Raw genomic sequence first — 57,671 nt, forward strand, 5'->3', positions numbered from 1 at the left:
AAAGAGCTCCGGGTTATTCCAATAAGCGTTTTAGATAAAAATTCAATTTATGAATTAGTAAATCAACATGATGTGGTGTTTCATTTAGCTGCAATTTTGGGAGTCAAAACTACAATGGAAAAAAGTGTAGAGCTTATTGAAACAAATTTCGATGGAACGAGAAATATTTTGCAAGCAGCATTAAAAGGGAAGAAGAAAGTAGTTTTCGCATCTACTTCGGAAGTATACGGAAAGGGAAAACCTCCATTCTCTGAAGAAGGAGATCGTTTATACGGTGCAACTTCCAAAATACGTTGGAGTTATGCAATTTGTAAAACGTTAGAGGAAACATTGTGTTTAGGGTACGCATTAGAAGGCTTACCTGTAACGATTGTTCGTTATTTTAATATTTATGGTCCAAGAGCGAAAGATGGTCCGTACGCAGGAGTAATTCCACGATTTATTCGTGCGGCTTTGCAAGGTGACGATATTCTCGTGTATGGAGATGGGAAGCAGACACGTTGCTTTACGTATGTAAGTGATGCGGTCGAGGCAACGATTCGTGCAATGGATGAAAAGGTAAATGGTGAAATTATTAATATAGGTTCTGAGAATGAAAAAAATATAAGGGAAGTAGCGGAAGATATAAAAAAAATAACGAAGTCTGTTTCCAAAATTGTGCACGTTCCATTTGAGGAAGTATATCCACATGGATTTGAAGAAATTCCAAATCGAAAACCAGATGTAACGAAATTAAGAGAACTTGTTCAGTTTCAAGCGAAAGTAACGTGGGAACAAGGATTGAAAGAAACTATTAAGTGGTTTCGTGAAGAAAACAATGGCTAAGTCGTTATCAGTTATTATTCCCGTATGTAATGAAGTGGATACGATTTCAGACGTGGTTCAATCGGTAAAAGCACTAAACCCAGTAGAGATTATTGTAGTAGCAAATGGTTGTAATGATGGTACAGAAGCGATTGCTGAGAGCTTAGGATGTACAGTAATCCAGCATAAAGAGTCACTTGGTAACGATGTTGGACGCGCAGTTGGTGCAAAACATGCGATAGGTGATGTATTACTGTTTGTAGATGGTGATTTTGCTATTCGAACTTCACAATTGCAATTATTTCTTAATCCAATTTTATATGATCAGGCTGATGTAGTTTTAAATAATTTAGACGCATTATTTTTAAAGAAACAAAAACCACATTCTATTACAGTATGGCGCCAAATATTAAATGCAATGTTAGAGCGTGAAGAATTAAAAATTGATTCTTTACTATCTGTACCTCATGCGCTGACGAAGGAAGTTGTGCAAAATATTGGATACGAATGTTTTGTTAATCCTATTGTGGCTCATCTACGCCTAGCACAAAGTAAATGGAGAATTAGCCGTCATTGTGCGATTGATGTTATTACTCCGAATAAATTTCGCCCACTCGAGCATGCTGCATACGGCATGAATCTTGCTCATTCCGAAAAACGAATGATAGGCGATCATATAGAAGCTGTAGCAGAGAGGATATTAGGCAGTGATATGCGCGGGGGATATTGCGATGGAAATAGGAAAAGAGATAGTGTCTACCATACTCTAAATTTTGCAGACTTTTATCAAGGATGGGGCATTACATCTAATTTGTATAAAGGACAGCAATTATCGGTTATTATTCCTGTGCAAAATGAAGAGATGACGATTGGAAAGATTATAGAAGAGCTTCGCAAAATTGAACCATTGGAAATCATTGTTGTTGTAAATGGTTCGTCCGATAAAACGGCAACAATTGCAAAAGACAAGGGAGCAACAACAATTGTGTATAAAGAAGCACTTGGAAACGATGTGGGGCGTTCACTTGGAACTTATTTTGCAAAAGGAGAAATTGTTTTATTTATAGACGGTGATTTTGTTATCCCAGCTAGTGAGCTATATCCCTTTGCAAAAGCTATTGCAGATGGAACGGATGTCGCATTAAATGATTTAAATCATTATTTAGATTTGAGAGTACCACTTCATCTTGTAACAGCATTTAAATATGCATTAAATTTAGCTTGTGATAGAAAAGATTTAGGAGTAGGCTCTCTTATTGCGGTTCCTAATGCGTTTAGTCGTACTTGTTTGAAGGAAATAGGGTATAAATCATTATTGTCACCTTGTGTAGCACAAGTGAAAGCTGTACTTTCAGGTTTTGAAATCGCTTGTGTAAGTCGTATCGATGTTGATAAGATGAACCGTATTCGTCCCAGTGAACATTTCGCAAAAATAGGTCATCCTCCAGCTGTCCTTCGAATTATTGGTGATCATATAGAAGGATTAGAGCAATTAATTGCATTAACAAACAGTCGTGGTGGATTTTATGATGGAAATAGAAAAAGAGATGTTTTATAGTGGTAATAAAAAAAGTGTACAACGTATGTACACTTTTTTGCTCTGTTATAAAAACTATAACAGATTAGGAGATAAGAGTATTACAGCTCTACAATGGGTATCGTTCTTATATTACAAAATAGGACTCGTATATAAGGGTACCAAAAAAATACAATTAAAGAAAGGTTTAGTTATAAAGACTTTTACATGAAGTTAACACTACGGGTATAGTAGTTTGCTCAACATTTCACAAACATGTCACAACTATTTCGTCCACCTCCGAAAAAAAGTAGTATTCTAAGTGTGTAAGCTGTTATATAAAAAAACGCAGTCCTGTACTAATCAAAAATGGAGGAGATTAGGATGACTCAAGTATTAGAAAATGTAAAAAACGCGTGGGAAAACTTTAAAGGTGAAAAATGGAAAGCAGAGATTGATGTTCGCGATTTCATTTTAAATAATGTAAACGTTTACGAGGGAGAAGACTCTTTCTTAGCGGAAGCAACTGAAGCAACGAAAAAACTTTGGGATCAAGTAATGGATTTAACAACAAAGGAACGTGAAAACGGTGGCGTTCTTGATATGGATACAAAAATTGTTTCTTCTATTACATCACATGAACCAGGATATTTAAATAAAGATATTGAAAAAGTGGTCGGTTTCCAAACTGATAAACCATTTAAACGTTCTTTACAACCATATGGTGGTATTCGTATGGCGGAACAAGCTTGTGAAGCGTATGGATATGAAATGGATAAAGAACTTAGCAAGATTTTCAGAGACTGGCGTAAAACTCATAATCAAGGTGTATTTGATGCATACACACCAGAAATGAAAGCGGCTCGTAAATCAGGTGTTATTACTGGTCTTCCAGATGCATATGGACGTGGACGTATTATCGGTGACTATCGCCGCGTAGCGCTATATGGTATAGATCATTTAATTGAAGCGAAAAAAGCTGATTATAATTTAACTGGCGGTGTAATGAGCGAAGATACAATGCGTTTACGCGAAGAATTATCTGAGCAAATGCGTGCACTTCAAGAGTTAAAACAGATGGCTGCTTCTCATGGATTCGATATTTCTAAGCCAGCTACAAATGCACAAGAGGCCTTCCAATGGTTATACTTTGCTTATCTTGCAGCAATTAAAGAGCAAAACGGGGCAGCAATGAGCCTTGGACGTACCTCTACATTCTTAGATGTTTACATTGAAAGAGATTTAGCAAATGGTACTTTAACAGAAGAAAAAGCACAAGAAATTGTTGATCATTTCATTATGAAATTACGTCTTGTGAAATTTGCAAGAACGCCTGATTACAATGAACTATTCTCTGGAGATCCAACTTGGGTAACTGAATCTATCGGTGGTATGGCGTTAGACGGCCGTCCGTTAGTAACAAAAAACTCATTCCGTTTCTTGCATACATTAGATAATTTAGGACCAGCACCAGAACCAAACTTAACAGTTCTTTGGTCTAAACAATTACCGCAAAACTTTAAAAACTACTGTGCAAAAATGTCTATTAAAACATCAGCAATTCAATATGAAAATGATGACATTATGCGTTCTGACTACGGTGATGACTACGGTATTGCTTGTTGTGTATCAGCAATGAGAATTGGTAAACAAATGCAGTTCTTCGGAGCACGTGCAAACTTAGCGAAAGCATTACTATATGCGGTTAACGGTGGTAAAGATGAAAAGTCAAAAGCACAAGTTGGTCCTGAATACGCACCAATTACTTCTGAAGTATTAGATTATGAAGAAGTTATGCGTAAATTCGATATGACAATGGAATGGTTAGCTGGTCTATACTTAAATACATTAAATGTAATTCACTATATGCACGATAAATATAGCTATGAACGTATTGAAATGGCACTTCATGATACAAATGTTCTTCGTACAATGGCAACAGGTATCGCTGGATTATCTGTAGTAGCAGACTCTTTAAGTGCAATTAAATACGCAAAAGTAAAACCAATTCGTGATGAAAATGGTATTGCAGTTGATTTCGAAATTGAGGGAGATTTCCCTAAATACGGTAACAATGATGATCGTGTAGATGAAATCGCAGTAAATCTTGTGAAAACATTTATGAACAAGATTCGTAAACATAAAACATACCGTAATTCTGTTCATACAATGTCAATCTTAACAATCACATCTAACGTTGTATACGGTAAGAAAACTGGTAACACTCCAGATGGACGTCGTACTGGAGAACCATTTGCACCGGGCGCAAACCCAATGCATGGCCGTGATACAAAAGGTGCATTAGCGTCATTATTATCTGTAGCTAAATTACCATATGAAGATGCACAAGATGGTATTTCAAATACATTCTCTATTATTCCAAAAGCACTTGGTAAAGAAGATGATGTACAAGTACGCAACTTAGTATCTATGCTTGATGGATATGCAATAAAACAAGGACACCACTTAAATATTAACGTATTTAACCGTGAAACATTAATGGATGCAATGGAGCACCCTGAAAAATATCCACAATTAACAATTCGTGTATCTGGTTACGCTGTTAACTTTATTAAATTAACTCGTGAACAACAAATTGATGTAATTAACCGTACAATGCATGAAAGCATGTAAGTGAAAAAAGTGTCCCTCCGCTTTTAATATATAGCGGAGGGAGGCTGTTTCAATAAAGGAGGAAGTAACATGGTAAAAGGAAGAATACATTCTGTAGAGTCTTGCGGTACTGTTGATGGCCCAGGGATTCGTTATGTCATATTTACACAAGGGTGTTTATTACGTTGTCAATATTGTCATAATGCTGATACGTGGGAAATCGGTAAAGGTAAAGAAATAACAGTTGAAGAAGTGATGCAGGATGTGACATGTTACCTTCCATTTATTGAAGCTTCTGGAGGCGGTATAACAGTTAGCGGTGGAGAGCCACTATTACAGCTAGACTTCTTAATTGAGTTGTTTAAAAAGTGCAAAGAAGCTGGTATCCATACAACAATCGATTCTTCGGGCGGTTGTTATTCTGAAGAACCAGAATTCCAAAATAAGCTAGATATTTTAATGGATTATACAGATTTAGTTTTATTAGATTTGAAGCATATTGATTCAAAGAAACATCGTAAATTAACAGGGAAACCAAATGAACACATTTTACAATTTGCTCGTTATTTATCGGATAGAAAGAAACTAATTTGGGTAAGACATGTATTGGTTCCCGGTGTTACCGATGGTGAAGAGGATCTGCAAAAATTATCAAACTTTATTCAAAGTCTATCTAATGTTAAGAAAGTGGAAGTGTTACCATATCATAAACTCGGTGTTTATAAATGGGAGGCACTTGGACATAAGTATCCACTTGCGGATGTGAATCCACCGACAGAAGAAAATGTTGAGCATGCAAAACATATTTTAAAAGCAGTCTAATCCAAATATTGGATTAGGCTTTTTGTTTCTTTACCCCGCTATTTGTGGGAGCCCTGCTGCCCGTAAACCCCCACTGATTATTAGCCTTCACTTTATAATAAAATCTAGAGTATATATTTAGAAAAGAGTATACTGAAGAGAGAATATCCATATTTTTGTAAAGGATAGGCGGAGAAATTTACATAATTGTAAAGGGAAAACAAAATAGTAAAAAGAATTAAGAAGTAAAAGAGTGAGTATCATGAAATATAGAACATTTGTAAGTTATTGCGAAAGCCCTTATAGGAAAGTATAATATAAAGATATGAGCACAGATAGGATTAAGGGGTCAATCTTATATGCTTTGCATATCCACGACAGGTACATAGCTAACAGGGGAATATTGGAATCCGAGTATGTAATGTTTAAGGAAAATGTTTTTCCTATTGTCGTATATGCAATATGGAGAAACAAAAAGCTAGGAGTGGATTTGTTTGATAAAAACCCCCAAGGTTTTAATATTAACTGCACATTACGGTAACGGTCATGTGCAAGTAGCGAAAACATTAGAACAAACCTTTCGTCAAAAAGGAATCAAAGATGTAATTGTATGCGACTTGTTCGGAGAATCACATCCAGTTATAACCGATATTACAAAATATTTATATTTAAAAAGCTATACGGTAGGAAAAGAATTATATCGTTTGTTTTATTATGGTGTAGAGAAAATTTATGATAAAAAAATAGCATCTTGGTATGCGAATTTTGGAAGAAAGCGTTTGAAGACGCTATTACAGGTGGAGAAACCGGATATTGTTATTAATACCTTTCCAATCATCGCTGTACCAGAATTGAAAAAGCAAATAGGTATTTCTATTCCTGTTTATAACGTATTAACGGATTTTTGTGTGCATAAAATATGGATCCATCGAGAAGTAGATCGTTATTTTGTAGCAACCGATCATGTGAAAAAAGTGATGGTTGATATCGGTGTACCTGCAGAGCAAATTGTTGAAACAGGGATTCCGATTCGCAGCAGTTTTGAGCTAAAGATAAATCCAGCAATTATATATAATAAATATCAGTTATGTAAGGATAAAAAGATGTTACTAATTGTAGCAGGTGCTCATGGTGTGCTAGGGAGTGTAAAAGAGCTATGCCAGTCATTTATGTCAGTGCCAAACTTACAAGTAGTTGTCGTTTGTGGGAAAAACGAAGCTTTAAAGCAGGATTTAATGGAACTACAGGAACAAAGTTCTGATGCTTTAAAAGTATTTGGTTATGTTGAAAACATTGATGAGTTGTTCCGTGTTACTTCTTGTATGATTACGAAGCCAGGTGGTATTACATTAAGCGAAGCAGCAGCATTACAAGTACCTGTCATTTTATATAAACCTGTCCCAGGACAAGAGAATGAAAATGCGTTGTATTTTGAAAAAAAAGGGGCTGCAGTTGTCATTCGTGATGATAGTGAAGTTTTTGCAAAAACAGAGGCGTTATTACAAGATGATATGAAGCTTCTTCAAATGAAAGAAGCAATGAAAAGTATTTATCGTCCTGAGCCAGCTGGTCATATTGTGGATACAATTTTGGCAGAAAATCATGCAGAGCCGAATCATATACCTATTAAATCACCAGCTCTTGCCGAATCTTTTACTTAATATGAAACCCCTCTTTTAAGCATTTAAAGAGGGTTTTTTTATTGTTGTAAAAAAAGTAAACGTGAATTATTAACTTATCCACAAGGTATTGCGCTTCTATTAGACAGTAAAGTCGGAATATTAACAACTATATCCACATAGTCCACAATTTTTAGAAAATTATCCACAATTCTCACGTTTAGAATTCATTTAAATAGATGAATTCGTAAAATACTTTTGGAATTTATGCACAATTCTACGATTTTTGTGGATAAAGTTGTCCACAAAAAAGATTCCTTATTTATAAGGAACCTTTTTTGCTAATCTATTGGAAGATCTTATGTAATGAAACTGAATAATTAGGGGGGAAACCTTCTAATTATTCAGTTTCACTTTAAATGCTTTTTGAGCGATAGCCCGCTGCACGATCTGCTTTTCGAAATTCTCGTTGATAGAGAACTTCTTGTGTACTAGATAATGTGTTTTTTGCTTTATCACGTTTCTTTTTATCCATTACAAATCACCTCGTGTCCTAAAGTCACTATCTATCGTTTCCAAAGACATGGGGTGATATACATATATGTCAAATTAGTAATGATTAATTATTATTTCTGAATTTTTAGATTACGCTTCTTTTAATTGGTGTGCTTCTTGGAATGTTGTATCTCGCATTGTTGCAAGTGTATATTGATCTTTTGGAATTTCATATAAATTATATACTTCTTCATGCGCGTTAATTTCATCATAAACGGCTTTTCTTGTTTCGTTTGCTAGATTTACATATTGTAGTTTTTCGGCAGCCTTAATAGACCGGATATTTATTTTACGAATACGCATAAAAATCGTTTCAATATCTAATTCGTAGAAAAGTTCGCTAAAAAATGAATCTTTCGCTAATTTATTATATCCTTTGCCATGATAGGGTTTGCCAAGCCAGGTTCCGAGGAATCCGGCTTTTTCTTGCACATCAAATAAAGTAATTGTACCGATAGGGTTACCCCATTCATCTAAAATTGTGCGTGAGATTAATTCTCCACGCTCTTCGGCTTCAATTGTTTGTTTCGTTAAAAATAAATATTCTTCATAAGAATAAGCCTTTTGACGCACAAAAGGGAAGACAGCTGGATCCACCATTAACTCGTATAGAACGTGGCTGTCGTGTAAGTCGCGTTTTTTCAACACACTAACTCCTCCTCACACGAGGGTAGCATGACGAAAAAACACCCACCCTCGAAATTTTTATATCAATCTTTAAAAAATTTCGGGGTGGGAATCGAACCCACTAGAACCAGTTTATAACGCTGGTGGCGCACCATTTGCCTTCCCCATTCATCAATTTGAAAATGATAATCACGACACAAATTGATTATGGTTTCATTCAGTTTATAATCGTATAATACTTTATCTAGTCAAAAAAATAAACTAGTTTTTTTTATTTTTTTTGTAAATTATTTTTCCGTCAATCATGGTGAGTACAGGCTTGGCTAAATAATGGAAAGGATGGTGAGTCCATAACACGAGATCAGCATCTTTTCCAACTTCAATGCTTCCAATTCTATTCTCTAAACGTAAATTACGAGCTGGAAAAATAGTTATTCCTTCCAAGGCCGTTTTTTCATCTAATCCTTCTCGAACAGCGATAGCGGCACAAACATTTAAATATTGAATGGGTGTATAAGGGTGATCTGTTGTAATAGAAACTTCTATGCCACTTTTAGATAATATATGATAAGTATCCCATGTTTTGTTTTTAAGCTCGATTTTCGAACGTCGTGTAAGGGTCGGACCAACTGAAATCTTTAAATTATGTTTCGAAAGTTCCTCAACAATAAAGTGTCCTTCTGTACAATGTTCAATACGTAAATCAAGATTGAATTCTGTCGCAAAGCGTAAAGCTGAAGTGATATCATCTGCGCGGTGAGCGTGGATACGTACTGGTATTTCTCGGCGGAGTGCTTTTAAAATAGGGAGCATTCGAAAATCAGCTTCATGCCCGTAGTGTTGTGCGTCATAGAATGTTTCACGAAGTAACCCCATAATTCCCATACGTGTTATTGATTCTTTTGTGCCGTTGCTATGGACCTTTTTAGGGTTTTCTCCAAAGGCAATTTTTAAACCAGCGGGTTCCTGAATAATCATATGATCAATACAAGTTCCAGCAGTTTTTATTACACAAGTAGTACCGCCGATAATATTTTGGCTTCCGGGCATAACGTGAACAGCCGTAACCCCATTTTGTACAGCGTCTTGAAATGCAATATCAAAAGGATGGATCCCGTCTAAAGAACGGATATGTGGTGTTGAAACTTCAGATGTTTCATTTGCATCATTACCAGCCCAACCAGTGCCTTCGTCATAGAGACCAAGATGAGTATGCACATCAATAAATCCAGGTAAAAGATGAAGAGCTCGTGCGTCTATAACAGTCATATCTTGAGTAGGCTTAATATAAGGTTTGACCTCGGTGATTCGTTCTCCTGTAACCAGTACATCTCCTTGAAATTTTGGAGAGGTAATAGGATATACGATGGCTTGTTTGAGCAATGTTTTCATAGGTACCTCATTTCTGTTACTTTGTAATATTTAGTGTAAGTTAAGACAAAGTAACTGAAAGGTTGTTCGTGTAGTAATGCTCCGGAGTTTAGAAAGTGAGAAGTTTTGAAGGAGATAAACTACCCGTAAAACTATTTTAGAAGTACTACATTGTATGCAAGAGTATATTTTGTAATGCATGGTTAACTGTAGGAAATGTGTATCGATATCCATGTTCAATCGCTTTATTGGGTAATACATGTTGCCCTTCTAATACAAGTATACTCATCTCACCGAGTAAAGCGCGCAGTACAAATGAAGGAACAGGTAACCAATGAGGTCGCCTAGTTATAGTGGCAATAATTTCACCGAACTCTTTCATCCGTATTGGCGTTGGCGCTGTAATATTAAAAGGTCCGTCAATTTCTTTTTTGTGAATGATGAAATCAATCATGCGAACGACATCGTCTATATGAATCCATGATAACCATTGGTTTCCAGATCCAATTGTCCCCCCAATATATAATTGATAGGGAAGTAGCATTTTTGGAAGAGCTCCTCCGTCTGCACCTAATACGACTCCAAATCTTGAGTAGATTGTTCTTATTCCAAGAGAACGTGCTTTAGATGCTTCTTTCTCCCATAAAAATACTGTTTCTGCTAAAAAATCATTTCCGGGAGTTTCTTGTTGCTCAGTAAAAGACTCTGTTTCAGATGTTCCATAGTATCCAATAGCGCTTGCGTTAATAAATGTGTGTGGTTTTGTTGCGAGTGCTTGTAATTGTTTCATGAGTCCTTTTGTTGTTTGAATCCTACTGTTTAAAATTGTTTCTTTTTGTTTCTTTGTCCATCTACTATTAATAGACTCTCCAGATAGATTAATAACTACATCGATAGAGGAGAGGGGGAAGGTCTGTAAATCCGGTGTCCACTGTACGTATTGAAGGTTAGTATGTGAAGTTTCAGCAGTTTTTTTTCGAGTAAGAATGTAAACAGTATACCCCTTTTGAATAAAAAAATTAGAAAGGTATTTGCCGATAAAGCCAGAGCCACCAGAAATTGCGATTTTCACAATCATTTCCTCCTCATTATATATATTCTTGAAAAGCAAAAACGTTCCTTGACTATGTTAAAATAATAGAGAGGTGAGAGTATGACTGTCATTACAAAAATAGAAGTGCAAAAACGCTCGAAAGAACGATTTAATATTTATATTGATAAAGGTCAAGGTGAAGAGTACGGGTTTAGTGTGAATCAATCAATCTTAATGAAACATGGGTTACAAAAAGGCTTAGAAATTGATGAAGTAGCGTTAGGGAATATTTTGTACAATGAAGAGGTACAAAAAGCATATTTACAAGCAATTTCCTATTTATCCTATCAAATGAGAACAAAACAAGAAATAGAAGATTTCTTACGAAAAAAAGAAGTGGGACAGGCCATCATCTCTGAAGTCATTTCGAAATTATTACATGATCGATATATTAATGATAAAGAGTACGCTATTTCATACGTGCGAACGCAAAGTAATGTGAATCAAAAAGGTCCAACTGTTATTAGGAGAGGGCTATTAAGTAAAGGTGTTCAGGATTTAATCATTACACATAGTTTACAAGAGTATCCAAAGGAGAAGCAAATTGAGAATGCTTTGTTTCTTATAGAAAAGAAAAAAAAATCTTATCAAAAGAATTCATTTTTACAAATGAAACAAAAATTAGAAGAAATGCTTGTTCGTAAAGGGTATTCTAGAGAGGTAATTCAAATTTGTCTGGAAGAATTGAAAGACGAAAAAGATGACGAACAGCAACAAGAAGCGTTACACTATCATGGGAATAAATATTATGAGAAATATAAGAAGTATGATGGTTGGACATTCGAAAATAAGGTGAAGCAAGCGTTATATCGAAAAGGATTCTCTATTGATGAGATAGATATATTTTTACAAATGAAACGTGAAGAGGAATGAGGAAATAAGATGGGTATGCCAAAACGCTACAGTGAAATGACACCACATGAGCTAAGGGAAGAAATTGGGGTTTTGAAGGAGCAAGCAGTAAAGGCTGAGCAACTTGGAATTGTAAATGAATTCGATGTATTAATGAGAAAAATGGCTATGGCTCGTGCTTATATGATAGATATAAATAAATTCCATATTGGTGAGACATATGAATTAGTAGAAGAACCTGGTGTGGTATTTAAAATTACGTATTTCAATGGGGTATTTGCTTGGGGATATAAGCAAAATGATAATGAAGAGATTGGAATACCAATTTCCTTGCTACAAGAAAAATAAAAACCAGAGAGCGAATCTCTCTGGTTTTCATCTTTGGTAGGCGTTAAAGGAGATAGGAGATTCTAAAATTGGCGTTTTTTACATTCGTTTGCCAGTATAATGAGAGACTGGGTTTGTTGCGTCTGTCCGTTAACTTGCGCCTTCGCATGTTTTGGACGAGTCCACGTATGGTTAAATAATTCAGAACGACGATCTAAATGGTCACGGTAGCTCATCTTTATCACCTCGTGTAGGAATTTAATTTGGACTACTCTACCTGCTGATTTGCAGCACGCATACGTTCTTGTGGGTGCGTGTTAATTGTGCCGTTAGGTCGTTTCGAAGCGAAGCGTGATTTCGCTTTTGGTTGACCTTCGATTTTGCTGTTGTTTTTTGACTCAGACCAAAATTCGGCTTGTCTACCCATTAAGAACGCCCCCTCATTATCAGTCGATACCCCTTTAAGAAGTATCACTTATAGAATGTGCAAAATAGAAGAAACTATCCTTTAGAAATGAAGGGAATAAAATGCAACTTTAACCAGTGGTTTTTTTATCCCCCACCAATCGGGATAGATAAAAGGAGAATAGAACATGAATGATATTTATGAAACATTAACGAAAGAATTATTAGATAAGAATGACAACCTTTCTTACGCACAAGCTCGTGCATGGGTTGAATTACTGTGGGAAGACTTCCGAACAACTTATGCTAAATCAGGTCGTTACCAAGGTGAGGAAATGACTGAACAAGTGGTACGAACATGGGTTAATAATCATGGAGAGCGCCTTCATGAAATGCGTACGAATAATCCGAAGTATAGCCATTTAATCAATCAAGAAGATCATTTGAAACATTAAAAAAAGCGACTTAGGTCGCTTTTTTTAATGTGGAAGCAATTCCAGTTTCTTTCGAAGTTTTTCTTCGCTGAAAATCCATCCTGTATATGAATTAATAATATTTAAATTTTGATCGAGCTGGACGATTGCGACGAATGGATAATAATCTTTACTTCGATACCGCAAATCAATAAATCGAACTTCATAATAGTTATCATAATCGAAAATATCCCAGCGATATACAGGCGAGAAAGATAAGAAAGCAGATATATTTTCATCTCGCACAGCAGCTTGCATAATGGCAGTATTCGGGAACGGTACGCGATTAAATTTATCGTATACAAGGATATTACCGCGGTGCCATCTTGCGACGTAGTAATGTTCAGTTGTAACGATGGCTAAATGATAATGATAAAATTTGTAAGAAGGAGAAATAATCACTTTCTCTACATTTTTGAAACGTTTGTATACTACACTTTTGATATTTCGATGCATCATAATGCGGCCGATGTAGTAAACAAACATTAATATATACGCTGCTAAAGCAGTATAGCCTTTATGTGCTCCGACAAGCATACAGGCTATAGCGAGTATATGGATAAAGAAAATGACCGTATCAAACGTATTAATTATGCCGAGCGCTACCCATTTTTTTGTGAAGGGCCTTAATGCCTGTGTACCATAGGCATTGAAAATATCCACAAAGACATGAAGAAAGACGGCAATAAATGACCAAAGTAGTAGATGCAGATAGGGAGCGTCTGAAAAGAAGGCGAAAGAGATGCCACTTATAAGGAGTGACCAAAGAATCACTGCAGGAATGGAATGAGTAATCCCGCGATGATTTCTTATATATTTAGCGTTATTACGCAATTTTAAAACTGTATCGATGTCAGGAATATTGGAACCGGCAATTGTTGCAAGCATCACTGCTTGTGGCCCAATATCACTTTGTGCTATAGCTGGATCTAATGTTGCCAAACTGCCTAGAGTAACGCCCATAACAAGGTGAGTGGCTGTGTCCATAGAAATCCACCTCCGTTTTTTATTAATGTAACTCTTTTTATTCGATACCTCAAGTCCTTTGCCTTCTATTTCCTATGTCATCTTACTTAAATTTTTTCCTAAAATCTTTATAATAGTACATATATGCAAAAAAATGAGGGGGATCAAGTTTGACACTTGAAATATTAAATGAGTTTAACATAGAACAGTTTCAAAATGATTTAATTGGTTGGTTTGAAAAAGAACAACGTGATTTACCGTGGCGAAAAAATAAAGATCCATACCGTGTTTGGGTTTCGGAAATTATGTTACAGCAAACAAGGGTAGAGGCTGTAAAACCATATTACGCAAATTTTATGGGGAAGTTTCCTACGCTTGAAGCGCTAGCAACTGCCGATGATGAAGAAGTATTAAAAGCATGGGAAGGCTTAGGTTATTATTCTAGAGCACGAAATTTACACGCGGCAGTAAAAGAGGTAAAAGAAGTATATGGCGGGACAGTACCGAGCGATGTAAAGAAAATTGAAAAATTAAAAGGAGTAGGACCATATACAAAAGGTGCCATTTTAAGCATTGCATATGGCATACCAGAGCCAGCGGTTGATGGAAATGTTATGCGCGTATTATCTCGTATTTTATCAGTGTGGGATGATATTGCAAAGCCGAAGACGAGAAAAGTTTTTGAAGAGATTGTGCGTGAAATTATTTCGGTAGAAAATCCATCTTATTTTAACCAAGGTTTGATGGAATTAGGGGCATTAATTTGTATCCCGAAAAATCCATCTTGTTTACTTTGTCCTGTACGTGAACATTGCAGAGGGTATGCTGAAGGTGTTCAAAAAGAACTACCAGTGAAAAGTAAAGCGAAAGCACCTACAATGGTACCGCTCGTTGCAGGAGTACTTCAAACTGAAGATGGCCGTTACGTAATTAATAAACGCCCAAATACGGGATTACTGGCTAATATGTGGGAGTTCCCGAATATTGAACTAGGTGAAGGTATTCGTAATCAGAAACAACAGCTTACGGATTATATGAAGGAGAGCTTTGATCTCTCTGTTTCAATTGATGAATACGCGATGAATGTACAACATACTTTTACACATCGTACTTGGGATATATTTATATTTTACGGAAAAGTAACAGGTAATATTGTCGAAACGGATACATTAAAGTTTGTGTCGAAAGAAGCGTTCGAACAGTTACCTTTCTCGAAATCACATCGTACAATTTACGAAAAGTGTGTTGAAAAAATTACAATGCAATAAAGTGAAACTTTAATCAGTGGGGGTTTTCTTCATCCCCCACTGATTATTAGCCTTCACCAATCGGGCTTTTACGGGCAGTTGATCCCTACCTAACTTCTTTGCTTTCGCTGCATTTTGAGGTGGGGGTCTTACTGCCTGGCGAATAGCGGGATAAATAATAAAAACGTGTTCCAGAACTTTGGAACACGTTTTTTATATTGAAAATAAATTTGTATTTTGAGGTTGGAAATCCACGCGTTTATAATCCGCCCCGTGACTCAATTTCTTTCACAATTTCTTTATAAATCGTTTGTCCTTCTACATTTAGATAAGGCATAATTTGCTGAAATGAATGATGAAAATAAGCTAATTCATCCTCTTTCCATTCATTTTTGGAAATCATAGTTAGCTCAGTCATATCACGTCCAGTATACATATTCCCACCTCCATCATATGTAGTTTGAATGAGTGATAAGAGATATATGCGTGAATTTTTAAAAGAAAATTAAGGATAACTTCTAAGTGAATTGGTTACATTATTGATTGTGGAGGTGAGAAAGATGAGTAAAAAACAACAAGGTTATAATAAGGCAACTTCTGGTGCTAGCATTCAAAGTACAAATGCTAGCTATGGTACAGAGTTTGCAACTGAAACGAATGTACAAGCAGTAAAACAAGCAAACGCACAATCAGAGGCACAGAAAGCACAAGCTTCTGGTGCTCAAAGTGCAAATGCTAGTTATGGTACAGAGTTTGCAACTGAAACAGATGTGCATGCAGTGAAAAAACAAAATGCACAATCAGCTGCAAAACAATCACAATCTTCTAGCTCAAATCAGTAATGAAGGAAAAACACTTCTCCGTTCGAGAGAAGTGTTTTCTTTGTGTGCGTGTCACTGTAATGAAAATAAAGGGAACGACATAACTTCTAATAAGTCAACAAATGTAGTCAAAGGAGAAAGAAGTTCACGATTAGAAATATGTAATAGGAATTATAACTGGCGAATGAATCAAAAAGGGGGTAAGTGATGAACGACTTTGATAAGTTGGTAGGAGAGCAGTTGGAAACGATGGATGAGCTTTTAAAGTTACAATCACATTTAGAGAAGTATCAGCAAATTGAAATGAGTGGAAGGGATACGTGTGATAAAAAAGAATTGCATTTTATCCGTCAAGAAATATACAGAACAGAAATAGCATTAAAACTTTTGCATGAAAAATTTGAACAGCAAACGAATAATGTGATTCAATCTTTTGAAACCGAAAAAATAATTTCAAATTAAGGGTGAGATATGTTGTTGATTTTAGGGGAAAGTCCTTTCTTAAACAGAGATGAGGGGGACTTTTCTTTTTGTTATATCTTCGTTTAATCTTCTAAAATACGTATTGCTAATTCATAGAGGATTTTCCTTTATTAAAAGGGTTGGTGATGTGGTATTCAATAATACAAACTTCATTATATTCCTTATGAAAACAAGTATCCTATCGCTTTAGTTTTAAAATTTTGACAAAAAAGTTATAATAGAAAAAAAGTGAATGCAGTTCAAGGGGTAGTTAAGACAACTTAAGAATGGCATTTGCAGCTGAAAGAAGGGAGCATATATGGGATTTCCCAAAGAAGGAGAAAAGGTACAAATACATAGTTATAAACATAATGGCTCCATTCATAGAATGTGGGAAGAGACAACGATTTTAAAAGGGACGCAGAGTCTTGTAATCGGAGCGAATGATCGTACAGTAGTTACGGAATCAGATGGCCGAACATGGATTACTCGCGAACCTGCGATTTGTTACTTTCATGCCAATTATTGGTTTAATGTGATTGGAATGCTGAGGGAAGAAGGAGTATATTATTATTGTAATTTAAGTTCTCCTTTTGCATATGACTCTGAGGCATTAAAGTATATTGATTACGATTTAGATATTAAAGTATATCCGGATATGACATATACACTTTTAGATGAAGATGAGTATGAGAAGCATAGTCAAATCATGCAGTATCCACCTGTTATTGATACAATTTTAAAACGCAATGTAGCACATTTAACACAGTGGATTCATCAAAGAAAAGGTCCATTCGCACCGGATTTCGTAGATATGTGGTATGAAAGATATTTAATGTACAGAAATTAAAACAAACCTGCAGGGGATTTCCCGGCAGGTTTGTCCTATTAGAGGGGGGATTATGTGCAAGGTATAAAAAGATATTTACAATTTGTTAAACCATATCGATGGCTCATTGCTATTACAATTATTATCGGTCTTGTGAAGTTTGGTATCCCGCTTATTATGCCATGGTTATTAAAGTATATTATTGATGATGTTATTCAAGGCACGGGATCGCTTCAAGAAAAAACGTCTCAATTAATAACCGCAATTGGGATTGCCTTTTTTATTTTTGCAATAGTAAGACCGCCGATAGAATATTATCGTCAATATTTCGCGCAGCGCATTGCCAATACAATACTATACGATTTACGAAAATACATTTTTGGGCACTTGCAAAAATTGAGCTTACGTTATTATTCGAACACAAAAACAGGGGAGCTTATTTCACGTGTAATCCATGATGTAGAACAAACGAAGGACTTTGTAATTACTGGTCTTATGAATGTTTGGTTAGATACTGCAACAATTGTTATTGCCATTATCGTTATGTTTTCTATGAATATAAAATTAACCTTTGTTGCTTTATTAATCTTACCTATTTATGTAGTTGCAGTGAAATATTTTTTCGGGCGCCTTCGAAAATTGACGAAAGAGCGCTCACAAGCGTTAGCAACTATGCAAGGGTATTTACATGAACGTATTCAAGGGATGCAAGTGACACGTAGTTTTGCATTAGAAGAGTATGAAAGAGGACAGTTTGAAAAGAGAAATAATGAATTTTTAACGAAAGCACTAACTCATACGAGTTGGACAGCGAGAACATTTTCGGCAGTGAATACGTTAACGGATTTAGGGCCATTACTTGTTATTGGTTTTGCGGCGTATGAGGTAATTCAAGGATCGTTAACACTGGGTACTATGGTTGCTTTTGTTGGATATATGGATAGTTTATATAGTCCGCTTCGTCGCCTTGTTAATTCATCTACAACATTAACACAGTCTTTCGCCTCGATGGATCGAGTGTTTGAATTGTTGGATGAAAAATACGATATTGTTAATGTGCCAAATGCAGTGCAAACAAAAAAGTTAAATGGTGAAATTGTATTTGATAATGTTTCTTTTCGTTATAATGCGGATGAAAAAGAAATATTGCATAATCTGTCATTAACTATGCGCTCGGGAGAGAAGGTTGCGCTTGTAGGGGCAAGTGGAGGAGGAAAGTCATCTCTTGCTAGTTTAATTCCGCGTTTTTATGATGTTTCTGAAGGTGCAGTTTATATAGACGGGATAGATGTAAGAAAGTATAATATGAGAAATTTACGTAGTCATATTGGAATTGTGCTACAAGATAATTTATTATTTAGCGATACAATCGGGGCTAATATTTTATATGGCAATCCGAAAGCTACAGAGGCGGAAGTGATTTCAGCTGCCAAAGCTGCACAAATTCATAATTTTATTACAGAGTTGCCAGACGGCTATGATACTGTCGTTGGGGAACGTGGTGTGAAATTATCTGGTGGACAAAGACAGCGTGTAGCAATCGCGCGGGTTTTTCTAAAGAATCCGTCTTTACTTATATTAGATGAAGCAACGTCCGCTTTAGATTTAGAAAATGAACGGTATATTCAAGAGGCACTGCAAACGTTAGCTGCAGATCGGACAACAATTATCATTGCACACCGATTAGCGACGATCACGCATGTCGATACAATTATTTATGTTGAAGATGGTGAAATAAAAGAAAAGGGTTCTCATGAAGAGTTAATGAAAAAAAGGGGATTTTATTACAATCTATATCGACTTCAGCATATAACAGAAACAGCTCCTTTAGCGTAAAAGGAGCTGTTTTTTATTCGTCTTCTTTTTTATCTTCGATTTGGAGTTCGCTTTCTGGTTTATGGTATGTGTAGAAGCTATCCACAAGTAAATCTAAATGCTCTACTTCCTCACTGTAGTTAATAATTGAAGAAATAAGAGGGAAGAGGTGTAACCATATTTTATATGCTTCCTCATCATCCTTATTTTGATAATCCATAAAGATATCAATCAATTCTTGTTTACCTGTTTCAACTTCATCAAGCATCTCAACGGATTGTTGTTTCTTTGCTTTACCAATAAATTTTAATAACACTTGTTCGTGATAATGCGTTAATGAATCAAGTTCGTTTTGAATAGATTCCTGAAACTCTTCTGGCATATAGCGCAGTTCATTTTCAGTGCGATGTAATGACTTTAACGTGCTTAAAGCACGGCTTGTTGTCGCTAACATTTGTCTGAATAAAACGAGCTTACGAATTTTTGCGAATTGTATTTTTTTCGTATAGCTTCTTTCTTCTTTATACAGCAAATAGTAATGATTTAGTTTAATCATTTTTTCTTTCATGCGATCAATATCGGTTTTTAGCGTTGTAAAATCAGAAGCTTGCCTACTGTTCATACGAATCCATTTAACAATTTCCTCTGTATTATCAACGATGCGATGGTAAAGTTTTGTTTCATATTTTGGCGGCATAAATACTAAATTTACAAGCGAAGCCGCAATAATTCCAATCATAATCGTCGCGAATCGAAGTAAGGCAAAATTAAAGAAATCTTCGCCTTGATACTCCATAATGGCGATAACTGTTACTAAAGCGAGTGATATTGTTTTTTCTAAGTGTAATTGTAAAGTAAGAGCAATTACTAATATACACGTTAATCCAATAATAAAAGGATTATGTCCAAAAGCAGTAGCAAATACGATAGCGAATACCGCACCAATTACGTTTGCTTGAATTTGCTCAAGAGCTGTTAAATACGAGCGATATACAGACGGTTGAACAGCAAAGATAGCTGAGATTCCCGCAAATACTGGACTCGGTAATTGAAGTAAAATACAAGCAAATAAAGCTAATGTAATGGCAATACCCGTTTTTAAAATGCGAGCACCAAGTTTCATACCCTTATTGATATCCTTTCTCTTGTCATAATGAATGTACAACATGATACTATACATTCATTACAATATGTTAGCAAGTGATATTTTAGTGACGTTAAAAAGTTTAATAAATAAATTACAATCAATTTATAATTTCTCCAAATTCTCTTTAAACATCTATTCTTTAATAAAAAAACCTGCTGAATTTCAGCAGGTTTCAAATTGTTATTCTAGATTACTATGCGATGCTCGCTTCGTCAATTTTTTTATGAAAATAAATATTGTACATATCATTCAGTTGAAATAGATGGATCCGCCTGTTCTTTTTTCGGGATAATTTCATAGAAGTGAAGCTGGATATCATCTAATAATGGTGTTAACAAAGCGACTTCTTCATATTGTTCATGCTCATTTAATACACGAATGTAGTCTAATAATAATTCGTTCACATCTTGTAAACCATGTTTACTAATTGGCTGCAATGTTACATTTGCACCTTTAGCGATTCTTCTTTTTAAAGCGTGTTCTGTTAAACCTAAGTTTGGCTCATGACGTAAATAAACAACACCACCAGTCATGCCGGCACAAATCCATGGACCAGGATCTCCTAAAACAAGAGCACGACCATTTGTCATATATTCAAAAGCAAATCCTTTTATATTAGAATATACTCCGATATTTCCTTGTTCTTTTTCGCGAAGTGGTTTTGTAATTCTGCCTCCAATTATCATATCTGCTCCAGAAAGGCGAATGCCAGCACGAGCATCAGCGTTACCTTGCACGTATAATGCACCTTTTTGAGCGCCGTATCCAAATCCTTTTCCGACAGAACCGTTATAATATGTTCCATCTTTTCCTTTTGCTTTCGTTATATAAATGCCACCGCCAAATGAAGTTTTTCCAATTCCATCTTGCGCGCCACCATTTACGTGTATAAATAAGTTCTCGCTATTGTACGCGCCTAATCCGTTTCCGGGAACAGATCCGTTTGTATACTTTAATGTAAGTGGTTCAAGATGAGTGTTTTCATATAATTTGCTACGAATACGATAACAGGATTCTAGACCGCCCATTACGCGTTGCTCTACGCCGACGCTTACTAATTCTTTTGACTGGAGAGAATTTGTTGTTTCAAATTGTTTTTCTTGTACAGATGCCGTTATTTTCACGGATGAATCTTCTGTCGTTTGTATTAAATTACGTAAGTCTAATAAGTCCTCGCCTCGAGTTTGTTCTAATAAATCCGATCGTCCGATAATATCTTGTAAGTTTGTGTAACCGAGCTGCCCTGTTAAACGTTTCAATTCTGTACCGAAAGTAGTGAATAGGCTTAATAGCCCTGTAACTGCGCTTTCTAATTCACGTGGAACGAAACGGCGCAGTCCATGTTCTTTCGCTTGAGCTTCAGATTCAATTTGTGTTGCAATTCCGACGTGGCACGTATCAAGATGACAACCACGGCAAGTTGTACAGCCAATTGCAATCATTGATAATGTGCCAAATCCAATTCGGTTTGCTCCAAGGAGCATGATTTTTAAGGCGTCATTGACACTTCGAATACCGCCATCTGCCCAAATTTCTACTTTATGTCTCATATTTGCTTCTAGTAACGCATTGTGAGCAGCTTTAACGCCAATCTCTACAGGAAGACCTACATGTTGCAATGCGTGAATACGCGCAGCGCCTGTTCCGCCATCAAATCCACTAATGTTAATAAAGTCAGCGCCAGCTTTTGCGATACCGACAGCAATTGTTCCGATGTTAGGAACGACAGGAACTTTTACAGCTACTTTTGCAAGATGATTAGCCGTTTTAATTTCTGTAATCATTTGAGCCAAGTCTTCAATTGAATAAATATCATGGTTGTTAGAAGGTGAAATTAAATCTGAACCGATTGTAGCATTACGCGCTTCCGCAATTTTGGCAGTCACTTTTGAACCAGGCAAATGTCCACCTTCACCAGGCTTTGCTCCTTGACCGATTTTTATTTCAATTAAATTTGATGAATTTAGTAGTTCAGCGTTTACTCCAAATCGGCCAGATGCAACTTGTTGTCCGCGTGTATGTGGGTATTTACCAATCATATCTTTAATTTCGCCGCCTTCACCGTTCAAACTAATCATATTTAACTGATTGGCAGCTTCTGCATATGCGCGAAAGGCAATTTCATTTTGAGAACCGAATGACATAGAACTAATAATAAATGGTAAATCATGATTGTGAATGCCGATGGACACTTCTTCAGTTGGAATTACATGTTTTGTTTGTTTTGTTTGAATAAGGTGCCTGATTGCGATAGGGTTATTTTCTTCTAATTCACTTAACTTGTCGCGGTAATCATCATAAGAGTTTCCTTTTGCAACATCACCAATTGCTTTCCAAATCCGCGGGAATATATGAAATGATTTTCGCATTCTAACTTTTGGATTGTTATAATCATCAGCTCGAATTTTCGCATCTTCAGCAAGTGATTCAAGTGAAAAAGCTAAATCATTTGAACCGAAGAAGTTTATAATTTGTAATATATTTGCGATTTCCTCATGTAATCCAATAGAGGAGAAGAGGCGACCGTAACCGCGTAATTCATGAATTCCAATCGTCGAAATTACTTTCTCTAGCCCTTTATTAAGTGCGGTATACAAATTAGTAATTGGTGCTTTTGTTCCATCATTTACCGTTGCGAACAATAAATATGGATTAATACCATCTGCCCCTAATCCGTATAGCGTGACGATATCGTGTAAGGAGCGAAGGGCACCAGAACGTATAACGAGAGAGCATTTCCGGCGTAATTTATTTTCAGTTAATGCTTGATGTACTTTAGCAATAACTAAATGTGGATCAATCCATAACAGTTCATTTTGATGAGATTTAGCGTCATCTAATACTAGTAGGGAAGCCCCATTTTTAACGGCAGCTATCGCTTCGGAACTAATTCGATTTAACGCGCTTTGTAAAGTTTCTGATGGACTAAATGTAACAGAAATTGTAGAGACAGAGCTATGAGTAATGAATAGCTGTATAAGGTGTTCGTACGTAATCGTGTGTAAGTCTGCCGCGATAGATTGAGCTGAATTTCCTTCTAAAATAATGGGTGAAAGCATCTCGATTACAAATGGTTGTTTAGAGTTATCTAATAAACCCGGACGCTCTCCGAGTACAGTACGTGTGGAGAAGTGTTCGACTTCTCGATCACGATCGATTGCTGGATTTGTAACAACGGCTACACTTTCCTTAATGAAATCAGCAATATTTCGTCTATCTGTATCAAGTGCGGCAAGTGGTGAGTCATGCCCAAGTGAACGAATTGGTTCGACGCCTTTTGTCGCCATCTGTTCAAGGAGCTGAATATGTTCTCGATCCCAGCCGAAAGCGACGTATTGATTCGTTTCAACTTGAACCGAATCACATAATCCCTCAGTTTCTTTCGTTTCAGGGATAGATAAGTTTACATGATAGTTGGTAACATCGATTCGTTTCTTAAAACGGTTGTATACTTCAATTTGATAATTATCGTATTCATAGAGAACAAGCTCATCTTGTTCATTCCATTTTAATCCAACCTTTTCGCCAGGAGCGAGTGGTTTCGGCTCTGCTACATATTCGGCTGGTGATACAACTCCAGGTTCAGAAGAGAAAATATAGGAGCTCTCTGTCTCTACTTTCCAAACAGGGCGTAATCCAAGGGAATCGACACTGAAAACAGCTTCATCTTTATAACGTGAAATGATGCCAGCTGGACCTTGTGCGAAATGCCCCCAAGCCTCACGTATATAAGTGTATAAGTTTTGTAAGTTTGTTTCGTAAAGTTTTATTTCATTAATAATTGGTGGAAATAATATATCCATTGCTTCAAATAAACTGTAGTTATACTGAACGAGAAGGGTTTCTAAGGTGCGGTTTAAATCTTGGGAATCACTGCCCCCGGCAGTAAGTGGTACATTAATCATGTCAGCTTGATCACGTAATTTTGCAATCGTGTTAATTTCACCATTATGCCCGAGAATACTAAATGGTTGTACACGAAAAAAATTAGATAACGTATTAGTAGAATAGCGATTATGTCCTAGTGTCATAGTTGAAGCGATAAGTGGGTGTTGTAAATCATTGTAATAAGCAACGAGTGTATCACCAGCGCCCAGAACTTTATATACAACATGTTCATGACTTAATGAGGCAACATGAATTGCTTCATTTTCTTCGATTTTTATTGTTACAGAAAATAATGTTTGTTCAATATTTTTAACTTCACTTTGGGCGATAAGGGCAATTTGCCAAAATAAAGGTTCTTCTTGTTTACCAAGAGGACCGAGTGCATCTGAGTTTATTACATCATCATTTTCGAGAACAATTGTAAAGTTTTCATTGTTTAGTTGCGTACGAATGTAATCTTTTAACTCAGCAATGTTTTCTTTTTTGTTTAGAAAAAAATGTCCAACGATAAAGTGGGGATGATCCACAATCGTTGGATTATATCCGCTACTTTTTAGTTTTTCATTCCAAAGTGCTTTTGGCATGTCGATATGAATTCCGATGCCATCTCCTTCGCCATTAATGAAACCAGCTCTATGATTCATTTTGACTAGTGATTGTATACAAAAATCGATGTTTTCTTTTGTAGGAATTCTTCGTTTTTCCATAACGGAAACGATTCCACACGCATCATGTTCTGCATTTTTATAATTCCGAAATAAAGACGGTGTCCATTTATTTTTTTTATTGAGCATCCGTCAATCCCCCCTCTGGAAAATGAATTTTGAATAATCTTACTATTTAAGGCGTGAACTGCCTTGTATACAGGGATAGTAAGGATATAAAAGAATATAAAACAGATAATTATGAATAATTATACTATTAATGAGGGATTTATGAAATAGAAAAAAGGAAAAAAGAAAGATGGGCTTTCTTTTTTCCTTTTGAATGAAGAGATTATTTATTGTTCGCTAGGGTAGAAAATGCTCTGCCAACAGCTTCAATTGTATATTCAATATCTTCTTTTGTATGTTCTGTCGTTAAGAACCATGCTTCATATTTAGAAGGTGCTAAATTAATACCTTCTTGAAGCATCAGCTTGAAGAATCTACCGAACATTTCACCATCTGTATTTTTGGCTGCATCGTAATCTTCAATCGTATTTGTCGTGAAGTATACAGTTAATGCACCCTTTAGACGGTTTACTGTAATATCGATGTTATGTTTTGTAGCTTGTTCTAAAATTCCTTTTTCAAGCATTGCGCCAAGTGCATCTAATTTCTCGTATACGCCTTCTTGTTGAAGTACTTCTAGGCAGGCAATACCTGATGCCATAGAAGCAGGGTTCCCGGCCATTGTACCAGCTTGGTATGCAGGGCCGAGCGGTGCAACTTGTTCCATAATTTCTTTTTTACCACCGTAAGCACCAATTGGAAGGCCACCGCCGATAACTTTACCAAGTGCTGTTAAATCTGGGGTTACGCCAAGTAAGTCTTGAGCGCCGCCATACATAAAGCGGAAAGCAGTAATAACTTCATCATAAATTACTAGTGCACCAGCTTCGTGAACAAGTTCATTAACTTTTTCAAGGAAGCCAGGTTTTGGCTCAACAATACCGAAGTTTCCAACGATTGGCTCTACAAGGATAGCTGCTACTTCATGTCCCCATTTATCTAATGCTTCTTTTAAAGTTTCTACATTATTAAATGGAACAGTAATAACTTCTTGGGCGATACTTTGTGGCACGCCAGCTGAATCAGGAATTCCAAGGGTAGAAGGACCAGAGCCAGCTGCTACAAGTACTAAATCGGAATGACCGTGGTAACAACCAGCGAATTTCATAATTTTTGTGCGGCCAGTGTAAGCACGAGCAACACGAATGGTTGTCATAACGGATTCTGTACCAGAGTTTACGAAGCGGACTTTATCTAAAGCGGGCATTGCTTCTTTTAACATTTTTGCGAATTTTACTTCTAATGTTGTTGGAGTACCGTATAGTACGCCGTTTTCAGCCGCTGTTTTAATTGCTTCTGTTACATGTGGGTGAGCATGTCCAGTAATAATTGGGCCATACGCTGCTAAATAGTCGATATATTTATTTCCATCTACATCCCAGAAATAAGCACCTTTCCCGCGTTCCATTGCAACAGGGGAACCGCCTCCAACTGCTTTAAAAGAGCGAGAAGGACTATTAACACCACCAACGATATGTTCTAACGCTTCTTTATGTAATGCTTCTGATTTCGTGAAATTCACTACAATTCATCTCCTTACAAAAATCTATGTATTATTCTAACATGTTTTTCGAAAAGACGTATTGTTTGTGATAGAAGGAGCAGTTGGGTAAACTATTCGTTGTGACATTTAGGAAGGGGGTCCGATTATGAAATCGGTAATTGAGGTACAAGGATTACGTAAAGAGTTTACAGCTTATTCAAGTCGTCCGGGCTTAAAGGGTGCATTTCGCGATTTATTAAATCGTAATTATAAAATAGTACCAGCAGTAAATGATATTTCTTTTACTATAAAGCAAGGTGAAATGGTTGGTTATATTGGTGAGAATGGTGCTGGTAAATCAACGACGATTAAAATGCTTACAGGGATTTTGACTCCGACATCAGGACAAATTACAGTGAACGGAATGAATCCACACAAACAGAGAGAAGAATTTGTAAGAACAATCGGTGTTGTGTTTGGGCAGCGTTCGCAGCTTTGGTGGGATATTGCTGTACAAGAATCATTTCGTTTATTGAAGAAAGTGTACGGTGTATCAGACGCTCAGTATAAGGAACATATGGAACATGTTATTGAAACGTTAGATATCGGTCCTTTATTAGATAAACCGGTACGGAAATTATCTCTTGGTCAAAGAATGCGTTGTGAATTAGCAGCGGCGTTAATTCATAATCCGCCGTTATTATTTTTAGATGAACCAACAATTGGACTAGATGTTCTTGTGAAATTGAAAATACGAGAATTCTTAAAAGAGATGAATGAACGTTATAAAACAACAATTTTATTAACGACACATGATATTACTGATATTGAAGCTTTATGTGAACGCGTCATCATGCTTGATGAAGGAAATATTATGTATGACGGATCTTTAGATAATCTTCGTACGCAGTGGGGAGTAGAGAAGGAAATACATTTTCAGTTTGTTGCCCCAGTTTCATACCAGGAGTTATCAATGGTTATGCCAGATAGTCATGTTGTTTGGTCAAAAGCGAAAGAAGAAAACGCATGGGTTGCAAAAATACCGAATGAAGAAGTTATCATTTCTATGTTGATTTCTAAAGTAGTACAAGCCTTTCAAATTAAAGATTTGAAAATTAACGAAGTGTCTACAGAGGAAATTATTCGTAACATTTATGAAGAAGGTATTATGCATGGGTAAGTATATTGAAATGATTCGGATTCGTTTTTTAATGATGCTTGCTTATCGTACAAATTATTACAGCGGGATTTTAATTTATACGATTAACATTGGTGCGTATTATTTTTTATGGCAAGCAATTTATAGCGGGAAAGAGAATATTGAAAGTTTATCTATTTCGCAAATGACTACGTATATTGCGATCGCATGGATGGCACGCGCTTTTTATTTCAATAATATAGATAGAGAAATTGCGATGGAAATTCAAGAAGGACGTGTGGCGGTAGAACTAATTCGCCCATATAACTATTTAGGTATGAAAGTTATGCAAGGGCTTGGAGAAGGGATATTCCGTTTTGCTTTCTTTTCAATTCCGGGTATGGTTATTGTTACGTTATTATTTTCATTACAAATTACAACGAATTTTCAAACGTGGTTATATTTCTTCTTATCTTTAATATTTAGTTTTATCATTAATACACAAATAAATTTAATGACAGGAATGCTTACATTCTTCTTATTTAATAATAGTGGAATTATGTATGCGAAACGTGTTGTTATCGATTTATTTTCTGGTTTATTATTACCGATTAGTTTTTATCCGTTATGGGCCCAAAAAGCAATGGTGTTTTTACCGTTTCAAGCAATTAGTTATATTCCGAGTATGATTTTCTCTGAAGGTATACAAGGAAGTAAGTTATATGAAGCTTTATTATTTCAAATGATTTGGGCAATTATACTTATTATTCCAATTGTACTGATGTGGAAAACGGCGAGAAAACGTCTAATCGTACAAGGGGGATGACGAGATGATATATATAAAATTATTTTTGCAATATGCAAGTCAATATATAAAAACAAAATTGGAGTATCGTGGCGATTTTATCGTCGGATTACTTTCAGATTTATCACTACAAGCTGTTAATTTAATCTTCATTCTCGTTGTGTTTGGGCATACTCAAGCACTAAAAGGGTGGAGCCGAGAAGAAGTAATCTTTATCTATGGGTTCTTTTTAGTACCGTTTGCCATTTTTTCAGCTTTCTTTAATATATGGGACTTTAATGATCGTTACATTATTAAAGGAGAAATGGACCGTATATTAACGAGACCGATTCATAGTTTATTTCAAATTATATTAGAAAGAATGGAACTTGAATCTTTAATTGGAGCTATTACAGGGATTATTGTGATGGGTTATGCAGCAATGGAGCTACAATTATCTTTTTACTGGTATGATTTCTTCTTATTCCTAATTATGGCAGGGGGAGGGGCACTTGTGTACGGCGGGATATTTGTTACGCTTGCAAGTCTTGGCTTTTGGTCGGATGCGAAAAGTTCCATTATGCCGCTTATGTATAACATAGGGAATTATGGACGCTATCCTGTTGATATTTATAACCGTGTTATTCGCTTTGTTTTAACGTTTGTTTTACCGTTTGCATTTGTTGGGGTATATCCAGCAGCATACTTTTTAAGAAAAACAGAGTGGAATAGCTATGCTTTCGCAACGCCAATTGTTGGTGTTATCTGTTTTACTATTGCAATCAACCTCTGGAATCAAGGGGTTAAACGATATCGTGGTGCAGGGAATTAATTATAGAAGCTTGTTCGTTTCTAAGGGATAAATCAGCTATAGTCCTCATACATATAAAATGAGGTGGAGGACATGTTATGGGGATTTATTCTATTAATTGCAGCAATCGCTATTTTGAGAAGTGTCCAATTATTATGGAGTTCATATTCAAATTCCAATCGTTTCTTTTCGCTGTACAATTTAGCTACGTTGTTTTTAATTTATACAACGGTACTGATTGCGTTTGGATTAAGTTATGTTGTGCTAGAGGAAATGGGTTTTGCAGTTTTGAAAGAAGATGGGGATAGGTTAAGTGCTCATTCCTTTCAGCTCGTTGAAATATGTTTATATTTTAGCGCGGTTACTTTATTGTCCGTTGGATATGGTGATATAGCTCCGATTGGAATCGGAAGATGGATTGCAATTGGAGAAGCCCTAATTGGATATACATTACCGTTTGCATTTGTGGTAAGGACTGTAATGGACAATGAAAAATAAGGTAGCATTTGTTATAGTAATAGAAAAGAAAAGGAGTGATAACAATGATCACAGTAGGAGAAATAGCACCGGAATTCACATTAGAGGGAAGTACCGGAGAACAAATTCGCTTAGCTGACTTCCGAGGTAAAAATGTAGTTTTATATTTTTACCCGAAAGATATGACTCCAGGGTGTACAACTGAAGCGTGTGATTTTCGTGATGCATATGGATTATTCCAAGAGAAGGACACGGTCATCCTTGGTGTCAGTCCTGATTCGGTGAACAGACATATGAAATTCATCGAGAAGCATGAGCTTCCATTTGTACTTTTAGTAGATGAAGATCATAAAGTAGCAGAATTGTACGATGTTTGGAAGTTGAAAAAGAACTTTGGAAAAGAGTACATGGGAATCGAGCGTTCTACATTCCTTATCAATAAAGATGGTGAACTTGTAAAAGAATGGCGTAAAGTGAAAGTGAAAGGACATATTGAGGACGTTCTTTCTTATATAAAGTGAAACTTTAATCAGTGGGAGTCTTACTGCCCGCAAATAGCGGGATAAAATAATCTATATTAATGTGGAGAAAAAATATATATGTAAGGCATGCGTCTATACATATTTTCTTGCGATACATAAAGTGAAAGTGTAGGGCATACCTCCTCAGATGATAGTATTCCAAGTGCGATTATGTCGCACTTTTTTCTATGTAAATGTATAGGAAATGGGGGAAGGTATATAAGAATAAGGATATATACAAAAATAAACCACATACTTATAGTAGAAATATTGACGATTTATAAGAAAAAGAGTACACTCTTTATAAGAATTATAAAATAATAATCCGTATAGAATCGGGGTGCATGACGGTGGTCAAAGAAGAATTAAAAGAAGCGCTAGAAATGCTGAAAAATACGGGTGTACGCATTACTCCACAGCGTCATGCTATTTTAGAGTACCTTGTGGAATCTATGACGCACCCAACAGCGGATGACATTTATAAAGCATTAGAAGGTAAGTTTCCAAATATGAGTGTTGCAACTGTCTATAATAACTTACGTGTGTTTAAAGAAGTTGGACTTGTAAAGGAATTAACTTATGGGGATGCTTCAAGTAGATTTGATTATGTTACAAGTCAACATTATCATGTGATTTGCGAAAAATGTGGTAAGATTGTTGATTTTCCTTATGGAGGTTTGGAACAGCTTGAAGAGGAAGCTGCGAAAACGACAGGTTTCGTTATTAATAGTCATCGCTTAGAAATTTATGGCGTTTGTCCAGAGTGTCATAAGGCGTAATATATAATAAAGAAAGAGGGTGACGATTTCGTCACCCTCTTTCTTTATTATATGGGGATGAAAAAATACTAAAGTGAAAGTACGTGTTATCCTTTATAGCTTTTTTTATTGTACTTCTCATTAAATTCTTTTCCTTCTAAACTCGGATCGAGTGTTAAAGGTTGGTTGCAATGCATACATGCGTCGACACGACCAAGCATTTTTGTTGGCTTATCGCAGCTTGGACAAATAATTTGTACAGTCTTAGTAGATAACATACCAATCCAAAAGTAAACGACAGTACTAGCGATAACAGCTAAAAAGCCAACCATCATAAATGTTGTCATAATAATAATGTTGTCACGGAAAAAGACTCCTAAGTATGCAATGAAGAGGCCGATAAATACTAAACTTAATGCAAAGGTTCGGATTTTATTAATTTTGTTCGAATATTTAATACCCATTCCCACCACACTCCTATAGGAATAATATAACACACAATTTAGAATATTTTATAAAAGTGAAGGCGATGATTAAATTTATCACTTATTAAAGAACAGTAGTGCTTTCTTTTAAGATGCAATACAGAAAGAGATTAGGTGGAAGAAGCATGTCTATAAAAGAGGAGTAGTAATTTTTTCTATAGTTAATTTAGCTTTTTAACGGGATGTGAAATTTTTTTAGAAAAAGTATTGACCCTATATATACTGCATGATATATTAATAAACGTCGCTGATGCGGAAACGCAGAAAACGACAAAAAAGAAATTTGAAAAACTTAGTTGACATCGAAAAACGAAGATGTTAACATAAGGAAGTCGCAATTGAGCGGCGAAGTAGTTCTTTGAAAACTGAACGAAACAAACAACGTGAACGTCAATTTTTATTTTTAGATGCTAGACAAACTAACTTTATTGGAGAGTTTGATCCTGGCTCAGGATGAACGCTGGCGGCGTGCCTAATACATGCAAGTCGAGCGAATGGATTAAGAGCTTGCTCTTATGAAGTTAGCGGCGGACGGGTGAGTAACACGTGGGTAACCTACCCATAAGACTGGGATAACTCCGGGAAACCGGGGCTAATACCGGATAATATTTTGAACTGCATAGTTCGAAATTGAAAGGCGGCTTCGGCTGTCACTTATGGATGGACCCGCGTCGCATTAGCTAGTTGGTGAGGTAACGGCTCACCAAGGCAACGATGCGTAGCCGACCTGAGAGGGTGATCGGCCACACTGGGACTGAGACACGGCCCAGACTCCTACGGGAGGCAGCAGTAGGGAATCTTCCGCAATGGACGAAAGTCTGACGGAGCAACGCCGCGTGAGTGATGAAGGCTTTCGGGTCGTAAAACTCTGTTGTTAGGGAAGAACAAGTGCTAGTTGAATAAGCTGGCACCTTGACGGTACCTAACCAGAAAGCCACGGCTAACTACGTGCCAGCAGCCGCGGTAATACGTAGGTGGCAAGCGTTATCCGGAATTATTGGGCGTAAAGCGCGCGCAGGTGGTTTCTTAAGTCTGATGTGAAAGCCCACGGCTCAACCGTGGAGGGTCATTGGAAACTGGGAGACTTGAGTGCAGAAGAGGAAAGTGGAATTCCATGTGTAGCGGTGAAATGCGTAGAGATATGGAGGAACACCAGTGGCGAAGGCGACTTTCTGGTCTGTAACTGACACTGAGGCGCGAAAGCGTGGGGAGCAAACAGGATTAGATACCCTGGTAGTCCACGCCGTAAACGATGAGTGCTAAGTGTTAGAGGGTTTCCGCCCTTTAGTGCTGAAGTTAACGCATTAAGCACTCCGCCTGGGGAGTACGGCCGCAAGGCTGAAACTCAAAGGAATTGACGGGGGCCCGCACAAGCGGTGGAGCATGTGGTTTAATTCGAAGCAACGCGAAGAACCTTACCAGGTCTTGACATCCTCTGAAAACTCTAGAGATAGAGCTTCTCCTTCGGGAGCAGAGTGACAGGTGGTGCATGGTTGTCGTCAGCTCGTGTCGTGAGATGTTGGGTTAAGTCCCGCAACGAGCGCAACCCTTGATCTTAGTTGCCATCATTAAGTTGGGCACTCTAAGGTGACTGCCGGTGACAAACCGGAGGAAGGTGGGGATGACGTCAAATCATCATGCCCCTTATGACCTGGGCTACACACGTGCTACAATGGACGGTACAAAGAGCTGCAAGACCGCGAGGTGGAGCTAATCTCATAAAACCGTTCTCAGTTCGGATTGTAGGCTGCAACTCGCCTACATGAAGCTGGAATCGCTAGTAATCGCGGATCAGCATGCCGCGGTGAATACGTTCCCGGGCCTTGTACACACCGCCCGTCACACCACGAGAGTTTGTAACACCCGAAGTCGGTGGGGTAACCTTTATGGAGCCAGCCGCCTAAGGTGGGACAGATGATTGGGGTGAAGTCGTAACAAGGTAGCCGTATCGGAAGGTGCGGCTGGATCACCTCCTTTCTATGGAGAATTGATGAACGCAGTTCATCAATAAACGTTGACTTGTTTTGTTTCGTTCAGTTTTGAGAGAACTATCTCTCAAGTTTAAATGTATGTTCTTTGAAAACTAGATAACAGTGTAGCTCATATTTTTTTAATTTTAGTTTGGTTAAGTTAGAAAGGGCGCACGGTGGATGCCTTGACACTAGGAGTCGATGAAGGACGGGACTAACGCCGATATGCTTCGGGGAGCTGTAAGTAAGCTTTGATCCGAAGATTTCCGAATGGGGAAACCCACTATACGTAATGGTATGGTATCCTTACCTGAATACATAGGGTATGGAAGACAGACCCAGGGAACTGAAACATCTAAGTACCTGGAGGAAGAGAAAGCAAATGCGATTTCCTGAGTAGCGGCGAGCGAAACGGAATCTAGCCCAAACCAAGAGGCTTGCCTCTTGGGGTTGTAGGACATTCTATACGGAGTTACAAAGGAACGAGGTAGACGAAGCGACCTGGAAAGGTCCGTCACAGAGGGTAACAACCCCGTAGTCGAAACTTCGTTCTCTCTTGAATGTATCCTGAGTACGGCGGAACACGTGAAATTCCGTCGGAATCTGGGAGGACCATCTCCCAAGGCTAAATACTCCCTAGTGATCGATAGTGAACCAGTACCGTGAGGGAAAGGTGAAAAGCACCCCGGAAGGGGAGTGAAAGAGATCCTGAAACCGTGTGCCTACAAATAGTCAGAGCCCGTTAATGGGTGATGGCGTGCCTTTTGTAGAATGAACCGGCGAGTTACGATCCCGTGCGAGGTTAAGCTGAAGAGGCGGAGCCGCAGCGAAAGCGAGTCTGAATAGGGCGTTTAGTACGTGGTCGTAGACCCGAAACCAGGTGATCTACCCATGTCCAGGGTGAAGTTCAGGTAACACTGAATGGAGGCCCGAACCCACGCACGTTGAAAAGTGCGGGGATGAGGTGTGGGTAGCGGAGAAATTCCAATCGAACCTGGAGATAGCTGGTTCTCCCCGAAATAGCTTTAGGGCTAGCCTTAAGTGTAAGAGTCTTGGAGGTAGAGCACTGATTGAACTAGGGGTCCTCATCGGATTACCGAATTCAGTCAAACTCCGAATGCCAATGACTTATCCTTAGGAGTCAGACTGCGAGTGATAAGATCCGTAGTCAAGAGGGAAACAGCCCAGATCGCCAGCTAAGGTCCCAAAGTGTGTATTAAGTGGAAAAGGATGTGGAGTTGCTTAGACAACTAGGATGTTGGCTCAGAAGCAGCCACCATTTAAAGAGTGCGTAATAGCTCACTAGTCGAGTGACTCTGCGCCGAAAATGTACCGGGGCTAAATACACCACCGAAGCTGCGAATTGATACCAATGGTATCAGTGGTAGGGGAGCGTTCTAAGTGCAGTGAAGTCAGACCGGAAGGACTGGTGGAGCGCTTAGAAGTGAGAATGCCGGTATGAGTAGCGAAAGACGGGTGAGAATCCCGTCCACCGAATGCCTAAGGTTTCCTGAGGAAGGCTCGTCCGCTCAGGGTTAGTCAGGACCTAAGCCGAGGCCGACAGGCGTAGGCGATGGACAACAGGTTGATATTCCTGTACCACCTCTTTATCGTTTGAGCAATGGAGGGACGCAGAAGGATAGAAGAAGCGTGCGATTGGTTGTGCACGTCCAAGCAGTTAGGCTGATAAGTAGGCAAATCCGCTTATCGTGAAGGCTGAGCTGTGATGGGGAAGCTCCTTATGGAGCGAAGTCTTTGATTCCCCGCTGCCAAGAAAAGCTTCTAGCGAGATAAAAGGTGCCTGTACCGCAAACCGACACAGGTAGGCGAGGAGAGAATCCTAAGGTGTGCGAGAGAACTCTGGTTAAGGAACTCGGCAAAATGACCCCGTAACTTCGGGAGAAGGGGTGCTTTCTTAACGGAAAGCCGCAGTGAATAGGCCCAAGCGACTGTTTAGCAAAAACACAGGTCTCTGCGAAGCCGTAAGGCGAAGTATAGGGGCTGACACCTGCCCGGTGCTGGAAGGTTAAGGAGAGGGGTTAGCGTAAGCGAAGCTCTGAACTGAAGCCCCAGTAAACGGCGGCCGTAACTATAACGGTCCTAAGGTAGCGAAATTCCTTGTCGGGTAAGTTCCGACCCGCACGAAAGGTGTAACGATTTGGGCACTGTCTCAACCAGAGACTCGGTGAAATTATAGTACCTGTGAAGATGCAGGTTACCCGCGACAGGACGGAAAGACCCCGTGGAGCTTTACTGTAGCCTGATATTGAATTTTGGTACAGTTTGTACAGGATAGGCGGGAGCCATTGAAACCGGAGCGCTAGCTTCGGTGGAGGCGCTGGTGGGATACCGCCCTGACTGTATTGAAATTCTAACCTACGGGTCTTATCGACCCGGGAGACAGTGTCAGGTGGGCAGTTTGACTGGGGCGGTCGCCTCCTAAAGTGTAACGGAGGCGCCCAAAGGTTCCCTCAGAATGGTTGGAAATCATTCGTAGAGTGCAAAGGCATAAGGGAGCTTGACTGCGAGACCTACAAGTCGAGCAGGGACGAAAGTCGGGCTTAGTGATCCGGTGGTTCCGCATGGAAGGGCCATCGCTCAACGGATAAAAGCTACCCCGGGGATAACAGGCTTATCTCCCCCAAGAGTCCACATCGACGGGGAGGTTTGGCACCTCGATGTCGGCTCATCGCATCCTGGGGCTGTAGTCGGTCCCAAGGGTTGGGCTGTTCGCCCATTAAAGCGGTACGCGAGCTGGGTTCAGAACGTCGTGAGACAGTTCGGTCCCTATCCGTCGTGGGCGCAGGAAATTTGAGAGGAGCTGTCCTTAGTACGAGAGGACCGGGATGGACGCACCGCTGGTGTACCAGTTGTTCTGCCAAGGGCATAGCTGGGTAGCTATGTGCGGAAGGGATAAGTGCTGAAAGCATCTAAGCATGAAGCCCCCCTCAAGATGAGATTTCCCATAGCGTAAGCTAGTAAGATCCCTGAAAGATGATCAGGTTGATAGGTTCGAGGTGGAAGCATGGTGACATGTGGAGCTGACGAATACTAATAGATCGAGGACTTAACCATATAATATGAAGCAACGTTATCTAGTTTTGAGAGAATATAAAAAACTTATTGACTTTCTAAGTGAATCAAGTATAATAATGTTTGTCTCAAGCGAATATAGTCTGGTAATGATGGCAGAGAGGTCACACCCGTTCCCATACCGAACACGGAAGTTAAGCTCTCTAGCGCCGATGGTAGTTGGGACCTTGTCCCTGTGAGAGTAGGACGTTGCCAGGCAATATTATTCCGCAGTAGCTCAGCGGTAGAGCTATCGGCTGTTAACCGATCGGTCGTAGGTTCGATTCCTACCTGCGGAGCCATTGGAGAGCTGTCCGAGTTGGCCGAAGGAGCACGATTGGAAATCGTGTATACGTCACAAGCGTATCAAGGGTTCGAATCCCTTGCTCTCCGCCATAAGCATTTTATAATATTTGGCCCGTTGGTCAAGTGGTTAAGACACCGCCCTTTCACGGCGGTAACACGGGTTCGAATCCCGTACGGGTCACCACTTTTGGAGGATTAGCTCAGCTGGGAGAGCACCTGCCTTACAAGCAGGGGGTCGGCGGTTCGATCCCGTCATCCTCCACCATATAAATTATATGAATAATATTGTCGCGGGGTGGAGCAGTACGGTAGCTCGTCGGGCTCATAACCCGAAGGTCGCAGGTTCAAATCCTGTCCCCGCAACCAAATATTTTCGTAATTTGGTTGCTAACACTTATCATATAATTATATAAATAATATTATCGCGGGGTGGAGCAGTACGGTAGCTCGTCGGGCTCATAATCCGAAGGTCGCAGGTTCAAATCCTGTCCCCGCAACCAAATGGTCCCGTGGTGTAGTGGTTAACATGCCTGCCTGTCACGCAGGAGATCGCCGGTTCGACCCCGGTCGGGACCGCCATTTTAATAAGGCTCGGTAGCTCAGTCGGTAGAGCAGAGGACTGAAAATCCTCGTGTCGGCGGTTCGATTCCGTCCCGAGCCACCATTTTAACAAAATATGCCGGCTTAGCTCAATTGGTAGAGCAACTGACTTGTAATCAGTAGGTTGGGGGTTCAAGTCCTCTAGCCGGCACCATGTAAGTTTCGGAGGGGTAGCGAAGTGGCTAAACGCGGCGGACTGTAAATCCGCTCCTTTGGGTTCGGCAGTTCGAATCTGCCCCCCTCCACCATTTACACAGGGGCATAGTTTAAAGGTAGAACTGAGGTCTCCAAAACCTCCAGTGTGGGTTCAATTCCTACTGCCCCTGCCAAATATATAAACACAACATGGCGGTTGTGGCGAAGTGGTTAACGCACCGGATTGTGGCTCCGGCATTCGTGGGTTCAATTCCCATCAGTCGCCCCATTTTATTTTTTAAAATTACAAATAAATTAATGGATACTTACATATAATTAAGTAAAACTTCGGTGGGCTATAGCCAAGCGGTAAGGCAACGGACTTTGACTCCGTCATGCGCTGGTTCGAATCCAGCTAGCCCAGCCATTTTTGCGGAAGTAGTTCAGTGGTAGAATACAACCTTGCCAAGGTTGGGGTCGCGGGTTCGAATCCCGTCTTCCGCTCCATTTTAACTTCATATGGCGGCATAGCCAAGTGGTAAGGCAGAGGTCTGCAAAACCTTTACCACCGGTTCAAATCCGGTTGCCGCCTTTCTTATTATGCCGATGTGGCGGAATTGGCAGACGCGCACGACTCAAAATCGTGTTCCTTCGGGAGTGTCGGTTCGACCCCGACCATCGGTATCGGTGAATTAAAAAAGACCCTAACAGAAATGTTAGGGTCTTTTTTGTTAAATTATGCTATGTGATTCTAAAATTCGTAATAAACTTAGGAATTCATGTATAATATAACTTGTCGAAAGAACAAAATGATAGTGATTTATATTATGTCTGTAATATGAATCAAAAATGAACTTTTTATATTTCTTTTAAAAATGTGTTGAATACACATTATATTTCATATTAATATTTTTATGTAGATTTAAAATGGGAAAGAGAGTGGAAAGTATGGGTCGTAAATGGAACAATATTAAAGAAAAAAAAGCATCAAAAGATGCAAATACAAGCCGTATATACGCGAAATTTGGACGTGAAATTTATGTGGCAGCAAAACAAGGCGAGCCAGATCCAGAATCAAACCAAACGTTAAGAGTTGTATTAGAACGTGCGAAAACATACAACGTGCCAAGAACAATTATTGACCGTGCGATTGAAAAGGCAAAAGGCGGTTCAGAAGAAAACTATGACGAGCTTCGTTATGAAGGCTTTGGACCAAACGGATCTATGGTAATTGTAGATACACTGACAAATAACGTAAACCGTACTGCAGCAGATGTACGAGCTGCATTTAGCAAAAACAGTGGTAACATGGGTGTAAACGGTTCTGTGGCTTACATGTTTGATGCGACAGCTGTTATCGGTCTTGAAGGTAAAACGTCAGATGAGGTTCTTGAAATCTTAATGGAAGCAGATGTAGATGCACGTGACATTCTAGAAGAAGAAGATTCTGTTATCGTTTATGCTGAACCTGATCAGTTCCATTCAGTACAATCTGCACTTAAAGATGCTGGTGTTGAAGAATTTACAGTTGCAGAATTAACAATGCTTGCACAAAGTGATGTAGAACTTCCTGAAGATGCTCAAGAACAATTTGAAAAAATGGTTGATGCATTAGAAGATTTAGAAGATGTACAACAAGTTTACCACAACGTAGACTTAGGAGAATAATAAAAGACAGGAGACCCTTTCGTTTAACGAATAGGGTCTTTTTTTATGGAGTTAATTAAGGTGGTAAAGTATTAAAGGTATTTTGTAGCTGTTAGGGAATATGGTTATAGGTTTGTATTTTAAATAATCGTATCTCTAGGAGGTATTTCTGTGGAGCATAAAACACCAAAGCATATTGTTGCCGTAGCAGGTTACTTAACAAATGAAAAGAATGAGGTGCTTTTAACGAAAGTGCACTGGCGAGCTGATACGTGGGAAATGCCTGGAGGACAGGTAGAAGAAGGGGAAGCGCTCGATCAAGCTGTTTGCAGAGAAATAATGGAGGAAACAGGATTAGCTGTGAAGCCTATCGGAGTTACAGGGATTTATTATAATGCTTCTATGCATATTGTAGCTGTTGTTTTTAAAGTAGCATATGTTAGTGGTGAAATAAAAATTCAACCTGAAGAAATACAAGATGCTAAATTTGTTGCTTTAAACGAAGAGAACATTGATGAGTATATAACGCGTCCTCATATGAAATCAAGGACACTTGATGCGATGAAAGCAATGCATTTCATTCCATACGAAACATGGGAAGTTCAGCCATATAATCTTATAGGAAGATTGTAAAGTTTTGGTTAGTTATTTGAGGACATCTCAAATTGCTAACCTTTTCTTTATGTATACTGTTTCAGAAAAAGGTCACAATAATAAAGTGTAGGCTAATAATTAGTGGAGGAAGCAGGGCTACTACCTAATTTTCTAGCTTTAGCCAAGTTTTATGGGAGAAGTCTTACTGCCCACAAATAGCGAGATAATCCGAAAGCTACTATTGATTTACGGAACGTTTGTTCTGTATAATAGTGATATATCATATATAATTAGATTGCTAGATGTTTAAAAGTATAAATGTATAAACTGATATAATAAAAGAATAAAGTGAAATGAAGGAGAGTCCTACTTCCTATAAATAGTATGATAAATAAATGTATATTCAATATTTCATATGAATAGTAGATAAAAAAGGACTGTGATACAATACATTTTTACACCTTACAATGTTGTAAGGTAGGTGTAAGAGAAATCGATGGGATATTCTTTTACAACAAGGTATTCTTAAATTAAGAGTTATATATGCTGTGTGGAAAAGAGGTGTTCGAGATGAAAGAACGAGTATTATCTAGAGTGAATTATCATCAAAAAGTTGCATTAAATCCATTAACTAAATTTCTTTATAAAGCCATTATATTATTATTATTGTTAAGTTTTGCATTATTATTCGTTGGAAATGTAATGATTGAGCGAAGTGATATTAGTAAATTACATGTACCCGCTAAGTTAGAGGTGCCAGAATCATTAACACACGCATTTATTGCGACGGAAGATAAAAGGTTTTATCATCATAACGGTTTAGACTATATAGCAATTATTCGAGCTTCTATTGAAAATATAAAAGCTGGTGGTGTTGTGCAAGGAGGAAGCACGATTACACAGCAGCTATCTAAAAATGCTTTTTTATCTAATGAACGTACATTTTCTCGTAAGTGGAAAGAAATTTTTTATACGAAAAAAATTGAACGTACATTCACAAAGGATGAGATTTTAAAATTATATGTGAGTAATATTTACTACGGAGAAGGAGCATGGGGAATTGAAAAAGCAGCAAACCTTTACTTCGGTAAAAAGGTGGATCAATTAACATTGGCAGAGAGTGCAATGATGGCTGCTGTAGTAAAAGCACCAGCTTATTACTCACCTGCACAAAATTATGACAAAGCAGTTGAAAGACGAAATGTAGTTTTAAGACTAATGGAGAAAGAAGGATATATAAATCATGATGAGTATGTGCAAGCAGTTAGTGAGAAATTAGTAATTCGTCATGATATAAAAACAGAGCAATCCATGTTAAAAAATGCCCGTGAAAAAGCAGTAAGTTAAGAGAAGTTCCTATATAGGGACTTCTTTTTTTGAATAAATTGTGACAAATCGTGACACAATATCGTCACAAATGTTGTATTTTTGTAATTTATGTGAGCGTGTTCATTGCGTGACCTATGTAAGTATTGATATTATGTGTATTGTGTACAATGCTGTATACAGAATATGAATTTAAAGAGGAATGTATATGAAATCATCGAACAAACTCATGGTTCTTGGTGTAGTTTTTTCTATCGCAGTATTGATTGTAATCGGGACGATTGTGTATAGCATCATAAATGACAAGAAAGATAAAGGGAATGAGATGTTTGCTTATTCTACGCAACAATCTTTAGGGAAAGATGATGCTCCAGTTAAGGTAGTTGAATTTGGAGACTTTAAATGTCCTGCTTGTCGTACTTGGGATGTAACGGTATTACCACGATTAAAAGAAGAGTATATTGATAAAGGTAAAGTGCAGTTATATTTTATTAACTTCCCGTTTATCGGAAAAGACTCTGATTTAGGTGCAGCTGCCGGTGAAGCAATTTATAAACAAGATCAAGATTCATTCTGGATTTTCTATGATGAGATTTATCAAAATCAAAAGAAAGATACGGAAGAATGGATTACAGAAGAATTACTTCTTAATATTGTGAAAGAAAAGCTTCCGAAAATTAATGTAGAGCAGTTTAAAAAAGATTTACACAGTAAAGAAATGAAAGACAAAGTACGTAAAGATTCAGATCGTGCTCAAAAATTAAAAGTTCAAGGTGCTCCTTCAGTATATATAAATGGGAATCTTGCAAACCCTGATTTCGATAGTATGAAGAAGGCGATTGATAAAGAATTGAAAAAGTGATGAGGTATCTCATCACTTTTTCGACTTTTTTCGATAAATTTCTTGCTTCGATTTTTTTTACATGCTATACTACTTTACATAAGTTATTTCAATATCTTATATTTATTCATATTTGCGGGTGTAGTTTAGTGGTAAAACAAGAGCCTTCCAAGCTCTGGTCGAGAGTTCGATTCTCTTCACCCGCTCCAAATTTTATTTAATGTTTTTCTAATAAATTGTGATCAACGCAGTGTTTCGTTTCTAAGATAAACGAAGCATTGCGTTTTTTTAATGTTTGAAAATCATAATTGTATGCGAAAATAGAAGTAAAGAATATTATTCCAAAAGTGAATTGCTAACCAATATAGTCGTTACATAAGGGATGGATTCATCGGAGGAGGCGATAAAGAATGGATTTTGAACAATTAAAGCAAGATGTAATTGCGTATAGTAAAACGATTGGTATAGATAAAATAGGTTTTGCCAGTGCTTCACCATTTGAGGAGTTAAAGCAGCGTCTAATCCAGCAACAACAATTGAATTATCAGTCTGGATTCGAAGAACCTGATATAGAGAAGAGAACGAATCCACAGCTATTGTTACCTGGTGCGAAATCAATTATTGCGATTGCTTTAGCGTACCCTTCAAAATTAAAAAATGCACCATTAAGTAAGCGTGGAGAACGTCGCGGGATTTTTTGTCGTGCTTCTTGGGGCCAAGATTATCACCTTGTTTTACGAGATCGTTTGCAAAAGTTAGAGGCGTATTTAATCGAAAAGCTTCCGGATATAGAAGTGAAGTCAATGGTTGATACAGGGGAGCTAAGTGATCGAGCTGTTTCAGAGCGTGCCGGTATTGGATGGAGTGGTAAGAACTGCGCTATTATTACGCCGGAATTTGGTTCGTATGTATACTTAGGAGAAATGATTACGAATGTTCCATTCCCTCCGGATCGGCCAATAGAAGATCAATGTGGAAGTTGTACGAAATGTATTGATATTTGTCCTACAGGTGCTTTAGTACAAGGCGGCCAGTTGGACTCGAAGAAATGTATTGCATTTTTAACACAGACAAAAGGATTTCTGCCTGAAGAATATCGCGATAAAATAGGAAATCGTATATATGGATGTGATACGTGTCAAACTGTTTGTCCGAAAAATAAAGGAATGGATTTTCATAACCATCCTGAAATGGAGCCTGATCCTGAATTAGTTAAACCATTATTAACACCACTTTTAACAATTAGTAATCGTGATTTCAAGGAAAAATATGGGGTTATGTCTGGTTCATGGAGAGGTAAAAAGCCATTGCAACGAAATGCTATTTTAGCACTTGCACATTTTAAAGAAACAGCAGCAATTCCTGATTTAATCGGTGTTATGAAAGATGATCCAAGACCAGTACTTCGGGGAACAGCAGCATGGGCACTTGGGAAAATTGGTGGAGATGGAGTAGGAGAAGACATTGAGAAAGCGATGGAACGTGAGAAAGATGAAGAGGTTCTTCATGAAATGAATCGTGGACTTGAATTGTTAGCACAGAAAAAAGAGTAGATAATATCTCCCTTTTTCATATTGTAATATGGGAGGGAGACGAAATGGTTGTAAAAGCGAATATTGAAAAGCAAGTGCAACAGTTTTTAGCATATATAACAGAAAAACGAACAGATGTAGATGGTATTGCAATAGATTTGTTACAAATGGTACAGAGAAAGAAACAATTGTTTCAAAAGCGTAGTGCACATATAGTGAAAGCAACTGCAGATATTTCTTTCATTAGACAATTAAATAGTAATGAGCATCAAGAAATTGATTATCAAATACACTTGAAATATTTAATTAAGCATAAAGAATTATTTTATATCGAAGAGGAACAATTAAAACGACGAGTTTGTTTGAAAAATAGTCGTATAATAGATGATTATGCTCTTGAAGTGTCAGAAGAAATAGAAATAGGTGAAACGTTAGAACGGGAAGTCACGAAAGAAAAATACGGTTCATATCAATATAATCGTTTAGAGGCAGTGAAATATGCAGAGCGTTGGTGGGATGATCGCAATCCTGCATACCGTAATTTTCCTGATAATTGTACAAATTTCATTTCACAATGTCTGCACACTGGAGAAGTGCCAATGAATGGACATCCTAATATTCGTAAAGGGTGGTGGCAAAGGGGAAACCAGTGGAGTTGGAGCTGGGCTGTAGCACACTCTTTTTATTGGTATTTGTCAGGTGCTACAGCTGGTCTTCGAGCAGAGGCAGTAGAAAAGCCAGAAGACCTTATTCTTGGCGATGTAATTGCGTATGATTTTGAGGATGATGGTAGGTGGAATCATACGACAATTGTAGTAGCAAAAGACGCAGATGGTATGCCGCTTGTAAATGCACATTCAGCGAATAGCCGCAGGCGTTATTGGAACTATGAAGACTCTAGTAAATATACACCACAAATGAAATATAAATTCTTTCATATTATTAATGGGTAGAGATTTTTCGTTCAAGTGGTATAATACGTAGTAGACAAAAAATAGAGGTGAATATCGCGTGGGAGTACATGTTGTTTTATATCAACCAGAAATTCCAGCAAATACAGGGAATATTGCACGTACTTGTGCAGCAACTGGAACAGAGTTACATTTGATTAGACCGCTTGGATTTTCAACGGATGACAAAATGTTAAAGCGTGCAGGACTAGATTATTGGCAGCACGTAAAAGTTACGTATTATGATTCAATCGAAGAATTTTATGAGAAAAATAAAGATGGTGAATTCTTCTATTTAACAAAGTATGGCGAGAAAGCTCATACAGCATTTGATTATAGCAAACGTGAGAAGGATTACTATTTCGTATTTGGAAGAGAAACAAATGGATTACCAGCTAATGTAATTGAAGAAAACTTCGATCATTGTTTACGTATTCCAATGACGGATAAAGTACGTTCATTAAATTTATCTAATACAGCAGCAATTTTAATTTATGAAGCGTTCCGTCAACAAAATTATCCAGGATTAGATTTAGAAATCGTTTATTAAAAGTCGCCATTTGGCGACTTTTTTATTTTTTAAAAAAATATGTAATCATACATTTTAAAAAAGGTACATATTCATATAGAATGAGATATATGAATAAAAATAGATAAGACGGGTTGAGATAAATATGAAGGAACAATATAATAATCAAAATACCTTTTTAAGTATGATAGATATGGATTTAGTAAGACAGGGACTGTTACATGCTATTCAAGATTTAGTGTTTATTGTAAAAGTTATTGACGATGAAACTTTTAAATATATTTATGTGAATAAAATAGGAATGGATCACGCCAGGCTAGGGAAAGAATGTTATGGAAAAACTTTTGCAGAAGTATTACCAGAAGATACGGCAAGGTTATTGCAAGGACAATATGAAAAAGTAATGAGAGAAGCGAGAGCAAATACGTTTTGTGATGTAATTAGTTTGCCAACTGGTGATATACATTATGAATCTTCACTTAATCCAGTATGCGATGTAAATGGAACATGTCAGTTTATTATTTGTATTACTAGAGATATTACAGCACAGGTTAAGAAAAAAGCGGAAATAGAAGAAAAACAAATGTTATTTAAGTCATTACTAGAATATAATAATGATTCCATTGTATCTGTAGATTCTATTGGAAGAATTACATATGCAAATCCAGCAACTTATGAAATTTTTGGGTATCGATATGAAGAGTTAAAGGACCAATTTATTTTTCAGTTTATAAATAAAGAATATGAAAAAACTGTTCAAACTATATTTAAGAATGCTTTACATGGAAAAGCAAAACAAATTGTTGCAAAGAAATATGTTCATAAAGAAGGATATGAACTTTATATTTCTGTGAGGACTATCCCCATTATTGTGAATAGTGAAATCGTCGGGGTGTACATTGTTACGAGGGATGTTACGAGGCAAGTATTAAATGAGATGAAAACAGAGTATTTGGCTTACTTCGATCAGTTAACGGGGTTAATGAATAGAATATCATGTACAAATAAACTAAATGAATTTTTAGATGATAATAAAGAATTTGCATTGGTTTTTATAGATTTGGATGAATTTCACCTTATTAATGATACATTTGGTCATAAAGAAGGGGATCAAGTATTAAAAAAAGTTACTGAATGCCTACGAGAACTAAAAATAGAAGATATGCATTTATTTAGAGAACATGATGATCAATTTGTTATGTTAATAGAAAATATAACGAAAGAATGCGTAGAGGAAGTGGCACAAACAATATTAAAAAGAATTAGTGAGCATTTTGTAATAGAAGAAGAGGATGTTTATTTGAGTGCATCAATTGGGATTGTAATGGCTCCAAAAGATGGAATGGATGAAAAAATGCTTTTCCAAAGAGTCGACACAGCTTTGGAAAAAGCAAAGGAAAAGGGAAAAGGATATTATTATTTTTATTGTAGTGGATTAGATTGTGAACGTGAACAAAGGTTTATAATAGAGAATCAGTTACATCGTGCTATAGAGAAAAATGAATTTTTCCTATATTATCAACCTCAAATTAATATTGAAACGGGAAAGATAGCCAGTATGGAAGCATTAATAAGGTGGGAGAATAAGGAGCTAGGATTTGTCTCGCCAAATCAATTTATCCCACTTGCTGAAAGAACAGGATTTATTATTAAACTTGATGAATGGGTAGTACATCAAGTTTGTGAACAGATACGTGAATGGTTAAATAAAGGGTATGAAGTTGTACCAATTGCAGTTAATATTTCAGCTAGACATTTTCGTTCTATTACACTAATAGAGATGATTACACGTGCTTTAAATAAGTACAACGTCCCCCCTCATTTATTAGCAATAGAAGTTACAGAAGGGGCTCTTATACATAAAGATTTATCGAAAAGAGTGTTAATGCAGTTAAAAGAACAAAATTTAAAGATTCATTTAGATGACTTTGGAACGGGATATTCATCTTTAAGTTATTTAAAAACATATCCGATTGATACGTTAAAAATTGATCGTTCTTTTATGGAAGGTATATATATAGATGAAAGAGATACGAATATTACAGCTGCAATTATTCATTTAGCACATACTCTAGGGTTAAATGTAATTGCAGAAGGAGTAGAAAAAGCGGAACAAATACAATTTTTAAAGGAAAAGAATGTGAAACTCGTACAAGGTTATTTTTATAATCGTCCTTTATCGATATACGATGTGGAAAATATTTATTTTAAATAGTGTATAAAAAACAAGAAAAAAAGTGATGTGCTTTTCAGCACATCACTTTTTATGTGTACCTGGTTTATCGTTATAACCAGATGTGAAAATAGCTGTAAGAAATGTGAGTGATACACCTAAAATTAATAATAACTTCATCCTAATTTCCTCCTTACTTTTTCGGTTTACGAATCCTATTTGTGAATCGAAATGTATGTAAGGTTCCTAGAAGAAAAGAATTTATTTACAATGAATAGCAGCGTAAAAACTTTAATACCTTTATTATACAGAATTTTCTTTGAATTTTGGAGAGAATTTTATAGCGCTATTATATATTTCGTTTTGATTTAAAGAATGTTTAAGGACATCCTAGCATACCTTTTATAATAATCCGATTGAACAAGGAGATGGGGGAGGAGCTATAATGGATATTCTAAAGAAAATTGAACAATATCGGGAAGCAGAAGAACGTTTACAATGGGAAGGTACGTTTGCGGAGTATTTGGAGCTTGTGAAAGAAAGACCATGGGTGGCTCAAACAGCACACTCTCGCATTTACAATATGATAAAAGATGCTGGAATTGAAGAAGTTGATGGTAGAAGAAAATATAACTTCTTTAGTAATCAGCTATTTGGATTAGAGGATGCTTTAGAACGCCTTGTGGAAGAATATTTTCATCCATCTGCAAAACGATTAGATGTTAGAAAACGTATTTTGTTATTAATGGGGCCTGTTAGTGGGGGGAAATCAACATTAGTTACGATGTTGAAACGAGGATTAGAAACATATTCACGAACAGATCGTGGAGCGATTTTTGCATTAAAAGGCTGCCCAATGCATGAAGATCCACTTCATTTAATTCCGCAGCATTTACGGAATGATTTCTTTGATGAGTATGGAGTAAGAATTGAAGGGAATTTATCACCATTAAATGTTATGCGTCTAGAGCAAGAATACGGGTCAAGAATTGAGGATGTAGTTGTAGAGCGTATTTTCTTCTCTGAAGATCGCCGTACAGGAATTGGTACATTTAGTCCTTCTGATCCAAAATCACAAGATATTGCCGATTTAACAGGTAGTCTAGACTTTTCTACAATTGCAGAATACGGTTCGGAATCAGATCCTCGTGCATATCGATTTGATGGAGAATTAAATAAGGCGAACCGTGGAATGATGGAATTCCAAGAGATGCTAAAATGTGATGAGAAATTTTTATGGCATTTATTATCGCTTACACAAGAAGGGAATTTTAAAGCAGGCAGATTTGCGCTTATTTCAGCAGATGAATTAATTGTAGCGCATACAAATGAAACAGAGTATCGTTCCTTCATAGCAAATAAGAAAAATGAAGCATTGCATTCACGAATTATTGTAATGCCGGTTCCATATAATTTACGGGTTAGTGAAGAAGAACATATTTATGAAAAAATGATTCGTGAAAGTGATGTGTCCAATGTTCATATTGCACCGCATACACTTCGCGTTGCAGCAATGTTCACTATTTTAACTCGTTTAAAAGATCCGAAGCGTCCGGATATTGATTCAATTAAAAAGATGCGTTTATATGATGGAGAAACGGTAGAAGGGTATAATGCGATTGATGTAGAAGAATTGCAACGCGAATATCAAGATGAAGGTATGAAGGGGATTGATCCTCGTTATGTTATTAACCGAATTTCTTCTACAATTATTCGAAAAGAGGTACCATCTATTAATGCACTAGATGTACTGAGATCGTTAAAAGACGGATTGGATCAGCACCCGTCAATTAGTAGTGAAGACCGAGAGCGCTATATGAATTTCATCTCATTAGCGAGAAAAGAATACGATGAAATTGCTAAGAAAGAAGTACAAAAAGCGTTTGTTTATTCATACGAAGAATCAGCTAAGACACTTATGGATAATTACTTAGATAACGTCGAAGCGTACTGCAATAAATCAAAATTACGTGATCCTTTAACAGGTGAAGAAATGAGCCCAGATGAAAAACTTATGCGTTCGATTGAAGAGCAAATTGGAATTTCAGAAAATGCTAAAAAGGCATTCCGTGAAGAAATTTTAATTCGCATTTCTGCTTATGCACGTAAAGGGAAGCGCTTTGATTATAATTCACACGAACGTCTTCGTGAAGCGATTCAGAAAAAACTATTTGCTGATTTAAAAGATATAGTGAAAATTACAACATCAACGAAAACACCAGACGAAAATCAGCTTAAGAAAATCAATGATGTTGTTGCACGCTTAATTGATGAGCATGGCTATAATTCTTCATCCGCGAATGAATTGTTACGATATGTAGGTAGTTTGTTAAATCGATAGTTTGATAACAAAACGCTGTCTCTTATTCTTGGGACGGCGTTTTGTTATCTATTGATATTTGTAAAAAATGTCATAGCTTGTCCGAATATAATAAATTAAGATGCGATTTTATGAATTTATTGTCAATTATTTTTACAATATGCATATGATAGAGTAACCAACCATTCATACAAAAAAGCCAACACAATACAATATGTTGCAAAACGAAAATGTGTGCAACAATGCATTGTGTTTCTTTCTTATCAACGGCTGAATGTTTCTTTCTATTATGTGAGTGGCAAAATTTTGTTTAAGATGCTCGGAGTATTGTATGAAAAACGCTATATATGTTTATGGGATGATTTTCGATGAACAGTTATTTTTCAAATATTATAGTTACGCACACTAGAAAACAAAATTATAGATTGCTGTTCATAAGAGAAAACAAATACAGTAAGGGGGGAAAGGCATGGGCGAAGAAAATCAACCAAACTATACAATTTCACAGGAAAACTGGTCCCTCCATCGCAAAGGATATGACGACCAACAACGCCATCAAGAAAAAGTACAAGAGGCAATTAAAAATAATTTACCAGATCTTGTAACGGAAGAAAATATTGTTATGTCTAATGGTAGGGATGTTGTGAAAATACCGATTCGTTCTTTAGATGAATATAAGATTAGATACAATTATGATAAAAATAAACATGTTGGGCAAGGGAACGGTGACAGCAAAGTTGGCGATGTCGTTGCGAGAGATGGATCAGGTGGTCAAAAGCAGAAAGGACCAGGAAAAGGGCAAGGGGCAGGAGATGCAGCTGGAGAAGATTATTATGAAGCAGAAGTCTCAATTTTAGAATTGGAGCAAGCGTTTTTCAAAGAGTTAGAGTTGCCTAATTTAAAGAGAAAAGAACTGGATGAAAACCGGATTGAACACATTGAATTTAATGATATTAGAAAAACAGGATTATGGGGAAATATCGATAAGAAGCGAACGATGATATCTGCATATAAACGAAATGCAATGCGTGGTAAAGCATCTTTCCATCCAATTCACCAAGAAGATTTAAAGTTCCGTACTTGGAATGAAGTGTTAAAGCCAGATTCAAAAGCTGTTGTATTAGCGATGATGGATACGAGTGGATCGATGGGGATATGGGAGAAGTATATGGCACGTAGCTTCTTTTTCTGGATGACAAGATTTTTACGCACAAAGTATGAAACCGTAGACATTGAGTTTATTGCCCATCATACGGAAGCGAAGGTCGTTACAGAAGAAGAATTTTTCTCAAAAGGGGAAAGTGGTGGAACGATCTGTTCTTCCGTATACAAAAAAGCACTTGAGTTAATCGATAATAAATATTCACCAGACCGTTATAATATTTATCCATTCCATTTTTCAGACGGTGATAATTTAACTTCGGATAATGCTAGATGTGTAAAGCTTGTTGAAGAGTTGATGAAGAAGTGTAATATGTTTGGGTATGGGGAAGTGAATCAGTACAACCGCCATAGTACGCTCATGTCAGCCTATAAAAATATTAAAGATGAGAACTTCAGATATTATATTTTAAAACAAAAAGCAGATGTATTTCATGCGATGAAGAGCTTTTTTAAAGAAGAATCAGGAGAGAAAATGGCATAACCCCTTTTGAAGGGGTTTATTTTTTTGTAAACTTTTTATTTTTTTAGTTGACAATAATAATGAAAATCATTGTCATTTATTCGAGAATGATTACATTTTGATTTATATATTTCGGAGGAGATGTAAAGTTGAAAAAAAACAAAAGAAAACATATAAATGCAATGTTAATAGCGGCGACGTTATCGTTACCGTTTGCTGTATATTCGACACCTGCTTTAGCGGCAGTAGCAATTGAGGCAAATAAAACTGGATATGCTTTAGAAAATGGTACATATGATGCTGTTATTAAAGCGTATAAAGATAAAACAAATGAAGAGTCCATGGCAGCTGTTTATATAAAGGATCCGAAATTAACAATCGAGAATGGAAAGAAAATCGTAACGGCAACGTTAAGTGATAGTGATTTCTTTCAATACTTGAAAACAGAGGATATTCATACTCCTGGTGTGTTTCATGATGTGAAAGTAATATCTGAGGATAAAAAGAAAAATGGGACGAAGGTTATTCAATTTGAAGTTGGAGAACTAGGAAAAAGGTATAATATGCAAATGCATATTTATATTGCAATAATGGGATATAACAATAAATATCAAGTACAGTTTGAAGTAAATACTTTAAATTTAGAAAATAATGTTCCAGAAAAGCAAAAGGAAAATAAAGAGGATAAAGTGGAACAACAAGAAAAAGTTGCGAATGTAATAGTTGATAAGAAATTACAACAGCATATTAATAAGTACAATTTAGATAGAAAAAATATAAATGAACCTATAACGAAGGAAGATTTATTAAAGATTAAAACATTAACCATATATTCAGGTGAAGGAATAAATGAAATAGCTGGTTTAGAATATATGACAAACTTAGAGAAGTTGACATTAAGAGAGTCTAACGTAACAGACATAGCTGTTATCTCAGAATTGAGACATTTGAAATATTTAGATTTATCCTCTAATCCAATTGAAAGCATTCAACCCGTTTCTAAGCTAGAGAATCTTGACATGCTCTTTTTAAGAGATAATAAAATTGCAGATCTTACACCGTTAAGTCAAATGAAGAAGATTAAAATATTAGATTTAATCGGTAATAATATAAAGGATCTTACACCATTATTTACAGTGTTATCGTTAGAAGAAGTATACTTAGCAAATAATCAAATTAGTAATCTTTCGGGTATTGAGAAGTTAAAGAATGTGAAACTACTATGGATAGGAAATAATAAAATTAGTGATGTTGAGCCTATTAGTAAAATGAGTAATCTTATTGAACTAGAAATTGCTGATAGTGAACTAAAAGATATATCACCATTATCTAAATTAGGAAAATTACAAGTACTGAATTTAGAAGAGAATTATATATCTGATATATCGCCGCTGAGTAATTTAACAAATTTACATGAGATGAACCTTGGAGCGAATGAAATTGCTGACGTAAGGCCTGTTGAGGAATTGGGTAAGCGAATTTCAATTGATATTCAACGACAAAAAATCTTTTTAGATGAAGCAAGCGTAGATGAAGAAATAAAAATTCCAATATACAATCTTAAAGGAGAACCACTTCAAAATATTAATTTAAAAAGTGAGGGGGCCGTTCTGAATAATGGATTTATAAAATGGAATAGTCCTGGAGAAAAAACATATGAATTTAGATTAGATACGAGCTCTGGTGAAAGTAAAATAAGATTTAATGGGATGGTTGTCCAGAAAATAGTTGGAAAACAAAAAGAAAGTCAAAATGTAATCTTGGATAAACATTTACAACAACATATTAATAAAGAGAATTTAGGTAGAGAGAATTTAAACGCTCCTATAACAAAAGAAGATTTATTACAGATTAAAACATTAGAGATACTTAAAGAAAAAGAAAAAGAAAAAGAAAAAGAGATAAAAGATGTAACAGGTTTAGAGTACATGACGAACTTAGAAAACCTCACTTTAGAAGGAGTAGGCTTGAAAAATATTGAGTTCATCTCGAACTTGAAACAATTGAATAATGTGAATGTATCTCATAATCAAATTGAAGATATAACACCGTTATCTTCATTAAAAAACTTACAATGGTTAAATCTTGCAGACAATCATATTAAAGATGTAACGGTTATTGGTTCAATGCTAGACTTACTTAGCTTGAATTTAGCAGGGAATGAAATTCGTGATGTAAGACCGTTAATACAATTAGGGCAGTGGTTTTCAATTGATGTCGGGAGACAAAAAATCATTTTAGATGAAGCAAAAGTAAATGAAGAAATTCAAGTCCCTGTATATGACTTAGAAGGAGAAGCTATTGACAATATTAAAATGACAGGTGAGGGCGGAACGCTTAATAACGGAGTAATAAAATGGAGTACCCCAGGTGAAAAGGTGTATAAATTTGATTTGGATTCTGATGAAATTAGTATAAGTTTTAACGGAACGGTAATCCAAAATATAGTTGAAAAAGAAGAAGTGACAGAACCAACAAAAGAAGTTGAAGAAACAAAAGAAGAAGTAAAAGAACCGGAAAAAGAAGTTGAAGAAACAAAAGAAGAAGTAAAAGAACCGACAAAAGAAGTTGAAGAAACAAAAGAAGAAGTAAAAGAACCGGTAAAAGAAGTTGGAGAAACAAAAGAAGAAGTGAAAGAACCAGCAAAAGAAGTTGGAGAAACAAAAGAAGAAGTGAAAGAGCCAACGAAAGAAGTTGAAGGTACAAAAGAAGAGGTAAAAGAAGCGACAACTAGATTGGATCAAGAGCCAAAAGGGGATAATCAAGTTGGGCCAATGAAAGTGGTAGGACAAGAGAGTACGAAAGAAAAAGATTCAAATAAACAACATGCTAATAAGCAAGAGGAAAATCAGAAGTCTTTAGCAGCAACTGGTGGTCAAGCTAACACATCGAGTTTACTTTCTGGATTAGCACTTGTTCTTTCAGCATTAAGTATGTTTGTATTTAGAAAGAGATTATTTAAGAAATAAATAACGTCTTATCTTATTATTACAAAGAATATATATTTTTTTGAGAAGACCTTATCATAGCAATTTCATGTTGAAATATGCTTATGATAAGGTCTTTTTGAATAGGGGAAGGATATTAATACGAGGATGTTTTGATCACTTAAATAATGGAGAAACTGTAGCGGAAATTGTGAGTACTTTTCGTTCACGATACGTTCAAAATGTATGAAGAAATAATATGAAATATTGCATTTTATATCATTTTATCCAGATAATATGTTAATTTCGTGAATGGAATATATAAATAGGGGGCAATGATATGAACAAGAAATTAAAGATTAATAAAGTGATGCTTAGTATTAGTACAATGGCGCTATCGTTAGGAGTAATTCAAACGAATGTATTAGCAGAAGAAAAGGTCCCATATAATGTATTGCATTCGAAACCAGTTGGAATTGAAAAACCAGTAGATGAGATCGGACACGCTTCTAAAGCTGAGGAAACATTATCATTTCAAGAACGTTTAAAAGTAGGAGACTTTTCACAGCGACCAGCATCTATTATGAAGAGTTCAAAAGTAAAGCAGGTTAAAGAAAGTTATTCAATGGCGGATTTAAACAAAATGAGTCATCAAGAATTGATTGAAACGTTAGGAAGTATTAAGTGGAATCAAATTACAGACTTGTTCCAGTTTAATGAAGACGCGAAAACTTTTTATCAGGACAAAGGAAAAATGCAAGTAATTATAGACGAATTAGCTCATAGAGGTAGTACATTTACGAAAGATGATTCAAAAGGAATTCAAACGTTTACTGAAGTGTTACGTTCGGCTTTTTATCTTGCATTTTATAATAATGAATTAAGCGCCTTAAATGAAAGAAGCTTCCAGGATAAATGTTTACCTGCTTTAAAAGCAATCGCAAAAAATCCAAACTTTAAGCTTGGAACAAATGAGCAAGATACAGTAGTATCTGCATACGGTAAATTAATTAGTAATGCATCAAGTGATGTTGAAACGGTGCAATACGCATCGAATATTTTAAAACAATATAATGATAATTTTAATGCATATGTAGACGATCGTATGAAAGGACAAGCTGTGTACGATATGATGCAAGGCATTGACTATGATATACAGTCTTACTTAATTGAGGCTCGTAAAGAAGCGAATGAAACGATGTGGTATGGAAAAGTAGATGGGTTTATTAATGAAATAAATCGTATTGCTCTTCTAAATGAAGTAACGCCAGAAAATAAATGGCTCGTTAATAATGGAATTTATTTTGCTAGCCGTTTAGGAAAGTTTCATAGCAATCCAAATAAAGGATTAGAGGTTGTTACACAAGCAATGCATATGTATCCACGTTTAAGTGAACCGTATTTTGTTGCGGTAGAACAAATTACAACAAACTATAACGGGAAAGATTATAGCGGGAATACGATAGATTTAGAAAAGATACGTAAAGAAGGAAAAGAGCAATACTTACCAAAAACGTATACATTTGATGATGGATCTATTGTATTCAAAACGGGAGATAAAGTATCCGAAGAGAAAATTAAGAGATTATATTGGGCAGCAAAGGAAGTAAAGGCTCAATATCATCGTGTAATTGGAAATGATAAAGCTTTAGAACAAGGCAATGCAGACGATGTATTAACGATAGTAATTTATAATACTCCGGATGAATATCAGTTAAATAGACAACTGTACGGATATGAGACGAATAACGGTGGAATTTATATTGAAGAGACAGGTACATTCTTTACATATGAGCGTACGCCAGAGCAAAGTATTTATAGTTTAGAAGAGTTATTCCGTCATGAGTTTACTCATTATCTTCAAGGAAGATATGAAGTACCAGGTTTATTTGGAAGAGGAGATATGTATCAAAATGAAAGATTAACTTGGTTCCAAGAAGGGAATGCAGAATTTTTCGCAGGATCTACTCGTACGAATAACGTTGTACCGAGAAAGAGCATAATTAGTGGGTTATCATCTGATCCTGCAAGCCGTTATACGGCAGAGCGTACACTATTTGCTAAATATGGTTCTTGGGATTTCTATAACTACTCGTTTGCATTGCAGTCGTACTTATATACTCATCAATTTGAAACGTTTGATAAAATTCAAGATTTAATTCGTGCGAATGACGTGAAAAATTATGATACATATCGTGAAACTTTAAGTAAAGATCCGAAGTTAAATAAAGAGTACCAAGCTTATATGCAGCAGTTAATTGATAATCAAGATAAGTATAATGTGCCGGAAGTAGCAGATGATTATTTAACTGAACATGCACCAAAATCGTTAACAGAAGTGAAGAAAGAAATTAGTGAGACGTTGTCTATGAAAGATACAAAAATGACAAAATATGAGTCTCAATTCTTTAATACATTTACATTAGAAGGTACGTTTACAGGTAGTGTAACAAAAGGTGAATCAGAAGACTGGAACGCAATGAGTAAAAGAGTAAATGAAGCTTTAGAACAATTGCCGCAAAAAGAATGGAGCGGCTACAAAACGGTTACAGCATATTTCGTCAATTATCGTGTGAATAGTTCCAATCAATTTGAATATGATGTAGTCTTTCATGGTATCGCAAAAGATGACGGAGAAAATAAAGCTCCGACAGTTAATATAAACGGTCCTTATAATGGGCTTGTAAAAGAAGGAATTCAATTCAAAAGTGATGGCTCAAACGATGAAGATGGAAAAATCGTTTCTTATTCATGGGAGTTTGGAGACGGAGGAACAAGTACAGAAGTTAATCCAGTACATGCATATGAAAGAGAAGGAGCTTATAAAGTAGCGTTAAGAGTAAAAGATGATAAAGGAAAAGAGAGTAGAAGCGAAACAACTGTTACGATTAAAGATGGACGTTTAACAGAATCTGAACCAAATAATCGTCCAGAGGAAGCAAATCGTATCGGGCTAAACACTACTATAAAAGGTAGCCTTATCGGCGGGAATCACACCGATGTTTATACATTTAATGTAGCATCAGCGAAAGATATCGATATTTCTGTTTTAAATGAGCATGGAATCGGGATGACATGGGTACTTCACCATGAATCAGATATGCAAAATTATGCAGCTTACGGTCAAGCTAATGGAAATTATATAGAAGCAAAATTTAATGCAAAACCAGGTAAGTACTACTTGTATGTATATAAATATGATAATGGCGATGGAACATACGCATTATCAGTAAAATAAATGCTTTTCCAATGTATGTTTAACTTTACTTTTTGTGGAAAATAATATATTATATAGATATATAATATATCGGTTATTTTCTAGGAGGAGCCTGTCACAATAGGTTTCTCCTGTTCTTTTTTAGAGACCTGTCTTACAGGTTTTTCTTTAAAAATTAAATAACTGAAAATTAGGATTAATAATCTTTGAAAGAGGTGAGGCATACACATAACAAAAAAGGGATTGTTTAAGAAAGGGGGATAAGAAATGGTCTTGTTTGGTTATCCACTTGAAACAATTTATTTATATGGATTTATTATTGCTACTATACTCATTGTTATTTATATTTTCTTTGGAGATATATTTGAATCAATATTTAGTTTTGGGGGCGGATCTGTATCCGTTGTTACTTTACTACTTAGTTTCTTCGCCATGTTATGTGGACTT

Annotated in this window: 45 protein-coding genes, 17 tRNA genes and 3 rRNA genes (2 of these 65 only partly in view); 53 read left to right on the forward strand and 12 right to left on the reverse strand. The window is 36.7% G+C overall.

Going from position 1 to position 57,671, the window contains the following annotated elements; all coding sequences use genetic code 11:
- The 6 genes from MHI07_RS02410 to MHI07_RS02435 all read left to right on the forward strand — a co-directional run.
- Positions 1-825: the 3' portion of an NAD-dependent epimerase/dehydratase family protein gene (locus MHI07_RS02410; protein ID WP_340821764.1), read on the forward strand. It extends 141 nt beyond the left edge of the window; the window shows 825 of its 966 coding nt (coding positions 142-966); its start codon lies off the left edge, out of view; it ends in the stop codon at positions 823-825.
- Positions 818-2,362 carry a glycosyltransferase family 2 protein gene (locus MHI07_RS02415; RefSeq protein WP_340826862.1) on the forward strand — a complete coding sequence of 515 codons (1,545 nt, stop codon included), beginning with the start codon at positions 818-820 and terminating at the stop codon, positions 2,360-2,362. Before MHI07_RS02410 ends, MHI07_RS02415 begins: the two co-directional genes overlap by 8 nt.
- On the forward strand, positions 2,331-2,552 hold the full coding sequence (locus MHI07_RS02420) for a hypothetical protein (RefSeq protein ID WP_002159385.1): 222 nt from the start codon (positions 2,331-2,333) through the stop codon (positions 2,550-2,552). Before MHI07_RS02415 ends, MHI07_RS02420 begins: the two co-directional genes overlap by 32 nt.
- Before the next feature lie 152 nt (positions 2,553-2,704).
- Entirely contained in the window at positions 2,705-4,954 is a 2,250-nt protein-coding gene (gene pflB / locus MHI07_RS02425; protein WP_002113820.1) for a formate C-acetyltransferase, read from the forward strand.
- Between the two features lie 69 nt (positions 4,955-5,023).
- Positions 5,024-5,755, forward strand: a complete 732-nt coding sequence (gene pflA / locus MHI07_RS02430) for a pyruvate formate-lyase-activating protein (RefSeq protein WP_002159384.1) — start codon at positions 5,024-5,026, stop codon at positions 5,753-5,755.
- Positions 5,756-6,228: 473 nt separating this feature from the next.
- The gene (locus MHI07_RS02435) at positions 6,229-7,395 is read left to right on the forward strand and encodes a diglucosyl diacylglycerol synthase (RefSeq protein ID WP_340821767.1); all 1,167 of its coding nucleotides are present in this window, start codon (positions 6,229-6,231) and stop codon (positions 7,393-7,395) included.
- Between the two features lie 373 nt (positions 7,396-7,768).
- Here the strand turns inward: MHI07_RS02435 and MHI07_RS02440 are convergent, their stop codons facing one another.
- The 4 genes from MHI07_RS02440 to MHI07_RS02455 form a co-directional block, all read right to left on the reverse strand.
- Complete coding sequence (locus MHI07_RS02440) at positions 7,769-7,888, reverse strand: YfhE family protein (protein ID WP_000358484.1); 120 nt, start codon at positions 7,886-7,888, stop codon at positions 7,769-7,771.
- 110 nt (positions 7,889-7,998) lie between these two features.
- Positions 7,999-8,556: a GNAT family N-acetyltransferase gene (locus MHI07_RS02445; protein ID WP_002091129.1), complete on the reverse strand. Its 558-nt coding sequence runs from the start codon at positions 8,554-8,556 to the stop codon at positions 7,999-8,001.
- A 240-nt stretch (positions 8,557-8,796) separates the two neighbouring features.
- A complete protein-coding gene (locus tag MHI07_RS02450) occupies positions 8,797-9,927 on the reverse strand; it encodes an amidohydrolase (protein ID WP_340821768.1) in 1,131 nt (376 codons plus the stop codon).
- Between the two features lie 145 nt (positions 9,928-10,072).
- On the reverse strand, positions 10,073-10,978 hold the full coding sequence (locus MHI07_RS02455) for a TIGR01777 family oxidoreductase (RefSeq protein ID WP_340821769.1): 906 nt from the start codon (positions 10,976-10,978) through the stop codon (positions 10,073-10,075).
- A gap of 81 nt (positions 10,979-11,059) precedes the next feature.
- On the opposite strand from MHI07_RS02455, the gene recX reads away from it, so the two are divergent.
- Complete coding sequence (gene recX / locus MHI07_RS02460; RefSeq protein WP_340821770.1) at positions 11,060-11,872, forward strand: recombination regulator RecX; 813 nt, start codon at positions 11,060-11,062, stop codon at positions 11,870-11,872.
- A gap of 9 nt (positions 11,873-11,881) precedes the next feature.
- Positions 11,882-12,199, forward strand: a complete 318-nt coding sequence (locus MHI07_RS02465; protein ID WP_002113842.1) for a YfhH family protein — start codon at positions 11,882-11,884, stop codon at positions 12,197-12,199.
- A gap of 62 nt (positions 12,200-12,261) precedes the next feature.
- On the opposite strand, the gene MHI07_RS02470 is transcribed toward MHI07_RS02465, so the two are convergent.
- Complete coding sequence (locus MHI07_RS02470) at positions 12,262-12,414, reverse strand: YpzG family protein (protein WP_002010325.1); 153 nt, start codon at positions 12,412-12,414, stop codon at positions 12,262-12,264.
- A 32-nt stretch (positions 12,415-12,446) separates the two neighbouring features.
- Complete coding sequence (locus MHI07_RS02475; RefSeq protein ID WP_002159381.1) at positions 12,447-12,605, reverse strand: small, acid-soluble spore protein K; 159 nt, start codon at positions 12,603-12,605, stop codon at positions 12,447-12,449.
- Between the two features lie 166 nt (positions 12,606-12,771).
- Here MHI07_RS02475 and MHI07_RS02480 point away from each other — a divergent pair, with 166 nt between their 5' ends.
- Positions 12,772-13,038, forward strand: coding sequence for a YfhJ family protein (locus MHI07_RS02480; protein ID WP_002159380.1), 267 nt, complete (start codon positions 12,772-12,774; stop codon positions 13,036-13,038).
- Between the two features lie 24 nt (positions 13,039-13,062).
- On the opposite strand, the gene MHI07_RS02485 is transcribed toward MHI07_RS02480, so the two are convergent.
- The gene (locus MHI07_RS02485) at positions 13,063-14,043 is read right to left on the reverse strand and encodes a metal-dependent hydrolase (protein WP_340821774.1); all 981 of its coding nucleotides are present in this window, start codon (positions 14,041-14,043) and stop codon (positions 13,063-13,065) included.
- A gap of 149 nt (positions 14,044-14,192) precedes the next feature.
- On the opposite strand from MHI07_RS02485, the gene mutY reads away from it, so the two are divergent.
- Positions 14,193-15,290: an A/G-specific adenine glycosylase gene (gene mutY, locus MHI07_RS02490; RefSeq protein ID WP_340821775.1), complete on the forward strand. Its 1,098-nt coding sequence runs from the start codon at positions 14,193-14,195 to the stop codon at positions 15,288-15,290.
- Between the two features lie 238 nt (positions 15,291-15,528).
- Here mutY and MHI07_RS02495 read toward each other — a convergent pair whose 3' ends face one another.
- Positions 15,529-15,705 (reverse strand): hypothetical protein, encoded by a 177-nt coding sequence (locus MHI07_RS02495; protein WP_002159377.1) that lies wholly within the window; start codon positions 15,703-15,705, stop codon positions 15,529-15,531.
- Positions 15,706-15,829: 124 nt separating this feature from the next.
- On the opposite strand from MHI07_RS02495, the gene MHI07_RS02500 reads away from it, so the two are divergent.
- The 4 genes from MHI07_RS02500 to MHI07_RS02515 all read left to right on the forward strand — a co-directional run bounded on the left by MHI07_RS02500 (position 15,830) and on the right by MHI07_RS02515 (position 19,217).
- On the forward strand, positions 15,830-16,111 hold the full coding sequence (locus MHI07_RS02500; RefSeq protein WP_002151730.1) for a gamma-type small acid-soluble spore protein: 282 nt from the start codon (positions 15,830-15,832) through the stop codon (positions 16,109-16,111).
- Between the two features lie 186 nt (positions 16,112-16,297).
- Positions 16,298-16,552 (forward strand): YgaB family protein, encoded by a 255-nt coding sequence (locus tag MHI07_RS02505; protein WP_002010338.1) that lies wholly within the window; start codon positions 16,298-16,300, stop codon positions 16,550-16,552.
- A gap of 319 nt (positions 16,553-16,871) precedes the next feature.
- Entirely contained in the window at positions 16,872-17,402 is a 531-nt protein-coding gene (gene ntdP / locus MHI07_RS02510) for a nucleoside tri-diphosphate phosphatase (RefSeq protein WP_000506627.1), read from the forward strand.
- A gap of 54 nt (positions 17,403-17,456) precedes the next feature.
- Positions 17,457-19,217: an ABC transporter ATP-binding protein gene (locus MHI07_RS02515; RefSeq protein ID WP_340821778.1), complete on the forward strand. Its 1,761-nt coding sequence runs from the start codon at positions 17,457-17,459 to the stop codon at positions 19,215-19,217.
- Between the two features lie 13 nt (positions 19,218-19,230).
- On the opposite strand, the gene MHI07_RS02520 is transcribed toward MHI07_RS02515, so the two are convergent.
- The 3 genes from MHI07_RS02520 to hemL form a co-directional block, all read right to left on the reverse strand.
- Positions 19,231-20,319 (reverse strand): aromatic acid exporter family protein, encoded by a 1,089-nt coding sequence (locus MHI07_RS02520; protein ID WP_002159375.1) that lies wholly within the window; start codon positions 20,317-20,319, stop codon positions 19,231-19,233.
- Between the two features lie 269 nt (positions 20,320-20,588).
- The gene (locus MHI07_RS02525; RefSeq protein ID WP_340821780.1) at positions 20,589-25,025 is read right to left on the reverse strand and encodes a glutamate synthase-related protein; all 4,437 of its coding nucleotides are present in this window, start codon (positions 25,023-25,025) and stop codon (positions 20,589-20,591) included.
- Between the two features lie 202 nt (positions 25,026-25,227).
- Positions 25,228-26,526: a glutamate-1-semialdehyde-2,1-aminomutase gene (gene hemL, locus MHI07_RS02530; RefSeq protein WP_133059586.1), complete on the reverse strand. Its 1,299-nt coding sequence runs from the start codon at positions 26,524-26,526 to the stop codon at positions 25,228-25,230.
- A gap of 127 nt (positions 26,527-26,653) precedes the next feature.
- Between hemL and MHI07_RS02535 the strand changes: the two genes are divergently transcribed.
- The 6 genes from MHI07_RS02535 to perR all read left to right on the forward strand — a co-directional run bounded on the left by MHI07_RS02535 (position 26,654) and on the right by perR (position 30,997).
- A complete protein-coding gene (locus tag MHI07_RS02535) occupies positions 26,654-27,667 on the forward strand; it encodes an ABC transporter ATP-binding protein (RefSeq protein WP_340821782.1) in 1,014 nt (337 codons plus the stop codon).
- A complete protein-coding gene (locus MHI07_RS02540; RefSeq protein ID WP_002113871.1) occupies positions 27,660-28,451 on the forward strand; it encodes an ABC transporter permease in 792 nt (263 codons plus the stop codon). The genes MHI07_RS02535 and MHI07_RS02540 overlap by 8 nt, the downstream gene beginning before the upstream one ends.
- Positions 28,452-28,455: 4 nt before the next feature.
- Positions 28,456-29,241 (forward strand): ABC transporter permease, encoded by a 786-nt coding sequence (locus tag MHI07_RS02545; protein WP_340821785.1) that lies wholly within the window; start codon positions 28,456-28,458, stop codon positions 29,239-29,241.
- Between the two features lie 72 nt (positions 29,242-29,313).
- Complete coding sequence (locus tag MHI07_RS02550) at positions 29,314-29,718, forward strand: potassium channel family protein (RefSeq protein WP_002091112.1); 405 nt, start codon at positions 29,314-29,316, stop codon at positions 29,716-29,718.
- Positions 29,719-29,762: 44 nt separating this feature from the next.
- A complete protein-coding gene (gene bcp, locus MHI07_RS02555; RefSeq protein WP_002010353.1) occupies positions 29,763-30,218 on the forward strand; it encodes a thioredoxin-dependent thiol peroxidase in 456 nt (151 codons plus the stop codon).
- Between the two features lie 350 nt (positions 30,219-30,568).
- Positions 30,569-30,997, forward strand: coding sequence for a peroxide-responsive transcriptional repressor PerR (gene perR / locus MHI07_RS02560; protein WP_000237831.1), 429 nt, complete (start codon positions 30,569-30,571; stop codon positions 30,995-30,997).
- An 86-nt stretch (positions 30,998-31,083) separates the two neighbouring features.
- On the opposite strand, the gene MHI07_RS02565 is transcribed toward perR, so the two are convergent.
- Entirely contained in the window at positions 31,084-31,440 is a 357-nt protein-coding gene (locus MHI07_RS02565; protein WP_078180122.1) for a YgzB family protein, read from the reverse strand.
- Positions 31,441-31,886: 446 nt separating this feature from the next.
- Here MHI07_RS02565 and MHI07_RS02570 point away from each other — a divergent pair.
- The 33 genes from MHI07_RS02570 to MHI07_RS02730 all read left to right on the forward strand — a co-directional run.
- A 16S ribosomal RNA gene (locus MHI07_RS02570) occupies positions 31,887-33,438 on the forward strand.
- Positions 33,439-33,584: 146 nt separating this feature from the next.
- Positions 33,585-36,506: ribosomal RNA gene (locus tag MHI07_RS02575) — 23S ribosomal RNA — on the forward strand.
- A 100-nt stretch (positions 36,507-36,606) separates the two neighbouring features.
- Positions 36,607-36,722, forward strand: a 5S ribosomal RNA gene (rrf, locus tag MHI07_RS02580).
- Together the 16S, 23S and 5S rRNA genes with 16 tRNA genes alongside form the textbook arrangement of a ribosomal RNA operon.
- 8 nt (positions 36,723-36,730) lie before the next feature.
- Positions 36,731-36,805 (forward strand) — tRNA-Asn (locus MHI07_RS02585).
- Positions 36,806-36,807: 2 nt separating this feature from the next.
- Positions 36,808-36,899 (forward strand) — tRNA-Ser (locus MHI07_RS02590).
- A gap of 19 nt (positions 36,900-36,918) precedes the next feature.
- A tRNA-Glu gene (locus MHI07_RS02595) sits at positions 36,919-36,993 on the forward strand.
- A 5-nt stretch (positions 36,994-36,998) separates the two neighbouring features.
- Positions 36,999-37,074: transfer RNA gene (locus tag MHI07_RS02600), tRNA-Val, on the forward strand.
- A gap of 24 nt (positions 37,075-37,098) precedes the next feature.
- Positions 37,099-37,175: transfer RNA gene (locus MHI07_RS02605), tRNA-Met, on the forward strand.
- A 57-nt stretch (positions 37,176-37,232) separates the two neighbouring features.
- A tRNA-Met gene (locus MHI07_RS02610) sits at positions 37,233-37,309 on the forward strand.
- 3 nt (positions 37,310-37,312) lie between these two features.
- Positions 37,313-37,388: transfer RNA gene (locus tag MHI07_RS02615), tRNA-Asp, on the forward strand.
- A 9-nt stretch (positions 37,389-37,397) separates the two neighbouring features.
- Positions 37,398-37,473: transfer RNA gene (locus MHI07_RS02620), tRNA-Phe, on the forward strand.
- Between the two features lie 14 nt (positions 37,474-37,487).
- Positions 37,488-37,563, forward strand: a tRNA-Thr gene (locus MHI07_RS02625).
- A 10-nt stretch (positions 37,564-37,573) separates the two neighbouring features.
- Positions 37,574-37,657, forward strand: a tRNA-Tyr gene (locus tag MHI07_RS02630).
- 7 nt (positions 37,658-37,664) lie between these two features.
- Positions 37,665-37,738 (forward strand) — tRNA-Trp (locus MHI07_RS02635).
- Between the two features lie 19 nt (positions 37,739-37,757).
- Positions 37,758-37,833 (forward strand) — tRNA-His (locus tag MHI07_RS02640).
- Between the two features lie 63 nt (positions 37,834-37,896).
- Positions 37,897-37,971, forward strand: a tRNA-Gln gene (locus MHI07_RS02645).
- Between the two features lie 5 nt (positions 37,972-37,976).
- Positions 37,977-38,051: transfer RNA gene (locus MHI07_RS02650), tRNA-Gly, on the forward strand.
- Between the two features lie 14 nt (positions 38,052-38,065).
- A tRNA-Cys gene (locus MHI07_RS02655) sits at positions 38,066-38,136 on the forward strand.
- Positions 38,137-38,146: 10 nt separating this feature from the next.
- A tRNA-Leu gene (locus MHI07_RS02660) sits at positions 38,147-38,228 on the forward strand.
- Positions 38,229-38,492: 264 nt separating this feature from the next.
- Entirely contained in the window at positions 38,493-39,212 is a 720-nt protein-coding gene (locus tag MHI07_RS02665; RefSeq protein WP_340821791.1) for a YebC/PmpR family DNA-binding transcriptional regulator, read from the forward strand.
- Positions 39,213-39,362: 150 nt separating this feature from the next.
- Positions 39,363-39,824, forward strand: coding sequence for an NUDIX hydrolase (locus MHI07_RS02670; protein WP_340821792.1), 462 nt, complete (start codon positions 39,363-39,365; stop codon positions 39,822-39,824).
- 531 nt (positions 39,825-40,355) lie between these two features.
- The gene (locus MHI07_RS02675) at positions 40,356-41,132 is read left to right on the forward strand and encodes a transglycosylase domain-containing protein (protein WP_002113878.1); all 777 of its coding nucleotides are present in this window, start codon (positions 40,356-40,358) and stop codon (positions 41,130-41,132) included.
- Between the two features lie 187 nt (positions 41,133-41,319).
- On the forward strand, positions 41,320-41,973 hold the full coding sequence (locus tag MHI07_RS02680; protein ID WP_002113880.1) for a DsbA family protein: 654 nt from the start codon (positions 41,320-41,322) through the stop codon (positions 41,971-41,973).
- 114 nt (positions 41,974-42,087) lie between these two features.
- Positions 42,088-42,161 (forward strand) — tRNA-Gly (locus MHI07_RS02685).
- A 201-nt stretch (positions 42,162-42,362) separates the two neighbouring features.
- Positions 42,363-43,505, forward strand: a complete 1,143-nt coding sequence (queG, locus tag MHI07_RS02690) for a tRNA epoxyqueuosine(34) reductase QueG (protein ID WP_002113883.1) — start codon at positions 42,363-42,365, stop codon at positions 43,503-43,505.
- A gap of 44 nt (positions 43,506-43,549) precedes the next feature.
- Positions 43,550-44,437, forward strand: a complete 888-nt coding sequence (locus tag MHI07_RS02695) for an amidase domain-containing protein (RefSeq protein WP_002159369.1) — start codon at positions 43,550-43,552, stop codon at positions 44,435-44,437.
- 58 nt (positions 44,438-44,495) lie between these two features.
- Positions 44,496-44,984, forward strand: a complete 489-nt coding sequence (trmL, locus tag MHI07_RS02700) for a tRNA (uridine(34)/cytosine(34)/5-carboxymethylaminomethyluridine(34)-2'-O)-methyltransferase TrmL (protein ID WP_000538149.1) — start codon at positions 44,496-44,498, stop codon at positions 44,982-44,984.
- Positions 44,985-45,108: 124 nt separating this feature from the next.
- Positions 45,109-47,178: a sensor domain-containing protein gene (locus MHI07_RS02705; protein ID WP_340821794.1), complete on the forward strand. Its 2,070-nt coding sequence runs from the start codon at positions 45,109-45,111 to the stop codon at positions 47,176-47,178.
- Between the two features lie 403 nt (positions 47,179-47,581).
- Complete coding sequence (locus MHI07_RS02710) at positions 47,582-49,477, forward strand: PrkA family serine protein kinase (protein ID WP_002159367.1); 1,896 nt, start codon at positions 47,582-47,584, stop codon at positions 49,475-49,477.
- 448 nt (positions 49,478-49,925) lie between these two features.
- A complete protein-coding gene (gene yhbH / locus MHI07_RS02715) occupies positions 49,926-51,101 on the forward strand; it encodes a sporulation protein YhbH (protein WP_002113900.1) in 1,176 nt (391 codons plus the stop codon).
- Positions 51,102-51,229: 128 nt separating this feature from the next.
- Positions 51,230-54,049 carry a leucine-rich repeat domain-containing protein gene (locus MHI07_RS02720; protein WP_340821797.1) on the forward strand — a complete coding sequence of 940 codons (2,820 nt, stop codon included), beginning with the start codon at positions 51,230-51,232 and terminating at the stop codon, positions 54,047-54,049.
- Positions 54,050-54,347: 298 nt separating this feature from the next.
- Positions 54,348-57,245 (forward strand): collagenase ColA, encoded by a 2,898-nt coding sequence (colA, locus tag MHI07_RS02725; protein WP_340821799.1) that lies wholly within the window; start codon positions 54,348-54,350, stop codon positions 57,243-57,245.
- Between the two features lie 246 nt (positions 57,246-57,491).
- On the forward strand, positions 57,492-57,671 hold the beginning of the coding sequence (locus tag MHI07_RS02730) for an NfeD family protein (protein ID WP_340821801.1). The gene runs 369 nt beyond the window's last position; only the first 180 of its 549 coding nucleotides appear in the window; the start codon lies at positions 57,492-57,494; the stop codon falls past the right edge of the window.

The sequence above is a fragment of the Bacillus sp. FSL H8-0545 genome, assembly GCF_038006105.1.
GTDB classification, from domain to species: Bacteria; Bacillota; Bacilli; order Bacillales; family Bacillaceae_G; genus Bacillus_A; species Bacillus_A cereus_U.

Excerpts from the sequence above, each read along its gene's own strand:
- MHI07_RS02415 (WP_340826862.1), top strand. The coding sequence starts at position 818 with ATGGCTAAGTCGTTATCAGTTATTATTCCCGTATGTAATGAAGTGGAT.
- MHI07_RS02420 (WP_002159385.1), top strand. The coding sequence starts at position 2,331 with ATGATGGAAATAGAAAAAGAGATGTTTTATAGTGGTAATAAAAAAAGT.
- pflB (WP_002113820.1), top strand. The coding sequence starts at position 2,705 with ATGACTCAAGTATTAGAAAATGTAAAAAACGCGTGGGAAAACTTTAAA.
- pflA (WP_002159384.1), top strand. The coding sequence starts at position 5,024 with ATGGTAAAAGGAAGAATACATTCTGTAGAGTCTTGCGGTACTGTTGAT.
- MHI07_RS02440 (WP_000358484.1), bottom strand. The coding sequence starts at position 7,888 with ATGGATAAAAAGAAACGTGATAAAGCAAAAAACACATTATCTAGTACA.
- MHI07_RS02450 (WP_340821768.1), bottom strand. The coding sequence starts at position 9,927 with ATGAAAACATTGCTCAAACAAGCCATCGTATATCCTATTACCTCTCCA.
- recX (WP_340821770.1), top strand. The coding sequence starts at position 11,060 with ATGACTGTCATTACAAAAATAGAAGTGCAAAAACGCTCGAAAGAACGA.
- MHI07_RS02465 (WP_002113842.1), top strand. The coding sequence starts at position 11,882 with ATGGGTATGCCAAAACGCTACAGTGAAATGACACCACATGAGCTAAGG.
- MHI07_RS02470 (WP_002010325.1), bottom strand. The coding sequence starts at position 12,414 with ATGAGCTACCGTGACCATTTAGATCGTCGTTCTGAATTATTTAACCAT.
- MHI07_RS02475 (WP_002159381.1), bottom strand. The coding sequence starts at position 12,605 with ATGGGTAGACAAGCCGAATTTTGGTCTGAGTCAAAAAACAACAGCAAA.
- MHI07_RS02480 (WP_002159380.1), top strand. The coding sequence starts at position 12,772 with ATGAATGATATTTATGAAACATTAACGAAAGAATTATTAGATAAGAAT.
- MHI07_RS02485 (WP_340821774.1), bottom strand. The coding sequence starts at position 14,043 with ATGGACACAGCCACTCACCTTGTTATGGGCGTTACTCTAGGCAGTTTG.
- MHI07_RS02495 (WP_002159377.1), bottom strand. The coding sequence starts at position 15,705 with ATGTATACTGGACGTGATATGACTGAGCTAACTATGATTTCCAAAAAT.
- MHI07_RS02500 (WP_002151730.1), top strand. The coding sequence starts at position 15,830 with ATGAGTAAAAAACAACAAGGTTATAATAAGGCAACTTCTGGTGCTAGC.
- MHI07_RS02505 (WP_002010338.1), top strand. The coding sequence starts at position 16,298 with ATGAACGACTTTGATAAGTTGGTAGGAGAGCAGTTGGAAACGATGGAT.
- ntdP (WP_000506627.1), top strand. The coding sequence starts at position 16,872 with ATGGGATTTCCCAAAGAAGGAGAAAAGGTACAAATACATAGTTATAAA.
- MHI07_RS02520 (WP_002159375.1), bottom strand. The coding sequence starts at position 20,319 with ATGAAACTTGGTGCTCGCATTTTAAAAACGGGTATTGCCATTACATTA.
- MHI07_RS02525 (WP_340821780.1), bottom strand. The coding sequence starts at position 25,025 with ATGCTCAATAAAAAAAATAAATGGACACCGTCTTTATTTCGGAATTAT.
- MHI07_RS02535 (WP_340821782.1), top strand. The coding sequence starts at position 26,654 with ATGAAATCGGTAATTGAGGTACAAGGATTACGTAAAGAGTTTACAGCT.
- MHI07_RS02540 (WP_002113871.1), top strand. The coding sequence starts at position 27,660 with ATGGGTAAGTATATTGAAATGATTCGGATTCGTTTTTTAATGATGCTT.
- MHI07_RS02545 (WP_340821785.1), top strand. The coding sequence starts at position 28,456 with ATGATATATATAAAATTATTTTTGCAATATGCAAGTCAATATATAAAA.
- MHI07_RS02550 (WP_002091112.1), top strand. The coding sequence starts at position 29,314 with ATGTTATGGGGATTTATTCTATTAATTGCAGCAATCGCTATTTTGAGA.
- bcp (WP_002010353.1), top strand. The coding sequence starts at position 29,763 with ATGATCACAGTAGGAGAAATAGCACCGGAATTCACATTAGAGGGAAGT.
- MHI07_RS02565 (WP_078180122.1), bottom strand. The coding sequence starts at position 31,440 with ATGGGTATTAAATATTCGAACAAAATTAATAAAATCCGAACCTTTGCA.
- MHI07_RS02665 (WP_340821791.1), top strand. The coding sequence starts at position 38,493 with ATGGGTCGTAAATGGAACAATATTAAAGAAAAAAAAGCATCAAAAGAT.
- MHI07_RS02675 (WP_002113878.1), top strand. The coding sequence starts at position 40,356 with ATGAAAGAACGAGTATTATCTAGAGTGAATTATCATCAAAAAGTTGCA.
- MHI07_RS02680 (WP_002113880.1), top strand. The coding sequence starts at position 41,320 with ATGAAATCATCGAACAAACTCATGGTTCTTGGTGTAGTTTTTTCTATC.
- queG (WP_002113883.1), top strand. The coding sequence starts at position 42,363 with ATGGATTTTGAACAATTAAAGCAAGATGTAATTGCGTATAGTAAAACG.
- MHI07_RS02695 (WP_002159369.1), top strand. The coding sequence starts at position 43,550 with ATGGTTGTAAAAGCGAATATTGAAAAGCAAGTGCAACAGTTTTTAGCA.
- MHI07_RS02705 (WP_340821794.1), top strand. The coding sequence starts at position 45,109 with ATGAAGGAACAATATAATAATCAAAATACCTTTTTAAGTATGATAGAT.
- MHI07_RS02710 (WP_002159367.1), top strand. The coding sequence starts at position 47,582 with ATGGATATTCTAAAGAAAATTGAACAATATCGGGAAGCAGAAGAACGT.
- yhbH (WP_002113900.1), top strand. The coding sequence starts at position 49,926 with ATGGGCGAAGAAAATCAACCAAACTATACAATTTCACAGGAAAACTGG.
- colA (WP_340821799.1), top strand. The coding sequence starts at position 54,348 with ATGAACAAGAAATTAAAGATTAATAAAGTGATGCTTAGTATTAGTACA.